Raw genomic sequence first — 56577 nt, 5'->3', positions numbered from 1 at the left:
GCCCCGTATAAATAAGTTGAGGCGCGCCCCAAACATCAGCGCTATGTTGGGAATTATACAGTTCATTGCCCTTTGACCAGCAGATTGTGGGCTTATAGCTTGAGGTCATTTCTATGGCCGGGTTCTTGCCTTGGCCTACGGCCGACTGGGTTGACCAGGTTTCGCCGTCGTCTACCGAAGTAGTGTGGTAAACGGTATCGTTTGAAGTAAATACCACATGCAGTTTGCCGGAGTTGTCAATAACTAATTTTTTACCGTTGGAATGTGCGGTGGCCTCGGCAGTGGTGGAGTAGGAGACAATGGGATCGCCGGGATTGGGTGGATAAATGACAACAGCGTTGGATGTCAGGGTTGTTTTCCCGTCATTAACAATAACACGATACCCGCTGCCGCCTGTGTATGGCTCATGCTGAAGACGACAGGACGTGATAGTGGTGTTGGAAATAACGTTGGTCCATGTGCCTGTAGTATAGGGTTCTTTAACCTGTACAGTATATTTTATAGGCAGCGTGCCTGAAACACAACTCCATGAAAGATTTATATACCCAGCGGGTTGTATGGGTGCTTTTGTAGCGGTATACGGCTCATACCAACCGGAAATCTTCGCTGACGCAGGTGCTGTGTATGGTGCTAAAACGGTATATTGGAAAACAGCGCTGGCTGGATTTTCATAAGGAAACCAACCAACACGTTGAGGAACATAATTATATACTTCATAAATATAAGTTCTAAGAACACATCCCGTTTTCGTAACCGTTCCTGGAACCACTTCAGTAAAGGGCAAAGCATAATTGGCGAAGTCAGCATTATAACCATTGCTGCCCACACCACGGCCCCATACAGTAGGCACACTACTAAATGCTACAGGAAATGTTACCGTTTTCCTAATTTCATATCTATACGCCAAATATGGACCTTCTGCTAGACCAGGTACTGTATAAAAGCTATAGCTACCCATTGAAGATTTTTGATAGGTTGTTGCGCCTGTGGCTGACCAACGATTTATGCAATAATTAGGGCCGCCAACTAAATCTAAGGCTTTGCGTGCATTAATACGACCATGACCATAATACTGATCCCAATCGGCCCCACCCATATTTGGGACATTGTCCGCGGAAATCCGTATAATTTGTTCAATATCATCATTAGAAAGGTTTGGGTTGTATCCTTTAAGCAACGATGCCAAACCCGATACATGGGGCGCAGCCATTGAAGTGCCTGCTTTATATTCATAAGATGTTGTCGAAACAAAACTGGACGAATAAATAGCACGATTATCATTATAGGTTTCACCACCTGGCGCAACCACATCGATATGTGAACCATAGCTTGAATAAGATGCTCTCGCATCATATTTATCAGTGGCACCCACTGCAATAATTCCCTGCCCAAAAGCAGCTGGTGATTGTGGCGTGGAAGTATTGTTATTTCCCATAGATGTAACTGCCACCCTATTCATTTTGTACATATATGCAAAGGCACTTCTTATTGCAGAACGATTGAAAGTGCCATCACCACCATCACCCCAACTATTATTTAAAACATGACATCCATTATCAACAGCGCTTTTAAGGCATAGATACATTTTTGTGGGGTCATCTCCTAAGGAAAGCACATTTTTTGAATAAATTCTTGCATTCCAATCTACCCCAGTTACACCTTTGCCATTATTGGCAATTGCAGCGGCTGTTCCTGCAACATGGGTGCCATGTCCATCCGAGGAAGTTGAACCCGTCGGTTCTTCGCCAGAAGCCTTCCCATATAAATCTTCATGATCTAATTTGACGCCCGTATCCATGATGCCAATTATTATACTGCTACTCCCTTTAAAAACATCCCACGCTTCGGTAGCGTCAATATCACAATCGTTGCTTTGCGACAAGCCCCACAGTAAACCAAAGGATGGGTCGTCGGGAACAGCATGTAGAACAATATTAAAGGGTTTATCAACAAACGCAACATCTGGATCGTTTTCCAACTCATTGATCAACGAATTTAAATTTTCCTTTGTTTCAGGAAAAACCATTTTATAAATACGGGAAAGATCAAGCGTTTTTATCAAGCTGCCATCTTCTGCATAAGAAATAGTATCAGCCCATTCTTTGGGAACAGTGGCGTTGATGCTGGAGCAACCATATTTATTCAAAATTGTGGTAACAGATTTTGATTGTATAAAGTCGGTAGTCACTTGCCCCTTTGCAAAAACAGCAGCCTCTGTTTTGACTATATTTGGTTTAAACATTACATACAGTTCAGCGCCGGAGGCTGCATTAAATATGCTGCTGGTGAACAGCACAAACAGTGCTGTTGAAAAGAATTTGAACGATTTCATTGGGGTCTTCTTTCTGTTAGAAGGTTAATTGTTTTTTATTGCTTCCGTCCGAGTTCATGGTCCACAGATGGCCATTCACAGTATTACAATATACTATTTTTGTGCCATCAGGCGACCAAGCTGGTTTATCACCACCAGTTTCTGTTAGTTTTATCGGATTGCTCCCATCTGAATTAACTACCCAAACCCTGAATGCTTGACCATCTGCATGGGAACTGAATACTATCTTAGAACCATCCGGCGAGGCTTTTGGATATCGGTTGGCAATATTAAAATTGGTTATACGGGATCTATTATTACCCGTAGTATCCATTATCCATATTTGTGACTCACTAGTCCCTTCTGAAGGACCTGAATAAACAAGCAATCCACTACCTGGCAACCAATCCGGCATCCTTCCATAAGGATAAACCCGTTTTTTATCAGAGCCATCTTGATTCATAATCCAAGTGCCCATTATTGAATCACCTGTTGAGATATCCCAAGCTATTTTCATTCCATCTGAATTCCATGACGGGAAAAAATTGCTACCACTAAATGTAAGCTGTGTTAAGCTGTCCCCTGTGGGATATTTAATTTTAAATATTTGGGCGCTGTTGAGTTCATTTAATAACAACCATTTACTATCGGGGGACCAATCAGGCAAGCCCCACGATTTATTTGATTGGCTATTCAATAAAAATGGTCGTCTATTTGTACCGTCTGCATTAATTATATATATGCCCCCGGAATCTACACCGGCATGATAATACGCAATCTCAAAACCATCCGGCGACCAAGCTGCTTCGTTATCAATAAAGATTGGTGGATCGTAAGGTGGCGGGGTAACAGTGGTAGGATTTGTACAATCGCAACCTATGAATAAAAGTAAAATAACAAACACAAAAAGCCCCTGTCCGCAGCTATTAAAACTGCGAACAAAGGCTTTTAAATTATGGCCCCCTATGCAAGCAAGCCCGTGATATAAGGCTTTCTTGTTTTTCACAAAGGAAGTTGTAGCACAATGATAGGTTTATTGTCAAGCAAAATGTTTAAATAAAATGTTTAAATATTATAGGCTATTCCGCTAATCCTCCACCAGCCGGTCATAATGCTCCAGGGCCCCTTTGTTGCCCGGCTCCAGTTCGATCACTTTGGCAAAAGCGTCCCGGGCGCCGTCCTGATCGCTGATGGCCTCCAGGGTAATGCCCAGATTATAGAAGGCATCAATGCATTTGGGATCCAGGGCTATGGCTTTTTTGTATTCCGCCACAGCTTCGTCGAATTTCTGGTTCAGAAAATAGAACTTGCCCATTTCTATTATGGTCTCGATTGCCTTTTTTTTCTGGGCTAGTTTTTTTTCCAACTCCTGATTATTATCACTGTCCATCAAAATAACCTGTTAATTGATCGTATTATTAAATTCCCCGGACCTTCTGGATGCCCTCAAAACTGCCGATCATGATCAAAATATCGGATCGGTTGATCTTCTCATCGGGGGAAGGTTTTATGTTTATCTCCTCCCGGAACTCTGTCTCTCCCTCCTGGGTGATCACCGGGACCTTTCGCTTGATGGCCACGATGGAGACCATCGTGTTCTCTTCAAATTTTAACTCGGAGATCTTCTTGGTCCAGAATTTCTTGGGGGCCACCAGTTCAACGATGCTGTGGGTGTCGGAGATCTCGCTGTAATCCATGACATTGGGCGAGGCCAGGCTCTCGGCTATCCGCTCCCCCATGTCCCTCTCCGGGAAGACCACCCGGTCGGCCCCCACCTTTTTAAGGATGGTGCCGTGAATGGGGGTCACCGCCTTGGCGATGATCTCCTTGACCCCGATCTCCTTGAGGATCAGCACGATGGAGATGGAGGCCTCGATATCCTCGCCGGTGGACACGATGGCCACATCGATATCCTTCATGCCCAGTGATTTAAGGGCTTTCTCGTCGGCGGCGTCAACCGTCACCGACTGGCTGACCTGTTCCGAGATCTCATCCACCCTATCCTGATCGCTGTCTATGGCCAGCACATCGCAGCCCTTTTCGGCCAGCGACAGGGCCACGCTGGACCCGAACTGCCCCAGCCCTATTACGGCAAATTGTCTCATGGCTCCCTGCTTAAATTCGTTACTATTATATCATTAAAACGGAGTTATTATCAATAGACTTTAAGGCCAACAACCTGTACGGATTAACAATTCGCTCCGGGGTTCTCAACAGTTAATGATTATCCTATCAGCACCTTGGCCTCGGGGTATTCGAACGGCTTGTCCTTGCGGCGCCACACCACTGCGCTGCCCATGGTCAGCGGCCCCAGTCTCCCGGCGAACATGGTCAGGATGATCAGCAGTTTTCCCCAATTGCCGAAATCGTAGGAAAAGCTTAATAAAGGATTGATGGCCGAGCCGATGGACAGCCCCACCGTGCCGAAGGCGGACACCACTTCGAACAGCACCGGCATCATATTCTCGGCCGAGAAATGCGCCGTCTCTGCCTGCAGCAGCAACAGGGTCACCGTCACCAGCATCATGGCGGCGATGGCGCTCAGCACGAAGGCCCGGTTGATGAACTCATGCTCCAGGCGCTTCTTGAAGATCAGCACCCGGCTGCGCCCGGTGAGTGTGCTCCAGATGGAGGCCATCATCACCCCGAAGGTGGTGGTCTTGATGCCGCCGCCGGTCCCGCCCGGCGAGGCCCCGATGAACATCAGTATTATTACCAGCATCAGGGTGGGAAAGTGCATCAGCCCTACATTGACCGTGTTGAACCCCGCGGTTCGCGGCGTTATGGACTGGAACAATGCCGCCAGCCACTTGCCGGATGCCGATAAATTGATCAGGGTGTTATTCCGTTCCAACAGATATATCAATATCGTTCCCGCGATAATAAGGCTCACGGTCATCAGTATCACCAGCTTGCTGTGAGTGGTCAGTCTCTTCTCTGTCCTCTGGATGCCGGTCTTGTAGATATCGCTGATGGCAATGAAACCCAGCCCCCCGGATACCACCAAACCACAGATAGTCAGAGATACCACCGGGTCGGCGGCGTAATCCAGCAGGCCATTGGAAAATAATGAAAAGCCTGCGTTGCAAAAGGCGGAGACCGAATGAAAGACTCCCAACACTATGGCTTTGGGCAAAGGAAATCCCGTCTTCCACCAGTGCAGACTTAAAATAACTGCCCCCAGGCCCTCCAGTACGGCAGTGACCCGGAGAATCCGGGTGGCAAAGCGAGCCAGCCCCTCCAAGGTAAGGATGTTGTATGCCTCCTGGATTATCAGCCGCTCCCGCAATGATATCTTCCGGCCCACCATCAAAGACAGGACCGTAGCCAACGACATGTATCCCAGCCCGCCTATCTGTATCAGAAAAAGTATTATTATTTTCCCGGCCGGTGTAAAGTCCTTGGCGGTATCCTTGACTATCAGTCCGGTGACGCAGACCGCCGAGGTGGAGGTGTACAGGGCATCCACAAAGCTGCAGTGATGGCCGGCGGTGGTGGAGAACGGCAGGTACAGCAAAAGGGCCCCCAATAGAACGGCAATAGAAAAGCCCAGGACTAAAATCCGGGCCGGGGTCATCTCCACGCGGAATATCTGATTGTATATTTTTCTTTCCAGTTTCATTCCTCGGACTTCTTCAGTAATTTATATACCGCCCTGGCGTCCGGAGCCTCCAGCAACTGATTTATAAAGTCCGGCTTTTTCACCATCCGGGCTATCTCCGCCAGTACCGCCAGGTTCTTTACCTTCTCCTCTTGGGGGATCAGCAGCAGGAAGAACAGATGCACCGGCTTGTCGTCCAGTGAAGAAAAATCAATCCCGTTTTTTGACCGGCCCATCAGCAGTACCATCTCTTTGACCATCGCATTTCTGGCATGGGGGATGGCCACCCCCTCGCCGATGCCGGTGGTGCCCAACGATTCCCGATATTTTATCCGATCGAACAGCTCGGTCTCGCCCCGCTGAATGATGTTCCGGCCCATCTGGGAGCCGACCCCGGGGACCATGTCCCGCATTTCCTCGGCCGTTTCCCTGGCCGACAGCCGTTTGCTGTTGAAGGCCTTGTTGATCAATTCCCTCAGGACATTGTCGGCGTCCTGGGCGGAAAGCTCCGGAATAATAAGTGATTCATCGATCAGGTTGGATAGTTTTATAGCCATGATCCTGTTGCCGCCTCAATGAAATAAATTTTTGAAGATAGGTGGTCTTTTTGACTAATTAGGTCGTCCCGAATTTAATTTCGGAACGACCTATTGATGGGATTATACCAATCAGTTTATTGTTTGTCAAGACAAATTGATATGTCCCGAATTGGCCAGGGTGTCCCGCCGAAAATGCCGGTCGTCCGTTTCCGGATGATCCTGAGTGAAATGCAGGCCCCGGGATTCCCGGCGGTTGTCGGCACAGTCGATTATCAGTCCGGCCAGGCTCACTAGGTTCCTCAGCTCCACCAGATCGGACGTCACCCGGTATTTCCAGTAATAATCCCTGATCTCACCGGCGATGGCCTGCAGCCTGTTTTTGGCCATCGCCAGCCTGGTATCGGAGCGCACTATCCCCACATAGTTCCACATCAGCAGCCGGACGGCATGAAGGTTGTGGCTTACCACCACCCTTTCCCGGCTTTGGACCGAACCCACGTAGTCCCACGGCTTTATCTTGTCCGGTGATTTCAACTCTTCAATCGAGGCCCTGGCGGCCCGGGCGGCGAAGACCAGGGCCTCCAGCAGGGAGTTGGATGCCAGCCGGTTGGCCCCGTGGGCCCCGGTGCAGGCGGTCTCCCCGGCGGAATACAGCCGGCTGATGTCGCTGCGCCCCCACAGGTCGGTCCTCACCCCGCCGCATAGATAATGGGCGGCCGGCACCACCGGGATCAGCCCCCGGCCCAGGTCTATGGCCCGCTGCTGGCAGCCCTGAAAGATATTGGGAAACCTTTTTTGGAATTTATCCGGTCCGATGGAGGAGATGTCCAGAAAGACACACATCTCGCCCGAGGCCTTCAATTCCGAATCTATGGCCCGGGCCACCACATCCCGGGGGGCCAGGTCGGCCCTGGGATGATAGCCGGGCATGAATTTCCGGCCGCCCTTGTCGCACAGCACCCCGCCCTCCCCCCGCACCGCCTCGGATATCAGAAAGGAGCGTTCGTTCTCTTCAAATGATGACTGGTACAGGGTGGTGGGATGGAACTGGACGAACTCCAGGTTGGCGATGGTGGCCCCGGCCCGGTAGGCCATGGCTATGCCGTCGCCGGTGGCAATGGCCGGGTTGGTGGTATGCAGGTAGACCTGACCGCCCCCGCCGGTGGCCAGGAAGGTTATTCCGGCGGAATAGCCTTCGATCTCCCCGGTCCTGGTGTCCAGCACATAAGCCCCCAGACAGCTGATTCTTTCGCCCTGCCGGCCGGTGATCAGGTCTATGGCCAGGTGATGCTCCAGAACGGTGATGTTGGAGTGCCCCCGGGTCTTGGCCACCAGGGCCCGTTCGATCTCGAACCCGGTGTAGTCCTTGGCGTGGACGATCCTTCTTTTGGAGTGCCCGCCCTCCTTGCCCAGGTCCAGCCCCCCCTGGGTGTTCATGGTGAACCCCACCCCCATCTGGGAAAGCTCCTGCACCAGCTCCGGCCCCTCGCTGACCATGGCCCGGACGGCCTCCGGGTTGCACAGCCCGGCCCCGGCCTCGATGGTATCGCGGATGTGGTCCTCGATGCCGTCGTCGGAGCCGAACACCGCCGCCACCCCGCCCTGGGCGTAATTGGTGTTGGACTCGGTGTCGTCCTTCTTGGTGACGATGGTCACCTTGCCGTGCTCGGCAGCCTTTAGGGCGAAGGTCAGCCCGGCTATGCCGGAGCCTATGACCAGAAAATCGGTTGAGGGCATATTTAATATAAAATAATTTTATTACGTATAGGCGACAGATCGCGGATTAGCTTTGTTCTTTTTCTTTTTTGTTCCGAACCTCTCCCCTACCCCTCTCCTAAAGCATTAGGAGAGGGAAGGGTGAGGTCAAAAGCTCGTCGCTAAACCTCTGCTCGGCAGTCTTATATCGTCGGCCTGAATTTGACAAACTCGCTTCGCTCGAACAATGCCAAATTCTCAACGGCCTCCTCTTTTCAGCAACAGAGCTAATGCGACCTTTTATCAGACAAAAATATCATAGCCCTCCGGTGCCCCGCCATCAGTGGAGCGGCATTGCTGCAGCTCCGGAAAAGCATTCAGTGGGTTATTGGCTTATGGCCGGTTCTGGTTCAGTGAATGCCGGAGCGGACGCCACACACACCGCGCAACTGGGCGGTAAAGACTTCTTTGGTTACTTTCTTAGTCATAAGAAAGTAACGTATAACAAAGGTCAGCCCGGCTATGCCGGAGCCTATGACCAGAAAATCGGTTGCGGGTATAATAACAATTTATAATTTACGAATAAAGGATTTTACTACAAAGTGGGAAAATAATCAAAAGGCACATAAGAAGACCCGCTGTGAAGCAGGATTAAATTTATTATCATTTTTTTATAAATAAAGACAATAAAAAAGCCATAGCTAATATACCGGCAATTAACTATAAAAGCGAAGCATGCTCATATATTGAACCCCGCCCCTTTTTTCGTAGACCTGTAACACCTGAATATATACCTATACCGCCCATTATGAATATTAAGAAGTACCACATATCAATTGCCATATATAAAAATATTATTAATTATCCACATCACCCTATCACAAACAACCGGAAATACCAATAAACAAAGGGTATCACGAACAGCATGCTGTCGAACCGGTCCAGTATCCCGCCGTGGCCCGGCAGCAGATTGCCGGCATCCTTGACGCTGGCATCCCGCTTGAACAGCGATTCCACCAGATCTCCCAGGGTGCCCAGCACCACCGCCCCGGCGGCCATGATCAGAGAATCAATCAGCGATATCTCCCACAGCCACCATCTCTGGAGCAGCACCGCCGTAACGATGGTCACCACCAGCCCGCCGATAAGCCCTTCGATTGACTTCTTGGGGCTGATATGCGGCGCCAGGGGATGCTTCCCCAGCATCATCCCCGAAAAATAGGCCCCGGTGTCGCACAGCCAGACCAGGGCCATGGAAAAGAACAACAGTTTATATCCTGTAAAACTATAGTCGGTCCGCAGCAACAACATATGTCCGAACAAGAAGGGGATATACAGAACGCCCATGATGGTTATGCCGATGCGGCTGATGGATTCCTTTACCTCGTCCCTGAAGACCATCCGGGACATTATCAGCATCACCCACAGGACCAATAGGGCCAACAGAAACTGCCATCTCAGGCCCAGAAAGGCCAGCAGGATCATCCCCCCGGACAGGCCCCACCAGGTCAGGGGATACAGCCCCTTGGCCCTGGCCAGTCCGTAGAATTCCCACAGGCCCAAAAACGACAGGGCCGCCACCAGCCCGGCCAGCCAGAAACCTCCCAGATAGGACATCCCCAGCATCAGGGGGATGCCGGCCAATGCCACCAAAGCGCGTAGTCCCAGCGTGGAGAATCGGCTTTTGAAGCTTTTATCCTTGGGCCTGAATTCTTCGATGTTGTTTTGATCGGTCATATCTCATCCTATTACTTATTAACTAACCTGATCAACATTAGTCAGGGTTTCCCACCAGGCATACACCAAGCAATGTCGAAGTGATACTGCGGTGCCAAACTGAATTTATTTTTGATTATAGGTTTAAATAAATTTGGTGCCTTGGTGGTTAGAAGTCTCCACTTTTTTTATATCCCACCGTAACTTGACTCATACCCGGCCGAAGCGCCGCTCCCGGCCCTGAAATTCCAGCAGGGATCGCATCAGTTCCTCCCGGCCGAAATCCGGCCACAGCACCTCGGTAAAATAAAATTCGGAATAGGCGCTCTGCCAGATCAGGAAGTTCGACAGACGGTGCTCCCCGGAGGTGCGGATGATCAGATCGGGGTCGGGGATCTCCGGATGGTACAGGTGTTTCAAAATCACGGATTCATCTATCTTGTCGGGATTCAAATGTCCGGATTTTATATCCTGGGCCAGACTCTTGACGGCATCGGCCAGCTCGGCCCTTCCGCCGTAGGAAAGCGCCAGATTGAGCACCAGCCCCTTGTTATGCTCGGTCCTTTTTATGCAGTCTTTGAGGATCTTCTGGGCGGTCTTCTCCAGGTCCTCGATCCGGCCGCTGGCCACGATCTTGACCCCTTTGCCGTCCAGCTCGTCGATCTCCCCCAGCAGGTATTCCCGCAAGATCCTCATCAGCCCGGTGACCTCGGCCTTGGGCCGCAGCCAGTTCTCCACCGAAAAGGCGTAGAGGGTCAGATATCTGATGCCGATCTCCCCGCAGGAGTTGACGATCTGCTTGACCGACTTCATGCCGGCCCGGTGCCCGGCCAGCCGGGGAAGACCCCGACGTTTGGCCCAGCGCCCGTTGCCGTCCATGATCACCCCTAGGTGGACCGGAAGGTTCTTCATCTCTGTTTTATTATCGGTGCCGTGCTTCATTTTTAATTGAAATTTTGATTGACTTCGTGTCTTGGCGCCTTGGTGGTTGTGGTGTCGGATAAGAGCAAAGGCGCCCCTTTCATCCCGGCTTTAATGCCGGGACCGGGAGCGCCCTTTCGATCTGCGTTGGTTCCTTTAGCCTTCCTTGATGGCATTGACCGGGCAGGCATCCACGCAGGCCCCGCAGTCAACGCAGTCCTCGGTGATCTCGAACTTGTCTTCGCCCTCGATTATCGCTCCGTTGGGGCAGGAATCCACGCAGCTACCGCAGGCCACGCATTCTTCGGTTATCACGTACGGCATTGGGCCAATCCTCCAATTATTATACTTCCATTATTTCTTTTTCTTTTCTGGCCAGGGTCTCTTCGATCTGCTCGATGAACTTGTTGGTGTATTCCTGGGTCCTGTCGTGGGCCTTTTTGGATTCATCCTCGGATACCTTCTTGTCCTTCTCCAGTTTCTTTATCTCGTCGTTGGCCTCCCGCCGGATGTTGCGGACGGCCACCTTGCTTTCCTCGGACATCTTCTTTACCAGCTTGACCAGCTCGTGGCGCCGCTCCTCGGTCAGGGTGGGGATGGGCAGGCGGATCACCTTCCCGTCGTTGATGGGGTTCAGGCCCAGTTCGGACTTCATGATGGCCTTCTCTATCTCGGGTATCAGGGTCTTGTCCCAGGGCTGGATCACCAGCATCCTGGATTCCGGCACCGAGATGCCGGCCACCTGGTTAAGGGCCGTCAGATTTCCGTAGCTCATCACCTTGATACCGTCCAACAGGGCCGGATTGGCCCGCCCGGTGCGGATACCGGAGTATTCCCCTTTCAGAACATCCACTGCCTTGGCCATTTTTCGTTCCAACTCCTGGTATAGCTGTGGCAACATGGCTTACTCCTTAACAATGGTTCCCAATCTTTCGCCCTGGATTATCCGTTTCAAGGTTCCCGAATTATTGAGATCGAACACGATGATCGGCAGATGATTTTCCATGCACAGCGATACCGCGGTCAGGTCCATCACCGCCAGCTTGTCGGCCAGCACCTGGCTGAAGCTCAATGTCTGGTACTTCTTGGCGGATCGGTCTTTCTTGGGGTCGGAATTATAGACCCCGTCAACCTTGGTGCCCTTCAGCAGCACCTCGGCCTCCATCTCCACCGCCCGAAGGGCGGCTGCCGTATCGGTGGAAAAATAGGGGTTGCCGGTTCCGGCGGCCATGATGACCACCCGGCCCTTGTCCAGGTGCCTGAGGGCCCGCCGCCTTATATAGGGCTCAGCGAACTTGGGCATATCCACCGCCGACATCACTCTGGTCTGGCAGCCTTTTTTGTCCAGCACGCTCTGCAGGGCCAGGGAATTGATCACCGTGCCCAGCATCCCCATGTTGTCCGCGGTGACCCGGCTGATGCCGTTGTCCTTGACCTGGGTGCCTCGGATGAGGTTTCCCCCGCCGATGACCACCCCAATGGAAACGCCCAGTTCCTTAATCGTCAAAACCTCATCGGCTATCCTCTCCAGCGAGGGGAGATCTATCCCCCGGCCTTCGGCTCCGCCCATGGCTTCGCCGGAAAGCTTTAAAAGTATTCTGCGGTATTTTGAATCTGGGCTCAAAATGGGACCTGCGATTTTTGTTGCTGTTTATTCACCCAACCGGAAACGGACGAACCTTTTGACCGTGATATTCTCCCCCAGTTTGGCTATGGTCTCCTTGATCAGGGTATCGATGTTCTTCTGCGGTTCCTTGATATAGGGCTGTTCCAGCAGGCAGATCTCGGAATAGAACTTGTCCAGTTTGCCGCCCACGATCTTTTCCACCACGTTCTCCGGTTTGCCTGAGCCGCGCACCTGCTCCCGGTAGATATCCTTTTCCTTTTCTATCATCTCGGCCGGCACCTGCTCCCGGGAGACCACCGTGGGGTTTGAGGCAGCCACCTGCATCGCCAGTTCCTTGACCAAGCCCTTGAATTGTTCGGTGCGGGCCACGAAATCTGTTTCGCAGTTGACCTCTATCATCACCCCCAGCTTGCCGCCCATGTGAATGTATGCTTCGACCAAACCGTCCCCGGTAGCTCGTCCGGTCTTCTTATCGGCCGAGGCAATGCCTTTCTTGCGGAGGTACTCCACCGCCTCGTCAATATTGCCGTTGCAGGCTTTTAGGGCCTCTTTGCAGGCCATCATGCCGGCGCCGGTCTTGTCCCGTAAACTCTTGACATCCTCTGCAGTGAATGACATCTATCTGGTCCTTTCTATTCTTTCTTGTCGGCCGGCTTATCGGCCGGCTGTTTGGCTCTGGGTCCCGCACCCGATCCCCGCATGCCACCGCCAACTGCGCGCCTGGGGGCTCCGGTCCTGGGGGCGCCCCTGGCGCCCTCTTTATTCTCCGGCCGGCGGGCTCCGCGGTCCGATAGGTGTCTGCGGGGTTTGGCATCTTCGCCGGCCCCTCCGGCAGCATGGCTTTCATTGGACTGGGTCTCCATATCACGCTGATACTTGGCCCGGCCCTCTATGATGGATTCGGATAATAAATTGACGATCATTTTTATGGAGCGGAGGGCGTCGTCATTGGCCGGCACCGGGTAGGTCACCGGATCGGGATCCACATTGGTGTCCACCAGGGCTATCACCGGGATGTCCAGCCGATTGGCCTCGGCAATGGCCAGGCGCTCCTTCTTGCAATCGACCACTATCACCGCTCCCGGCATCCGGCGCATTTCCTTGACCCCGGACAGCACCTTCTCCATCTTGGTGCGTTCCCGCTCCATGCCCAGGGCCTCTTTCTTGGTGTATCCCTGATAGCTGCTGACGGCCAGTTTGTCCAGTTCCTTGAGCCGCTTGATGCTCTTCTGGATGGTGGAGAAATTGGTCAGCATGCCGCCCAGCCAGCGGTCGGCCACATAATGCATGCCGCAGCGCTGGGCCTCTTCCTTGATGACGTCCACCGCCTGTTTCTTGGTGCCCACGAACAGAAACTCATCGCCGCTCTCCGACATCCGGCCCGCCGTCTCGATGGCCGTATTCAGGCACTTGACGGTCTTCTGCAGGTCTATGATATGGATCCCGTTGCGTTCGTCAAAGATGAACTTCTTCATCTTGGGGTTCCAGCGCGGGGCCTGGTGGCCGAAATGAACTCCGGCCTCCAGCAGGTCTTTGATGGTAAAACTAGCCACTCTGCCTTTTCCTTCCGATTAATATGTTGGTTGTTCCTCTGCCCGGCTGCCGCCAGAATCCGGTTTAAAAACCGGACACCACTGGCGGGATTTAACGCCGGACATGTGATTTGGTATTTAGAGCATCCCGGTCCCGCAAACCTAAAAAGATATTAACGTTTGGAGAACTGGAATCTCTTTCTGGCCTTCTTCTGGCCGTATTTTTTTCTTTCCTTCTCGCGGGGGTCCCGGGTCAGCAATCCGGCCGATTTAAGCGGGGGGCGCAGCTCCTGCTCCACCAGGTTGAGGGCCCGGGATATTCCCAGCCTCAGGGCCCCGGCCTGGCCGGCCACCCCGCCGCCTTCCACCTTGGCCCAAATATCGAATTTTCCCAGCTGGGATGTAAGTTCCAGCGGCTGCTTCACCATCATTACCAGGGTGGGACGGCAGAAGTACTCCTCGCAGGTCCTGTTGTTGACCGTCATCTTCCCCTGCCCCGGGGTCATTTTAACCTGGGCAACAGACGATTTGCGGCGCCCGGTCGCCCGAATAACGTTCTGGGTCATCTAACCTCCTAAATAAAATCCATCTGGGCCGGAAGACCGGCCGTGATATTGGAAAATTTCTACTTAGCCAGGGCCTGTGGGGCCTGGGCCACATGGGGATGCTTGTCGCCGGCATACACATGAAGCTTGCTGAAATTGCTGCGGGCCAGCTTGGTCTTGGGCAGCATGCCCTTGACGGCCATTTCAACCACCCTCTCGGGCTTTTTGCCCTGCAGTACCCTGCCGTAGTTAATGGTCCGCAAGCCCCCCTGATAGCCGCTGTGACGGTAAGCCACCTTGTTCTCCATCTTGGCTCCGGTCAGGCGCACCTGGGCGGCATTGATCACCACCACATGGTCTCCGCAGTCGGTGTTGGGGGTGAATTGGGGCTTGCCCTTGCCCCTCAACAGCATGGCTATCTGGGTGGCCAGCCTCCCCAACGATCTTCCCTTGGCATCCACCAAGAACCAGCGGTGTTCTACCTGCCCTTTTTTGGCAACATAAGTCTTCATTAAACCTGCTCCTTATAAACAACTAATAAGCCCTCAAAAACATCCTTGAGGGCTGTTTTTCCAGAATAGACGAGAAGTATACATAAAAATCACCCTTTTGTCAAGAGGAAAAACGACTTACAGTGCCGTTGGGTCATGCCTAGGGAACCAGCTTTTCCCCTCGGCCGCACCATTTTGCTGAATTGTTAAGTAGCTTTTGCTGAAATGATACCATTACAGCAACTGTTTATAAAGCTTAAATTTCAGGGGGCTTACATTTGGAGCAATTTTAATATATAATGCTGGGTATAATCCATTTTGAAGTGCAACTCTAAAAATAATAAGGAACGGATAATTATGGATGTTTCGGCCAGGGCGTTGGAAAATTTCGATTCCGGATACAACTGCGCCGAATCGGTGCTGATGGCAATAAGTGAATATCTTAATATGCCAAACGGCCGCAGTTTGCCCAGGATCGCCACCGGGTTCGGGGGCGGCATCGCCCGCAACGGAAACCTGTGCGGGGCGCTGACCGGAGGGATCATGGTCATCGGTCTGGCCCTGGGCCGGGACGACAACCACGGCAGCCGGGATCCGTGTTATCCGGCGGCAGACCGTCTGTTCAACGGTTTCCTGGAAAAGTTCGGCAGTTCCCAATGCCGCGACCTGATCGGAGTTGATCTTAAGACCCCCGAGGGTCAGAAGGCCCATGCCAACCGGGACCTTAAAGAGACCTGCCGCTCCTGCGTCAAGTGGTCAGCCCGGACTTCGATGGATCTGATAACCGAATTCTCCCGGGGGGCTTCGGCAAATGCCTGATTCATCTCTGAAGGGCCAAAATAATGACGTTAACTTAATACTTAAAACTCCATTCCCTAAAATCATACCGGGATGTCCGGAATTTGAAGTCAGACCAGCCGTCACTAGTGTCATTGAAAATGATTTCCTTCTGGTCATCAGTGATGCATACGGCCCGCCGCCCATGACCCACGACCTTTTTGAACTGGATATCGCCGAAGGTTGGTATAAACGGGGGGATTGCCTGGTGATGTATCAGGCAGGAACACCGGTGGCGGCTGGCCAGATCCGAACGGAAATGCAGAATGAGATACTGATCGGCTTCTTGGATACTCTGGGAGTGCCTAAAGTTCTTCAAGGTAAAGGCTACGGCGCAGAATTAACCAAACGGCGCATACAAATGCTGCTCAAACTGGGCGTCTCGGAAATCCGAACGGAGGTCGAGCAAAGCAACCAGCCGATGCTGAGATTATTATTGAAATTAGGTTTTACCCGGGTATGACCAAAAAGAACAAAAGAAACCCCGTCGCAAGACGGGGTTTCTTTTGTTCTGGCGGGGCCGACGGGGTTCGAACCCGCGACCTCCGACGTGACAGGCCGGCGTTCTAAGCCAAACTGAACTACGACCCCACCAGAAACGTTGAATTATACAAAATTTTATTGCCTCTGTCAATCTCTAACTAGCCGCAAATCGGTGAAGAACATTATTTCTTGCGTTTGGTGGGCGATTTTAATTCCCAGTCCACCACCAGCGAAGAGACCACGAATATCGAAGAATAGGTACCTATCACCAGCCCGAACAACAGCGGTTTGGTGAAGTCCGAAAGCACCCGGCCGGCGAACAACTGCAGGGCCAGAAGTACCAGGAACACCGTGATCACTGTGATCACAGTCCGAGACAGGGTCTCGTTGATGCTGCGGTTGATCAGCTCGGGGTAGGTCTCCTTCTGCGATTTGCGCAGGTTCTCCCGGATCCGGTCTGCCACCACGATGGAATCGTTGATGGAATAACCGATGACGGTCAGCAGCACCGCCACCGACTGCAGGTTGAATTCCATGTTGGTCACCGAAATGAAACCCAGGGTGCACAGCACGTCGTGGAAGATGGCCACCACCGCGGCCACCCCGAAACGGAAGTCGAACCGAAAGGCCACATAGATAAGGATCAGTACACACCCTATCAGCACCGCCCATATGGCGTTCCGTTGAAGCTCCTTCCCTATCTTCGGCCCCACCGTTTCGTTGCTATCGATGGTGACCTGGTTATCGGGAAATCTCTGGCCCAGTACGGTCTTTATCCTCTCGACTATCGAACTTGGCTTGACCTCCTCCTGGCCGGATTTTTCCTCGGTCAGCCCGGTGCGGATCATGAAGGCATTCTTTATGAGATCTGTATCCTTGACCTTCTGGATCTCCACGCTGGGAATGCCCCCGTCGTTAAGGGCCTTACGCAGTTGATCGGTGGGCACCGGGGTAGAAAAGTGTATCTGCATCATGGTCCCGCCGGTGAAATCAACCCCCAGCTTCAGCCCGCCATGCAGGAAGACCGAAACGATGGTGGCAATGAAGAGGGCGATGGAAAAAGCATAGGCCTTATAGCGGTTCTTGATGAACCCGAAATTCGATTGATGATGGAAAAAAGAAATCATTGTCATATCTCCTTAAATCGGCAGCTTCTGCAGGTTCCACTTGACGGTGATCCAGTCAAAGATCATCCTGGTCACCAGAATGGCGGTATACATCGAGATGGCCAGACCTATTATCAGGGTCACTGCAAATCCCTTGATCGGGCCGGTGCCGAAAAAGTACAGGGCCACCGCCGCCAGCACCGTGGTGACGTTGGCATCCAGGATGGTGGAAAAGGCCCGCTCATACCCGGCATCTATGGAGGCCCGCACTGTCTTGCCGGCCCGCAGTTCCTCGCGAATGCGCTCGAAGATCAGCACGTTGGCATCCACCGCCATACCGACCGTCAGAGCGATGCCGGCGATGCCCGGCAGGGTCAAAGTGGTGCGGAAGGCGGCCATTACCGCCAGCAGCATAATGATATTGAAGGCCAGGGCCAGCACTGCCACCAGACCGCCCAGGGCGTAATATATTACCATAAATAAGATCACCGCAATGGCGCCGATGATGGAGGCCTTTACGCCGTTGGAGATGGAATCCATACCCAGGGTCGGGCCCACCGAGCGCTCCTCGATAATGGATACCGGGGCCGGCAGGGCGCCAGCCCGCAGGATTATCGCCAGATCCCGGGCCTCCTCGGTGGTGGCGTTGCCCATGGTGATCTGCCCGCTTCCGTTGGGTATCCGGCCCTGGATGACCGGGGCCGATTTGACGGTGCCGTCCAGCACTATAGCCAGGCGACGTTTGATATTGGCGGCAGTGATGCGGGAAAAGGAATTGGCATACTTTCGCACCAGGGTGAAGTCGACCCGCAAAGCGGACGGATCATCATCGCTTCCCACGCCCATCCTGGCCTCGGCCAGTGCCGCCCCGGTGATCTCCGGCTGTTTTTTCAGCATATATAACGGATAGCGGCGATATCCCTCGCGATCCTCCTTGATGCCCCAGGCGAATTCGTAATCGGATGGAATGGCGGCCTGCACTAGGGGGTCCTTAAGCGCCTTCACCACCAGTTCGCGGTCCTGCTCCATGGCTGACATCTCGCTGTTGCTGACGAACTGCAGCAACGAACTGAACGGCTTGTCGCCGAACATGGTGCTATCGGACATCAGGGCCTGGCCCTTTTCTCCCAGCAGGGCCTTATCAATCTTATCCAGAACGTCCTGGAGGACCTTGTCCTCCTGCACCAGCTTGAACTCCAGCATGGCGGTGGTCCCGATCAGGGCCCGGGCCCTCTCCTGATCCACCCCGGGCAGCTGCACCACGATGCGGTCGTTGCCCTGTTTCTGGATGGATGGCTCGGCCACGCCGTACTGGTCCACCCGGTTGCGGATGATCTCCAAAGCCCGATCGGTGGCGTCGGACAGCTCCTTATCTGTGACCTCGTTGGGCTGTTTGCCCGTGGCCTTGGCCATACCCTGGCGATCTATCTCCAGAACAATGTGCATTCCACCCTTGAGATCCAGCCCCAGATGGATGGCCTTGGAATAAAGTTTATTCAGTTCATCATGGGACATCTCGGCCTTCTGCTGCTCGGTGAGGCCCTGTAATTTAAGAGTGGGCACCAGCTGCCAGATGGCAGCCACCAGCAGGACCATGGTCAAGATGAACTTCCACAGATTAGCTCTTCTCATCTTGTGTATGCTCCTAAGATAAAATAATGATTTTCAAAGGTTTCAATATTATAGAATTGTAATTTTATCCTAAATACCATCGCTTTGTCAAGTATAATCGGCCTAACCCCCCTTCGATCAAACAGTATCCAACAAGCGGGCAGCCTCGTCCAGCAGCAAATCTTTTTTATTATTCTCTGGGTGATCCAGCACGAAGTCCAAAAGACGCCTCAAAACCCGCCCCACTTTCGGGCCGGGCTTAAGGTGAAACTCGGTCATGACAATGTTCCCATCCACCTCCAGGTCGTTGATGGTGAAGGGGGGATTTTTGTTTATCACCTCAGTGAGGGCCTGTTCGAAATGGTCCAATTCGCGATCGTCCTCCTCGGTGCCGCGTCCCTGGGCCCGGATATCAGCCCGCCGCAGTTCTATCAGATCGTACACTCCCTTGATGCCGACCTTGGCAACCAGCCTCCTCAGGCCCTTCTCGGTCTGGGGAAAAGCGAACATGTGTCGGCGTACCAACAGGGCCACCCGAGAGATGATCTGGCCGGAATATTTCAGCCTTTCCAACAGTTCTTTGGCGATCTTCTCTCCCAGCTTGTCGTGTCCATAGAAATGCGCCCCGCCTTCGAAGACCTCCCGGCACCGGGGCTTGGCTATATCGTGCAGCAGGGCCGCCAGCCGCATCTCTAAACTCTTTGGCGCATAGTCAACGGATTTTATGGAATGCTCGAATACCTTGTAGCGGTGATAGCCTCCCGGCTGGGTGACATCCACCCCGGCCTCCAATTCCGGGAATATCTCTTTGAGCAATCCGCTGCGCTGCATCAGCCATAACCCTATGGATGGCTGGTCGGCCTTGAGCAGCATCTTATTCAGTTCCTGCTGAATTCTCTCCGGGGAAACGGTCCTGATCAGCCTGGCGTTCTTTTTGATGGCCTTGAAGGTATCCTGCTCGATGGAGAACTGGAACCGGGCGGCGAACTGACAGGCCCGCAGCATCCTCAAAGGATCCTCTTTGAAAACCCGGGGGTTTACCATCCTGATCAGCCGGTCTTTGATGTCCTGAAGCCCGTTATAGGGGTCTATCAAATTTGGGATTCGGGATTTGATATTTGCAACATTCAAAGCAATGGCGTTGACGGTAAAATCCCTCCGGCCCAGATCCTGTTCCACCGGCAGATCGGGGTCGAACTCTATCTCAAAGTCCCGGTGGCCCAAACCGGTGCTGGTCTCCTTGCGTGGCAGAGCGATATCCACGGTTTTCGCTTGGCAATTTGCAATATGCAATTTAAACTTTATCACGCCGAAAGACCTTCCCGCCAGTTCCACCTGGCCGTAATATCCAAGGCCCGATATCAGGGCATCAATCGGCATCCCGGTCACCAGGTAATCGACCTCTTCGGCCGGATAGGACCAGAATTTATGGTGATCGATCCCTCCGGTGTCCAGCGACAAGCTGTAGCGGATGCGATCCCGGACCACTCCGCCCACTTCGTAGATCTGCCCGAGGGAGTTTATGGAGTCCAATATTTTTTTAGGCAGGTACATGTGGGTATTTTAGCGGATTTATCGATCCTTTACAAGCAAAAAACCCGGCCGGAGCCGGGCGAACGGGGTGTTTTGGCAGGGGTCTCTCATCTTTACTGACGGTTGGGCGTTCAGCAATGGAACACCTTCCTGAAATGGTAGCCGTAGATGGTCATGGTGATGGCGGTGGGAAACAGCCGGGGCCTTTTGAACAGGGTCCAGAAGACCAAGCCCCAGTACTGAAAACGTTCCTTGCTCCACAACCCCAGCACCACAATGGAACTGGCAAAGGCCGCCAGCCGGGAGAAGCTAAACCTGGGCTTTTGCACTTTGACCGGCCGGTATTCCCGCAAAAAGGTCCTCACCCGCCGGTAATAATTCCTCGGGGAGTAAATTGTTTTGACAATTTTCCGGTATCCCTCCAGCAGCGGGACCGGGCCCATCTTGGGCACGAAATTCAAGTTAAAATCGGTGTTATCTCCGGAAAACTCTTTGGTCAACCGGTCCTGGTCCTTTAGCCGCCAGTAAAGTTTTGTTTTTGGCAGGATGTTGAGCAGGCTGACCATGGCGGTGGCGATGCCGCTCTGCTGGATGAACTTTATCTGGGTGTCAAAGATGCTCTTGGGATCGCTGTCAAAGCCCACGATGAATCCGGCATGGACCTGGATCCCGCAGCCCTGGATCTTCTTGACCCCGGCGATCATATCCCGGTTCTTGTTCTGGAATTTACTGCATTCCTGCAGGCTGTTCTCATCCGGGGTCTCGATCCCCACGAACACCTGATCGAATCCGGCCCGGGCCATCAGGGACAGCAGGTCGTCATCGTCGGCCATTTCGATGGAGGCCTGGGTGATGAAGGTGAACGGGTGCTTATGTACATCCATCCAGGCGACCATCTGCGGCAGGACCTCGGCCTTGAGCCGGGCCTTGTTGCCCACAAAATTGTCGTCCACGATAAAGACCCCGCCGCGCCAGCCCATCTTATGAAGGGCCTCCAATTCGCCCAATACCTGTCGGGTGCTCTTGGTGCGGGGAATCCGGCCGTACAGAATGGAGATATCGCAGAAATCGCAATTGTAGGGGCAGCCCCGGGAATACTGCAGGTTCATGGAGGAGTATTTTTTGATGTCGGCCAGCTCCCACATGGGACGAGGCGACTTGCTCAGGTCGGCCCACTGGTCGGTGGTGTAGATATGCTGAGGCTGGCCTTTCTCCAGGTCGGCCAGAAACAATGGCAAGGTGATCTCGGCCTCCTTCAGCACCAGATGATCTATCCCTGGGAAATCCTGGGGGTTGGCCGAGAACAGCGGGCCGCCGGCCACTGTCCGGACACGATACTTTTGGCAGAGATCCACGATCCGCTGGACCGATGGCCTTTGGGCATCCATGGCGCTGATCAGCACCATATCGGCCCAGGCGATATCTTTTTCTTTTAGTTTCTTGAGATTGAGGTCAACCAAGCGCAGGGTCCAATCCTTGGGCAGCAGGGCCGCCACAGTCAGCAGCCCCAGGGGCGGGACATTGGCCTTTTTCAGGATGAATCTTAAGGCGTGCTTGAAACCCCAGAAGGTGTCCGGATATTCCGGATAGATGAGAAGGGTATTCATGGGGTGGCTTTCTTTGCCAGGAGGTTATTATGGTCAGACCGGGATGGAGTCTTTGCTGCTTTTAATATAGACCCGCGGGGGTGGTTTGTCAAGGGGTAAGCGAAAAATAAAAACCGCCAAAACTTTGGGCCGGTTTCCTGTAATAAGTTATTACTTATTTTTCATATCATGGTTCACTGAGATCAACAATCTTGTCACATTATCTCCTCCAACGTCTGTTTGCTTGGGTCAAAGTTAAAGAATCTTATAACCGACGGCACGAAGATCAGCACGAAGAAAGCCCCGAAGGTCAGGATGAAGCACCCGGACATCAAAGGCCTTATGGGAAATACTTCACCCAGCCAGCCGCCTACCGCAAAAGCAATGGGGGTCAGGCTGCCGGCCATGGTGCCCAGCAGCCCAAAAACCTTGCCCCGCATGTCTTGGGGCACTGTTATCTGCATCACCGCGCTGATCAGGGCGTTGACCACCGCGATGGACAGCCCGATCAGGACCGCCATCGCCGACATGTAGATCATGGTGACATGCACCGGGAACAGGGCCATGCAGGCTGCGCTCATCAGGGCCCCCAGATAAAAAACCATGAACCTTTTAGCGGTGGGTATTTTTATGGTCGAAGCCAGAAGATAGCCCAAAAATGACCCCCCGGTCAGCACCCCCATCACTATCCCATATTTACCGGCTCCCAGGAAGGGTATCTTCTGAAACATGGGCAGGATCAAAAAGAACCCGATATTGGCGAAAAAGTTCAGCACCCCGAAGATCAGAAAAGAATATTTAAGTCCGTTGAAATTCTTGACGAACAGCAGCCCCCCTTTCATGTCCTGAAAGAAACTGACCTTTTGGGACTGGTGCTTGACGGCCGGGATCCTCATGAACAGTATGGCCGCCGCCGAGAAGATGTAGGAAAATCCGTCGAACAGGAACATCAGCGGGGCTTTGAGCGCCTGGTACAGGAAGCCGCCGCCGGCTGTGCCGATGATGCTGGTGCCGTTGTAGGCCAGGCTGAACACCGAGTTGGCCTGGACGATCTGCTCCGGCGGCACGATGTCCGGGATGGCCGAACTGACCGCCGGTCCGAAGAACGAACCGCAGACGCTTAAGACTATGCCGGCGGCGAAGACCATCCATATTTCAAGATGCCCCGCGAAAGCCGCCAAACCCACCCCGGCCGAGGCCAGCCCCCGGATGACATCCATGGCGATCAGCAGGGAGCGGCGCTCGGTCCGGTCCACCCACACCCCGGCAAAGGGGGATATCAGCACCCGGGGCAAAGTGGAGACGGCCATCAGGGTGCCCATCAGGCCGGTGGAGCCGGTCTTCTCCAGCACCCAGAAACCCAAAGCGATGGCGTAAAAATTGTCGCCCAGCGAGGAGACCAGCTGTCCCTGCCAGAGCAGGAGGAAATTGCGGTTCCACAAAGAAGGGGGCTTTTGTTCAGACATAGTTGATTTACCATCTATCTGAATTTATTTTGGTTTGCTTCCTTTTATGGCAAAAAGCTGCCGGGCGTTGAACCAATAATATGAACCATTCTTTATCTGTTGTTCATAAAGTTTTTTCCTTGGTCCGTGTTTTTTACGTAATTTCAGGTACTTATCATAATCAGATTTGGTTCCTCCCCCGGCAAAAAATGTTTTTTTAAAGTGTTCCTTTGCCTGTTTTTTATAACTGGGATCCTTGCTCTTGCGAATCGATTCCTTCTTCTCGGCGATTTCATGCTTTTGCCTGGGCGTTTCATATGGCGGAACCCCGAGCGATGCCTGGCTTGCATTCTTGGCATCAATCTGGCTGAACCCGGCAGCTTTCAGCCACAGCGGGACCCGGGGGGCAGCATTAAAAAAACCCTGCCCCAAATTTGCCCTGCCCTGGGTATAAATAAAATCTATTTTCCGGAAAAACAGTTCATCCTCCATAGACAATTCCGGAAGTGACGTGAGAGCGTGCTGTAAAGACCAGGACAGATTATCCGGCTCTTTGCACAGCACGGTCCCGCCCGGCTTCAATATCCTATACATCTCATTCACGGCCTTCTGCGGATCGGATAAGTGCATCAACAGGGTCTGACACATTACTACATCCACGAACTTATCGGGATATGGCAATTTATAAGCGTCCCCAATCTTGAATTCCGTTTCTCCGCTTTTGGCCCAGTTATGGGACAACTTCTTGGCCTGGGCTACCAGCTTCGGGCTGACATCCACTCCGCAATATTTACCATTCTTGCCAAAATGAGGCCAATATAACGTTCCTAGATATCCCAAGCCACAACCCACATCAACCACCGTCTGGCCCGGTTTGAAACCTACCCATTTAGCTATAAGGGCAACGTATTCCGGTTCCCACATAAATTTTCTCTGATCAATGATCATCTTCTTGTATAGGCCTTTGGACCATCTATTCTTGGCCGGTTTTCTTATGATTGATTTTTGGGATTTACTTGTCTTTATCATGCGATTCCCCTTTTATGAATTATACTTCAAGTCAAAAGCCTTGCCCATCCAGGCGGGGGCCTGGGCAACCTCCTCAAAGGAGGTGTCCGACAGATCACCGGCCCGCCTCCTGACGTTCTCGGTGACCAGTATCTGCCCGGATTCCGCCACGTCCTCGCCCAGCTTGCTGGCCGCGTTGACCTCGGCCCCGAAGATGTCCGAATCCCCTATCCTCAGCATGGGGCCGTAACCCAGCCCGACACAGAGCAGCACTTTTTCCTCCTGGGACTTGTTTATATTGAATGTTTTGAGTTTCCTCTGCATGGCGACGGCGGCCGTAATCGCCTGGGGCACGTCCCGGAAGACGATCAGCAGGCTGTCCCCGTCGAACTTGAGCACCAGGCCGTCGTTCTCATCAATTATCGGCCCCAGGATGCATTCCGACTGGTAGATGGTCTGCAGGAAGTGAATTATTCCGAACTGGGCCACGTTGCGGGAGAAACCGGAAAGGTCGGTGAACATCACGCAGTACTCCCCTCCGAACAGGTCCCATATCCGGCGGTCTATCTCCTCCTTGTCGGCCCCCTCCCGGATCCGCTCCTGAACCAGTTTCTCCAACTTATCCTCGGAGGAACCGGGTGTGATCTTTTTCAGATATATCATCAGCCTCTACCTCTTTATATATTTGCGCTTTTTCATGATCCGGCCCGAGCTATCTTTTCCACCCTCCGGCCTTCCGAACCCTTCCCACTGATCGCCCCTGGCGGCCTCCAGCGCATACCGCTGCTTCAGCTTCCCGGCTGCGGTTCTTTCCACAAAAAGTTCCTCCCCTGTGTAGGGATTTTTTCCGGTATGATACATGGCGGCCGAGGCCGTCATCGGCAGGGGGATGAAGTCCTGCACCTGTTCCACGGTTAAATTGTTCCTTTTAAGGAACGCTTTCAGATCCAGCATATCATCATATTGACAGCCGGGGTGGCTGGAGATAAGGTATGGCACCAGGTATTGTTCCTTTTTGCTCAAATGGCGGAAGATCTTTATGAATTCAATGAAGATTCTCAGGGCAGGCTTGTTCATCTGTTTAAGAACATTGGCGGTGCAATGTTCCGGAGCTACTTTAAGATGCCCGCCGGTATGTTTTTGGATCAGTTCTTTTAAATATTTATGATCGTGCAGGGCCAGGTCGTAGCGAACGCCGGAGGCCACAAAGATATTTTTGACCCCCGGCACTTTCAGGGCTTGGTGCCAGAGCTTGACGCTGGCATGTTGGCCCGGTTTCAGGTTCTCGCAGATCTGCGGGGCCAGGCAGCTGGGCTTCCGGCAGAATTTCTCCCGGCCGGCCGCCTTGCACCCGGTGCCGTACATGTTGGCGGTGGGCCCGCCGATGTCGCTGATGACCCCTTTGAATTTTGGGTCTCTGGCCAGCAGTTCGGCTTCATTTATAATTGATTCAATACTGCGCGATTGAATGATAGGCCCTTGGTGAAAGAACAAAGTACAGAAACTGCAGCCGCCGTAACACCCCCGGTGCGAAGTTATGGACCATTTGACGGTCTCCAGCGCCGGAATCGGTTCTTTATAGGACGGATGGGCTTGGCGCTGATATGGCAGGGCATAGATCGCGTCCAGCTCTTCGGAGTCCAAAGACATGGCCGGGGGATTGACCAGCAGATACCGGTCCCCGTGCTTCTGCAGCAGCCTTTTCCCGAAATACGGATTGGCCTCATTGGAGGCAATGACAAAAGCCTGGTTGAACGCTTCCTTTGAACTTGACACTTCCTCAAACGACGGCAGCTCGGCATATTCCAAAGTTCCGAACTTCGGAAGCTCCGAACTTCGGCAAATAGCCGCCGTTCCGGGTATGCTTTGTAATTCTGCATTTTGCATTCTGCATTCTGCATTCAGCAGTTGAGCTATCCTGCCCACCGCCCTCTCCCCCATCCCGTAGACCAGCAGGTCGGCCTTGGCGTCGAACAGGATCGATCGCCGCACCGCATCATCCCAGTAATCATAGTGGGCCAGTCGGCGCAAAGAGGCCTCGACACCGCCCAGCACGATGGGCACATCCTTGTATGCTTGGCGGATCAGGTTGGAATAGACTATGACCGCCCGGTTGGGACGCAGGCCGTGGCGGCCTTCGGGGGAATAGGGATCGTCGTGGCGCAGTTTCTTGTTGGCGGTGTAGTGATGGAGCATGCTGTCGATGTTGCCGGAGGTGACCCCGAAGAACAGCCGGGGCTTTCCCAGACGGATGATATCGACAGTGGAATGCCAATCAGGCTGGGCAATGATGCCCACCTTGAAGCCCTGAGATTCCAGCACCCGGCCGATCAGGGCGGCGCCGAACGAGGGATGATCCACATAGGCGTCGCCTGATATCAAAATGATGTCGCATTGATCCCAGCCCAGGGAGTCCATCTCCGATCTTGTCATTGGCAGATAATTCATAGCTGTAAGGATAGCATCCGGCGTAGACAAATGCAATAAAAAAAACCGCCGGGATCGGCGGTTAATTGCTCATTTGAAGATATCAGAACCCCCCTTTTAGTATCTCCTTGTTCCCTATCAGCCCCACCAATTTACCGTTCTCCACCACTGGGATCTCCTGCATATCGTTCTTAATCAGGTGCATCAGGGCCAGCGACAAGCTGTCATCGGCGTTCACCTGGGGGACCTTTATCATCACGTCGTGGGCGATAATCAGCCCGCCGGTCTGCTCTTCCTCCAGGAACAGCCTGAGCTGCGACCAGTTGACGGAGGCCAGATACTTGTTGTTGTCGTCTATCACCGGCAGTATCAGCTGGTCGGTCCGGCTGATGGCCTTGATGATATCATGCAGGGACATCTGGGGCAGGATGGCCATGATGTCCCTTTTCATGGCCTGGCGACAGGTGGCCGAGGAAAGGTGGCTGTGGCGGCGCAGCTGGTCCACCGGCAGTCCGGCTTTGAACATGGCCTGGGTGTAGACCGAAGAACCTTTCATCCGCTTGGTTATCATCGCCGAAATAGCCACCACGATCATGGCCGGCAGCACAATCTTGTAAGTCCCGGTGATCTCGAAGATGATAAGCCCGGCGGTCAGCGGAGCGTTTAGGGCCCCGGCCACCACCCCGGCGGCCCCGGCCAGGGCGTAGGAGGCATTATAAACAAAGAACCCGGGAAACAAAAACGCCAGCAGCTGGCCGAAGGCCCCGCCCAGCATCGCCCCGATGAAAACGGCCGGTGCAAACGACCCCCCTGGCGCGCCGGAGCCCAGGGTCAATGAAGTGGCCAGTATTTTGGCAAAGACCAGCAGCAGGGCGGTCCACCACAGTATATTTCCATTCAAAATGGCGGTGACCGAATGATACCCTTCGCCCAGCACCTGGGGCAGAGCCAGGCCCAGCACCCCCACCATCAAACCGCCAATTGCCGGCTTTAGCCAGGACGAGAATTTATACCGGCCGAATAGGGACTGCCCCTTGTAGAGGGCATTGATGAAAAGCACTGATACCAATCCGGATAAAAGGCCCAGAGCCAAAAAGGGGATGATGTCATAGAGCGAACCCAGCGAGGTTACCGCCGTCACCTGGAAGGCTGGCTGGTCGCCCAAAAAGGTCCGGGAGATGACGGAGGCCGCCACCGCCGAAAGCACCACCGGGGCAAAGGTGTTGATGGCGAATTCGCCCAGGATTATCTCCAGAGCGAAGAACACCCCGCCCAGAGGCGCCCCGAAAACCGCGGCTATACCGGCGGCAGCCCCGCATCCCGCCAGCAGCCTTAGTTCGCTGCCGGTCAGCCTCAGCTTCTGCCCCAGATAGGAGCCCAGTGAGGAGCCGATCTCCACTATCGGGCCCTCCGGCCCGGCCGAGCCTCCCGAGCCGATGGTGATGGCGGAAAGCAGGCCCTTCAGGCCCATCTTAGGATTCAACAGGCCTCCTTTGAGAGAAACCGCGGCCATCACTTCGGGGACCCCGGACAAGGGCTCCTCCTCGCGGAAGAAAAGATACATTATGCCTCCCACCAGCAGTCCGCCAATGGCCGGGATCATAAAAGCCAGATAACGCCACCACCGGCCGAACAGAAGGCCTACTTGCGGATCATGGGGGAAGAACAGGCTGTTGGAGAAGATGATCAGGCTGCGGAAGGCCACCGCCGTCAGGCCGGTGATGATCCCCAAGCCCACCCCCAAGAGCAGTATCCTGGTGGGGCGGCCTATCAGGGTCATACGCTCGGTGGCCCGGAGAACATATTTTTTTAAACTGGGAAGCACGGAAATCCCGGCAATCATATCAAGGACCTTAAAAATGTTTGCACTTTGGAGGTGGAAGCCAGCCGGAATTCTGCCGCGGTCAGGCCCTGGGGTTTCTCCCGATTATCCACCAGCAGGGTAAGGCCGATCCCCCGCAACGCCCGGAAGGCGTCCTCATCGGTAGTATCGTCCCCTATATAAACCGGAAACGGCCTTTTATAACCAAGCCTGTTCAGCAACAACTTGACGGCCCGCCCCTTGTCCCAGGAGACATTGGGCCTGAAATCGTACACTTTCCTTCCCGGTTGGCATAGCAAGCGGGGATATTTTTTCCCCAGCCCGGAGACATGTTCGTTGATATAAGGAATATATTCCCCGGCCACGTTACGGAAATGGAGGGCCACCGACAGCCCCTTGTCCTCTATCAAGACCCCCGGCAACTTGCTTTTCAAATTTTTCAGATCTTTGAGCAGGGCTTTCAGATGCGGGATGGCCGCCCTGGCCCGGGGATGGGTGAATTTTAATCCCGGTCCGCTGATCTCCAGGCCGTGACAGCCGGCATAATATATGCCTCGGACCGGCACCAGTTTTTTCAGCTCGGCCAGCTTCCGCCCGCTGATTATGGCCAGCATTATATCAGAGGACCGGCCCAGTCTGTCAAGCAGTTTAAGGGTGCCGGCCGAAAGCCTGGCCATTTCGGGGTGGGGGCGGATGGGGGCCAGGGTTCCATCGAAATCCAGCAGCAGCAGGATCATAGGTATATCTCCTTTTGCCCGGAGAACCTGGTGGAAAGCATCACCAGCATATATCGGCGCAGATGGCGGGTGATCAGGAAATTGCCCCGGACGAACTCCTTGCCGGCCTTGCCCAGGGCCCTAGCCCAGTCGGGATTGGCCAGCAGATAGCGGATGGAATAGGCCAGCCCCTCGGTGGAGTGAACCAGCAGACCGGTGACATCGTGCAGCACCTGCTGGGTGATGCCGCCCACCGGCCGGCTGATGATGGCCTTACCCTTCCACAGGGCCTCGGAGACTGTCAGGCCGAAGCCCTCCTTGATGGAATTCTGAACGATGATGGAAGAGCCCCTTACCAGGGCGTTGATCTCCAGGTCGGCCCCCGGCGCCAGATGGAGAATATGGATATCCGGGCTGCCTTCGGCCTCGGCTTTTACCTCCTCCAGCACCAGCAGGCCCTCGGGATCGTCGGTGGCCCCGCCCCCGGCCAGCACCAGCTGGCAGTCCAGTTTTTTGTGGGCCATCTTAAAGGCTTTGATCAGCCCCACCGGGTCCTTCAGGCGGTCGAACCTGGAGATCTGGGTGACGATCGGCCGCTGGCGGTCAATGTGGTATTTTTCGAAAACCGATTCGATGTACCGGGGATCCAGCTCCCTGTTCTTGTCGGCCAGCGGATCGATGGAAGGCGGGATCAGGAACTGGGGGACCGACAACCTCTGGGAAAAACTGGGAGACGAGATGACCGCTCCTTCGTAACGCTCTACGTAATTTTTAAGGAACTGCCACAGGTCGGGCTGGGGGGTGGAAATATCGATATGGCACCGCCACACCCAATGGGCCTTGGATTGGTTCCTTTTCTCTATCAGGCAGATGGACTGGGGATCGTGAATGAACACAAAATCATCCTGCGAAAAATCCATCTCCTCGGCATTTTTACGGTTGTAATCCGCAAAGACCCGGAACATCTCCGGTGTTATGTTTTCCGGTTTACCGTGGAGGGCATTATGAAAAGCCTTGGTGATATTGAAAAAATCGTCGCCTCCCTTGATCACCTCCCACCTGGCAAGTATTCCCATCTCATTGAGCAGCGGCACCATCCGGTGCAGGATCTCCGCCACTCCGCCGCCCACCGAGGTGGAGTTGATATGTTTCATCCGGGCGCCCTTCAATTGGCGGGCAATGGCGCGCATCTCCTCGATCTCGGGATCGCCCACCACCTGGCGGTAATCATCCAGTTTGGCTAAAGCCATATTATTTCTTACCCCTCTTATTTTTACTTCTTAGCCTAAGATCGGGCAGGTCTTCGGGTTTTATCTTCTCATCAATAAAACGGTTAAGGCTGCGAACCGGGTAGGATATGGTGTCCATCAACAGTTCTATCATCTCGGCCGGCAGCTGGACCACTTTTTTCACCAGCTCCCTGGGAGGCACGCCCCGGAATTTCCCCAGGATGATGAACAGGTGGCCCCTGATCTGCTCCAGACTGTACACCGAAATATCCAGCTTGGAGATCTCATCGGCTATTTCCGGGGCCTCCAGGTGTTCCCTGAGCCAGATGGAAAAATCGTTGTCAAAACGGTGCAGCCTGATCCTGGCCTCGAAAAGATGGTAATACAGGGAGCGGCGGGTGATCATTCCCAGGGCCTGGATGAATTCATCCAGGTTCCCGGCCCTGGTCCCGGTATCCAGGATCACCGAAGTTGATTCGCAAAAATTGAACTGGCTCCCCGGGGGGGCCTGGTTTATTATGGGATCGCTGGCCAGATGCTCTTCAATTATTTCCGCCAGGCGGTTTCGAAAACTCCTGATGTCGTCGTACTGGGTGGGGTCCACCGCCGCCAGTCTTTCCCCCAACCCCTTTTCCCGGATCACCTCACCCACCCAGTATCCGAAGTCGTGGATGGGCGGACGTCCGAAGGTCTGCCATTCGCGGTATACCTGGTGGCTGTGGTGGTAGATGGACGACCCGCTGACCTCCCGGATGCCCTCCAGCAGCTCTTTGATGTTGCCAGCCCTGCGGTCGGTAATGGTCACCAGGGAGGACGAGGTCATGAAAATGAAGGGGTTTTGGGCCGTGTTTAGCATATCATCACCTGAATTATAATATTATACTCTTACTGTACTGAGTTCTCTGATCAGGCTGGCCGCCCAGAGGTAGATGTTATGCTTCAGCAGATGCTGGCGCATGTTCCCCATCCTCTGTTTCCTCTCCTCTGCCGGCATCTCCAGGGCGTACCTGATGGCCTCGGCTGTGTGTTCGATATCGTAGGGGTTGATTATCAGGGCATCCCTCATCTCCCGAACCGCCCCGGTGAACCGGCTCAGGATCAGCACCCCGTCGCCTTCGCTGCGGGAGGCGATGAATTCCTTGGCCACCAGGTTCATGCCGTCATGCAGGGAGGTGACCATGCACAGGTCGGCCGCCTGGTAATAGGGGGCGATCTGCTGGTGGCTGTGATGCTTCTTCAGGAACAGGATCGGCTTCCAGTCCTTGCCCTTGAACCGCCAGTTTATCCTCTCGACCTCCTTCTCCACCTCGGACACCAGGTCGGAGTAACGCTTGATATGGGTCCGGCTGGGAGCCCCCAGCTCCACGAAGGTGAATTTTCCCTGATATTCGGGATATCTCTCCAGAAAATTCTCCACCGCCAAGAACCTCTCCATCAGGCCCTTGGTATAATCCAGCCGGTCGACGCCCACCCCCATGAATTCGGCCTTGATGCCGTGTTCCTTGAGCAGGTCCTCCTTGGAGGCCTGATGCCCGGGGAGCCGCTCCATATCCAGCAGGGTAAAGGCGATGCTGATGGGAAAGGGTTTTACCAGGGTGGTATGTCCGCCCACCCTGACGGTAAAATTATCCCAGTTGATCTGTGATTCCACGGCCCGGGCCATGGTATCAAGAAAATTGTTGCAGTGGACCTGGGTATGAAACCCTATCAGGTCGGCCCCCTGCATGCCGTACAGCAGCTCCCTCTGCCAGGGGCAGATCCCGAAGGACTCGGGATTGGGCCAGGGGATGTGCCAGAAGATGGCCACCCGGACATCGGGTCTTTTAGATTTCAGCATCTGCGGCAGCAGGGCGAAATGGTAGTCCTGGATCAGGATCAGCGGCTCCTTCAGCCCTGCGATCTCATCCAACACGGCATCGGCGAATTTCTGGTTGACCTGCTGGTAGTACTGCCAGTCCTCCTTGCGAAATATGGGACGGGTGTGGGCGATATGACACAGGGGCCACAGCCCCTCGTTGGAAAAGCCGTAATAAAACCCCTCCTCCTCCTCCTTGGACAGCCACAGCCTCTTCAAATTATACCGGGGATCATCGGGCGGCACCCGGACCTTGTCGTCCTGGTCAACCGCATCCCGGTCGGCATCTCCGGTGCCGGAGGCTATCCAGGTCCCCCCGCAGGCTTTTAGGATCGGCTCTATGGCGGTGACCATCCCGCTGGCCGGCATGATCCATTCGATGCTCTTGCCGATCCGGTTGTGCATGTATGGCTCCCGGTTGGAGACCACCACCAGCTGCTTGTCGTCCAGCAGGGTCCGCATCTCTTCCTTGAGCCTCTCCGGGGTCCAGACCGATTCTCCCATGGCCCGGAGCCGGGCCTCCTGCTCGGCCGCCTCCCTGGCCTCCAGAATGCTCTCGGCCATGTGGGACACCTCCCGGCCCAGGGGGGAGAAAAAATCCTGGGGGGGCATCACGGCCCCGGCTGAAGGCTTTTGTTCCCTCAGGTTCTGCATCCATTCCACCATCCGGGTCATCGGGGCGAAGATGCTCCACCGGATCACCAGCATGGTCACAGAAGCAACCGCCAGAGCTAAAACCAGCAATCGGATGAAATTATTTCTCCAGATATTTTCAAGCCTCTTTTGTACATAATCGATATTCTGCAATATTACAGCGGCTCCGACCAGTTTGTCCTCATCATGGATAGGCATGGCGTATAAATAAAAATGCAAGGAATCTAATTTATGTTGCCGGCCGAAACTTTTGTCGGAATCCAGTGCTACCTTGAATGGATCCTGTGTAAATGACAGGTATGCTTCAATGCCGGGCGATATTCCCACCAGGCTGTCCTTGACGTTATAAATAGCCAAACCAAGCAGTCTTTGTTTCTGATTGAACTTCGTCACCAACTGTCTGATTTTTTTATAATTTTCTTGGGACAGTTGATCGGATATACTTTCAGACAAAGCTTCACCCAGCAGGTTTGATCTTTGTTCCAGTTCAATATCCAACCTCTGCCTTTCCTGGTAGACCTGGGCCAGGGTAAAACCCAGCACCACCAGGCTGACGGCGATGAATATCGAAATTATTATGGTAAAGTTGAACTTCATCCTACACTCCTAATTGCGCGTTTCCACTCTAGTCTGGGGTATGCGATCTCACTGATTATTCCGGCCCTAAGGCCATTCCTTGGCCAGCGGATGGTCAGAGGCAAAAACCCGGAAACATTCTATCCCCAAAGGTCGATCGGATTGCCGGCATTTTCGATCCACATCACATTCAAACGATCTTTTCGATGCTAATCGATCACGCTAGCCTTTTTCAGGTCCTCCTGCAGGGACAGCAATCCTTCATCTTCCGGGACCTGGCCGGTGAATATCCGGTGCAGGCCTATCTGCAGGAAGTCGGATATCCTGGAATAATCGGGCCGGACCGGACGGGGCCGGGCGGTTATGAACGAACAATAAAAGTCCCGGTAATGGGGATTGGCCTCCAATACCTTCTGGTCGTGATATACCGACTTCCTGGTGGGAAGCCTGCCGCCCTTGAGGGCAAATTCTTTCTGGCTTTCGGCGGAGGTCAGGAACAACACCAGTTCCTTGGCCAGGGCCGGGTGCCGGGAGAACCGGCTTACCGCTAGGTTCCAGCCGCCCAGGCAGGAGGAGCTGCTCTCTCCCCGGCAGGCCGGCAGCGGAGCCATCCCCACCTTGCCGGCCACCACGGAACCCTTGGTTGTATCCTGTGAGAGGGCCCAGGCATAGGGCCAATTGCGCATGAAGACCGCCTGGCCTGAAGTGAAAAGCTGCCGGCTCTCCTCCTCTTTGTAGGTCAGGACGCCCAGCGGAGAGGCTTTGATGTTGAACATCTCCTTTACGATCCCGGCCGCTTGGAGGGCCTCCCGACTGGCCAACAAAGGTTGGCCGTTGTCATCAAACAATTCCCCTCCGCAGCTCCAGAGGACCTCCAGAAAATTACATACCAACCCTTCATACTGTTGCCCCTGCCAGGCATATCCGACCATCCCGTATTTCTTGGAAAGGAAGGAGGCCCGTTTTATAAGCTCTTCCCAGGTGACCGGGACCTTCAATCGATTCTTTTTTAATAAGTCACTGCGGTAATAGAGCATCCCGGCATCGGTGAACCAGGGGACGGCCCACAGCGTATCGCGGTAGGTGCATCCGGCCAGCGGGCCCGGCAAGAAGTCCTCCTTTTCGGTTAGGACATCGTCCAGGGGCAGCAGCCACCCGGCCTGGGCGAACTCCGCAGGCCAGATGATGTCTATGGAGTAAACATCGATGGTCCTGTCGCCCGCCGCCAGATAGGTCACATAGGCGTCATGCTGGGCGGATGACGATTCCGGCATCTCCAGCAGGTTGACCCTAACTCCGGGATGGACCCGCTGAAACTCTTCTATCAGGGCCTGATGCCGTCCGGTGGGGTCCTTCCCCACCGCCCAGGTCAGGGACTTTTCCCCGGATTTTGCGCAGGACATGGCCAGCGCCAGGGCGATGACCGGTAAGGCCAGTTTTAGCATAGCACGCATGGAACTCCCTTTCAACAATATCTCAGCTTTTTATGGCTCCGGCCATCAGGCCGGAGACGATCCTTTTTTGCAGCACCAGCACCAGTATCACCAACGGCAGGGTTATCACCGTGGCGGCGGCAAATATCGCGCCCCATGGCACTTCATGCAGGCCGGGGAACATGGCGATCCCCACCGTTACGGTCCTCATGCTTTCCCGGGTGTTGAGGGTCAGGGCCAGCAAAAACTCGTTCCAGCAGAAGATGAACACCAGGATGGCGGCGGTGAATACGCCGGGGGCGGCCAGAGGAAGGAGCACATAACGGATGGTCTCCATAAAGCCCGCCCCGTCGAGGGCGGCCGCCTCTTCCATCTCGGGCGGCAACTGCCGGAAGAAGTTGTACAGCATCCAGACCGCCAGGGGCAGGTTGAATCCGGTATAGGGGATTATCAGCCCCCAGTAGGTGTTCAACAGTCCGGCCCGGCGCAAGAGCAGGAAAAGAGGACTGATGGCGGCTATCTGGGGCAGCATGGCCGCCGATAATATGGCCAGCAGGAAGATGTTTTTGTGTCTCAGCCGCATCCGGGCCAGGGCGTAGGCGGCCAGGCATCCGATAGCGATGGACAACAGGGCGGTGGTCCCGGAAATAATGAAGCTGTTGGCGATGTATCGCAGAAAAGAATACCGTCCCGAGAACACCTCCAGGTAATTTTTGAAATAAATGGTTTTAGGCCAGCTGCGGCCGGAGGCGATCTCGCCCGGAGACATCAGGGAGGTCAGCACCTGCCAGATGAAGGGCAGTGCGATCAGGGACAAAAGCAAGACAGCAAATATATATGGCGCCAATTTGCCGGTCCTTTTCATACCGCCCTCCTGGCCATCAATCTTACATACAGCAGGCTGAAGGACATCACCAGCAGGAACAAGGCCATCGACAGGGCCGATCCGTAACCGAAATCAAGATGGGAAAAAAGGGTCTTATAATTATAGAGCGACAGCACCTCGGTGCTGCCGGCCGGGCCGCCCCCGGTCATCACCATTATCAGGTCGAACACCCTCAGCGCATCTATGGTCCGGAAGAGCAACGCCAGCAGGATGGTGGGCCAAAGCAGGGGCAGGGTGATCAGCCGAAATTTTTGAAAGGCCCCCGCCCCGTCGACCTCGGCCGCCTGGTAAAGCTCAATCGGGATCATCTGCAGGCCGGCCAGTATTATCAGGGCCGCAAAAGGCGCCGTTTTCCAGACCTCGGCCATCACTATGACGGTCCAGGTCAGGGCCGGATCCGCCAGCCACACCAACGGGGCAGGTATCAGGCCGGCCATCCCCAACAGCCGGTTGGCCAGTCCCAGCCGGTCGTTGAACATCCAGCCCCAGATCATTGCCGCTATCACGGTGGGCACCGCCCAGGGGATCATCACCACCGCTCTTAGCATACCCCGGCCCCTGACCAGTGAGTGCATCATTACCGCCAGCCCGAATCCCACCGCTATCTCCAGGGTCAGTGTCACCGACACAAAGAGCAGGGTTCGGAAGACCGAAGCCATAAAACGCTGATCGCCCAGCAGGGAGATATAATTACTCAGCCCGACAAAATCGCGCAGACCGGTCCCCAGCGAATACCGGAACAGCGACAAATAGAAGCAATATCCCAATGGCACCAGCAGCACCAGAGACATCACGGCCAAAGCCGGGAACAGCAGCAGATAGGGCAATTTCCGGTTAGCTCCCACCATTTTCTCACACTTTCTGCAATCCCTCTGCCCCCAGCGGCGTGGGATACCTGAAGACCACCAGATAGGAGGATGCGATCATGGTAATGACAGTGACTATCTGTATCAATTGCCATGCCTGCATGTCTATGTGCCCCAGGCCGTATAAGGCGGCCGCGATTATCAGGGCGAACTCACTGGACTGGGAAAGCCTTATTCCTGCCTCTTGGGAAAATGCTTTTGTCTCCCCCACCAGCCGGAATAGTAATTGATAGCTGATGTTCTTGATCCCCATTACTGCCAGCGACAGGATCAGGGCCGGTATGATGATCCCTCCGGCCTGGCCAAAATTGAATTGGGCGCCCAGCACAAAGAAGAAGAAGACCAGGAAGAAGTCCCGGAACTGCTTCAATCCCTCGGAAAGGAACAGAGCCAGCGGTTCTCTGGCCAGGGCCACCCCGGCAATGAAGGCCGCCGCCTCCGGGGAGAAGCCTATCAGGTGCGCGGCCAGGGCCAGTCCCAAACCCCATCCCAGGGCCATCAGGAAAAGTACCTCGTGATAATGCTGAACCCGCCTCATCATCCCGTGTAGCAGAAAGTGCTCAAAGGCCAGGGCCGCCCCCCCCACAACCAGCCCCTTCGCCAAAAGCAGCAGCGGATGGCCGGTGCCGCTGATCAGCGCCAGAAAACCGACCGCAATGATATCCTGGGCGATCAGGATGGCGATGGCGAAGGCCCCCATCCTTTGGTGATGCAGGGTGGTGGTGGGGATCAGCTTGACCACCAGAATGGTGCTGCTGAAGATCATGGTCAGCCCGATGATGATCCCGGACTTCAGGCTGTAGCCGAAAAGCAGGGCCAATAAAAACACCCCCGCCCATACCAGCAGGCTTTGCCCGAATATGATGATGGATGTCTGCTTGAACAGCTGTTTCAACCGTTGGGGATGCAGAACCAGCCCGGCATGGAATAAGAGCAGAATGATCCCCAGCTGGGAGACCGAGCCGATGAAATTCACGTCCTTCACCAGTTTCAGCCCCCAGGGGCCGGCCACAGCCCCGCAGACTATGTAGCCAATGATAATTGGCTGCTTCAGCAATATCGCCAGCCAAGCCAGCACCGCCGAAAACACCACTATCACGCTTATGTCGCTGATGTATTTTTCCATACTTTATGACCAAGCGTTGCTTGCTTAATTGATCAACCCAGGGCCAGGCCCATCTTGAAGATCACGTATACCCCCAAAAGGTACAGGCCGAAAATAACCGCCGCATCCCAGCCCACCTTGATCAGACCTTTCTTCCTGGCTGGAAACAGCAGTCCGGTCAGGGCCACTCCCATCATGGCCAGCGTCAGGAAGGCGGTGAAGATGTGGGTGGGAGAGGCATCGGCCATTATTGCCCCATGATAGAAGATGTCATCAATGAAGATCAGACTGATGTTGAATATGCAGCTGCCGAAGAGGTTCCCCAGGGCCATTCCGGCCTGGCCCATCCGGAGGGCGCTGATGGAGACCACCAGTTCCGGGCTGGTGGTGGCCAGCGACATGAATACGGTGCCTACGAAAGAACGGCCCCAGCCCATGATCCCGGCCAGTTCATCAGCCACCATGGGCAGATACAGTCCGGCGGCCACGATCACAGCCGCCGCTAGACAGAACCTGATCACTGCCCCTCTCAGGGTGATGTGTGAATACTGGGCCTCACCCCGCTGGCTGGGATTCTCTTTCTCGTGCCGAAATATCATCTGTTGGGCCACCAGATAGAATACAAATATGGCGAAGGAGAACAGGCCCACGTCGAACAACGATATCGGCAATATCCGCCGGCTGACGAACAGGCCGATACCGGATAGGGCCACGGCTATTATACCCAAGGCGGCGCTCAGGGACTGCTCCCGGCCCACCCTGGCCGATATCGGACCCTCGGTATGCAGGGTGCTGATCACCGCCACCACCACCAGGTTCATAACACAGGCTCCGTAGATATTTCCCAGGGCCAGATCCGGCTGGCGCACCAGGGCCGAGGAGGAGATGCCAGAAAATAATTCCGGCAGGGAGGTTACCGCCGCCAGCAGCACCACTCCGATCCAGCTGCCCGAAAGCCCCAGCTTCTCGCCCAAAATATCGCCGTAACGCGACAGTTTGGAGCCGGCGAAGATGATCACTGTTACCAGCATTACCAGTTTAAACCAAATCAAAAACATATCATGGACCTTTAATGTTTAACATTTCACAATTTGACAGCGGTCTTAATTAGCGCCATCCTTACATTAGTTGATCCCGTTACAAAAGAACCGCCACAGGTGTTCGAATTTGCTGATGGGCGGAACATCGTAGTTCCGCAGGGCAAAATTCGGTGGCCGCGGTCTGGATCAGGCCGTAATACATCAGGCTGGCTTCCTTTATCGGGGTCACTTTCCTCTCCGGGGTTTGTAATCCCGGAACCACCCGAATCCGAAGTTTTCAAATTGCTTCAGGAAGCGGCTATTTCCGGTCGGCATCCCATCGGCCACGTAGTGCAACCCGAAATAGCGCTGCACCGGGCTGATATATCCCTGTTTTTTGGCCCGGGCCAGGCATTTATCCGCAAACTTCCTGCCCCCCACCTTCAGGCAAACATCTTTGAACCTCTTCAAACGGTCAGGTGTGATCTCTATCCTCACATCGGGATACTTCTCAGCATAGACTCTCTCCAGGACAGCATCCGTCAGGTCGGAATATTTTTCCTTGTGCACCACCGCCCCCGGGGGCAGTTTCATCCGGGGTTTGGGCCTGGCTTTTGGATATCCCACGGTCAAAAGGACCACCGGGAAAACCCCTCTGGGCAATTTGAACATCTTTTTAAGGCTGGGGAAGAATTCCATCACCGTCCCGATATACACCGAGCCCAGTCCCAGGGAATCGGCCGCCGTGCAGATATTCTGGGCGCAGATCATGGTGTCTTGAATGGATATCCAGAAATGACGGAAAGAATTGTTGGCGGTGAACGGAGCATCCCCCAGCCTGGCCCAGCGTTTCAGGCGCCGCCAATCTATACAGAACAGCAGGTTGACCGGGGCCTGCCCGATGAATGGCTGATGGCACATTTCGGCCAGTTTTTTATTGGTCCCGGCGTTCTCTATTTTTATGATTGAATAGGGCTGTAGGTTGCCGCCGGTGGCGGCATGGACCCCGGCCTTTAATATATGGTCCATGATCCTGGGCGGGATCTTTTTGCCGGTGAAATTCCTACAGCTTCTCCGCTCTATCAGCAATTTCAGGGTGGGGTTGGGGTAGCTGCCTTTGGCCTCTTGCTTGACGCCGTGGTGGGATGGTATTTTGTCGGCTGGCATATCATCCTCCTGGTTTACCTTCTGTTTCTCCGGCAGTAGTTATAGATATCGCCGTAGGAATGGAACAGGGCACCGGCCAGTATGTTCCTTTTCCCGGCTCCGGCGTCATCCCGCTTGAGATAATTATTGATCACCTTGCCGCTGCCGGTCTTTTCCCGGTATGGGGAATTGAGGTTCATCCTAAGCCTTTTGACCCCGCCTGCGCTGTAGTGCAGGATGATGACCGTGCCGTCGGGCTCAATTTCCTCAACCAATCCCATATGGGTTATCCGATCGTAGACCACATCGGTGGTATTCTTGAAGAACACCGCATCCCCTATATTGGGCTTAAATTCCTGGTAGGCCATGCCTTTATCCTGCAGGCTTAAAAACAACATTTCGGACAAGGATCGGTTCTTGCGGTGCGATCTGATATCCACCCGGTAGCCCATCAGCCGGTATACCCCGACAACGAAACCGGAGCAGTCGTTCTTGAAGCACTTGTTCAACCCCGCCAGATCCCTGGTCCCCACCAGTCCTTTGGCGCATTCCACGATCTCCTGCCGCCGCTGCATCTCCTCCCGGGGCATCTCCCGGCTCCTGATATACGGCCCGGCGCAAGATGCCAAGGCTAAAATCCCGGCGGCAAATGATATGACTTTCAATGATCTCATGTTTTTATTGTAACTTATTTATTGGCAGAATACAAGGAAAAAGCCGCCGGTTGGCGGCTCGAAAGCTATCGGGATTCATCCAATCCCAAGGCGGATTTTATGCGACCCAGGGCAAATTCATCCGGATCGAAATGCCATTCATCGGTCAAAAGTTTTTCCAAATATCTACCAGCTGCGGGGTTTTGGGGAAAGGCCGATATCATTTTTTTATAAATATCCGGCGTGTATTGATAGACCTTGGCCAGATCGTCCAACTGGTACTTGGCCTGGGCGATATCAGCCGGGGTGGCCATACATTTCTGGGCCATCAGCGGACAGGTGATGGTAGCGCGCTGGGTGGAGAACTCGAAGAATTTGCGGCACATGGGGCAGTAGTACTTTCCGGACGGGGCATCACCGGTGACCTCCAATTCGTCGAGTTTGATTGTCTGGCTGATGCTCAATACATCCTTGAATAGGGCAATAACCGGGTTGAGCAGAGCGAACAGCTTATCCTTATCCCAGATTTTTCCCAGGTCGGTGATTATAAAAGTGACCTCCTCCGCCGTTACCCGCTGGGCTGTTTCACAGCCGCTTACCATGATGATGAAGCTTTTTAGGGTCTGAAGTTTTTCGTTCCGGTATTTTACCCCCCAGTCGTTCAAAAACCCCAGATAGGCGTTAAACAATCCGTCACCGATCTTGCCAAAGTCGCCGGTGGCCAGAAAGGACATAATTTTATGGGGGATCTTGGGGTAAAAAAGCCCCAGTTTTTCCAGGCAGATGGACGACTCCAGGGGCATCACCTCAATGGGGATGGGAGTATTGATGCACATCTTAGGCATATAGGGACAAACCGGATGATCGATGCTGAACAGCATCTTGCAGGTAAGGCACCAATAGCGGCGGCTGGGCGAAAGGCTGCCCTTGGGAAGGGACGCCACTTTCTGCATCAGTTTTTCCTTGTTATCAAACATAACTCCTCCGTTAACATGGTTAGAGGCCACTGATGCCGGCTTAAAGGATCAATCGACTGGGGCGGGTTTTCTCCGGCCGTCCTTTTTAAGCCCCTGAAGATGTTTCCCCTCCAGCCGTTTCAGCGTGGATCGATAGCTGGGCCTGGTAGCCACCCTTTTTTTATGAGTGGCTGATGCCCTCAGGATCAGGGCCCTCAGACGGTCAAAGGCGTCCTGTTTGTTGCGCTCCTGGGTACGGTACTTGCGGGCATCAATTATTAGGATACCCCGGGCATTGATCCGGTTCCCGGCCAGCTTGAATACCCCCTGTTTCACCGCCTCGGTCAAGGCCCGGGTGCGGACGATGTTGAATCTCAGCTGGACCGCTGTGGCGACCTTGTTGACATTCTGCCCGCCCGGGCCGGAGCTGCGGACGAAATGATATTCGATATCACCACTATCCGGTTTGATCTCGGTAAAGGACATTTTTATTTCAGCCCCGGTCCTTGCGCACCCCGGCGATGCCGGCAAATACCACCACCAATATGGCCAATTTCAGCGATGTCAGCCAGGAGATGCTTTTCACCACCAGCCCCTGTTCCACCGCCCCGGGGAACAGGTCAGGGATGGTCCAGGCCCACAATATTTTTACAATGAACAGGGCCACCACCAAAGAGATGATCATCAACGCCAAAGCGCCCGGGAATACCGCCAGCAACCAATTTTTCTTCATAACAGATCCTTTATTATATTTTTCATTAAAATACCACGTATCTCAACTGATTTCAATAGTAAAATAAAATCGCCCTAAAGATAGGGCGATTTTAAGCATTAAGGATTACTTAAGGATGCTCAGTTTCCGGGTGATCCTTTGGTTGCCATACACCAGCTGATATACGTAAATCCCGTTGGGCAGCAAGTTTGCTTTATTATCCCTGCCATCCCAGGGCACAGCATTAGGGCCAGACGGGCTGTGGCCGATATGAATCGTTCTTACCTCCTGCCCCAGAATGTTGAAAATCCTGATGTTTACGTTGCCTTCGGCCGGCAGTGAATATTTGAAAGTGGTCTCACCCCGGCTGGGATTGGGATAACAGGGCAGTAGCGCCAGTTCCGATCTTTTCACAAAGGACGAAATCACGATATTCACCGGTCCGTAGGGTGTTTTATCTCCGTTGACATCCACCTCTGTAAGCAGGTAATAATAGCTGCCCCCCTCCGGCAGGCTTTCATCGGTATAACTGTATTCCTGAGGCTGGTTGGAGGTCAAACTACCGGGTATCTTGGCCAGCAGTTTGTATTCCCCCTCAGAATCCTTGGTCCGGGAGATCTCCCAGTGTGAACAGTAATACTCGCTCTCGGTTCGCCATGAAAGCAATGGCTTATTGCCGGAGATCGTCCCGGTAAAATAGCTCAGTTCCACGGCATTGGGTGCTTGGCCTGGAATCACAAAAAGCGTGCAAGCCATGGCTTTGCTATTAAAATCACCCTTGGCCGCGGCTGGGATCCCTCGTATGGCAATGCCAGAATTGCCCCCCGAGGTGGTCGAACTTGTTCCATTGAAATATGAATAAGGATATAAAGTGCCACCCAAGCTGTCAAAATGAACCTGGGTCCCGCTGTTCCAGACATCGGCGGCATCGCCCCTGTTGGTGCCGGTCCACATTTCGGAGCTGTACCCGGCCGAGGTCATATCGGTCTCTTCCAGTGCCACGCCATAGCAACGATTCCTGGTGCTGTTATTCGTGCTGTTAACATTGACCTTGTTTGTGGCCAGATATTTATTGATGGTGTCTTCGTTGATATGATAAACTAACAGACCGGATCCCAACATATACTGGTCCCATTTTATTCCGCTGTAATAACCCAAAGCGTTCTGGTTTCGGTTCTCGGCCAGCCAGTACTGCTTGGCTGTCGAACTGCCCAATTTGGCCATCCTGACCGAACTGCGGGTTGAGTCGGCCAGCGACCAGTTGAAAACAAATTTTCCGTTCTGGGTGATATTTTTCGGAGCGATCCAGCCAAGAAACTTCTTTGACCAAACGCACAGAGAGGTGGGGGTAGCAGCATGGGAACCATCACCGCCCCATGAACCCGAAGCCATGCAAGCCCACTGCCCCAAACCTTCTCCGGCGATAGTACCGGTCCCAGTATCGTATAGATCCGGTAGTCCCAAGGCATGGCCGAACTCATGACAGAAAACGCCTCTGCCAATCATTTTGTTGTTCCCATATCCGCTGTAATTGGAAACCTCGGGCATTATTATATATTTGTCGATGGTCACGTATTTATTGCCAACTTTGTCGTTGGTGACGAAGGCCCCGCCGTCCCAGTCGGACATAGCGCTGCTGTGGGACCAGAAATCGGAAGTAAGTCCCGTTTCTTCTGCGCCTTTGCCAGAATGGATGACCCACAATACATCGACATAAAGATCCCCGTCCTGGTCAAATGCCGGATCGGCAAAATTGACCGTGGCATCCAAGGCCGTCAGAATGGCATGGATGAAGCCCGGAACATTCCGGGGGTAGGTAAGATACAGACCGTAATAGCCGTTGGCAAAATATGTTTTAGTGTTCCCACTGCTGGCCCAAGCCTGCACCGCCCCGGTGCAGGTCATGGCCGAGTATGACATATCCTTGTAATAATTGTAACATGTCTTTTTGCCTCCACCCGCTGCAAAAAGACTGTCCTGGAAAGCGATCTGGGTAAAGGTCTGCGCTTGGTCGGTAAAATAACCCATCACTACCGGATAGGTACGCGTGCCGGATATCTTGACCGTCCCAAATTTAGCTTTTAATTGGGGTAACAATCCATCGTTTGGGTTATCTATTCTTCCGGATTCGATAGCTTTGCTTAATCCCTCGGGCATCTCTATGCCTTCCAGTGGGGGCATAGCCCAGGATAAATTCGTCAAAGCAAGCAAAAACAGCAAAGCAGACATTACTGTTTTCATACTTTTCTCCTTAAAATAATTTCAGTATTGTAAAAGTTTTCTTCATTATTAAAATATTCATGCATATTTTATGCCCATATCAATTTTTAATGAATTTATAACATTATGGGAATTAAGATGTTAAGAATATAGAAAACGCCCTGAGATAAATGCGACTACTCTCAAGGCTTGCAATATATATATACTTTTCAACACTAAATTATAAACGTATGGCAATAAATGGCTTGCGATGTAAGCAGATTTTGCATTGCTTTATTATATTTTTACCACTTTGGTTCTTCGGTGATCTGATAGGTCCCCTTGCAGTAGGGGCAATTGATGAACACCGCCCCCTCCTTGACCTCCACCGAGTTCCTGTCCAACGGAGCCCCGCACTGTTTGCATTTCATCTCCTCGGGCTTGACCGAACCGGAGAGGTCTATCTTCTGGGTGATCTCGATCTTCTGTTTTGGCTGGTTGCGTTTTACCATCACCGCCCCAAATATGCCGGTTCCTATCAGCACCAGACCGGTGATGATGCGTCCCCCGGGACTGGAGGTGTATTCGGCCCGGGCCGACATCAGGAACAATATTCCGAAGAATATCAATACTCCGGCTATGATATAAACCGCCAGCGATTTTCCGGTGATAGCCATACTCATCCTCCGATCTTGTTATTTTCCGATTAACGCCAGGGCCCGTCCTTTAAGGTCCAGAAAGAACCTGATCGCTTCGGGGTCCTGGCAATTTTTTGTCCAGAGATATTTGGCCAGGCCGATCTGGGCATAGGCATAGTATCCCAGGGCCATCTGGCCGATGGCCACGTAACCGGTGGCGAACTGTCCCAGCCCGAACAGCAGGCCGATGGCGAACTGGGCCACCGCCGTTATGCCGAAGATGAACTGTCCCAGACCGAAAAGGATTCCCACCCCGAACTGGGCGATGGTGATCAGGCCGATGCCGAACTGCCCGATGGCGATCCAGCCCCTGGCCACCCGAAGCTTGCCGTGGCGGTCCTTGCCCACCGAGATGTGGACCAGAGGCCAGCCGTAGTAGGAGGTTTTGGACCTCCAGTCGAACCCCCACCCGTTCCAGGTTTGGTTGGCCGGCTGGGGCGCCCCGCAGTGGGGGCAGCTCCGGGCGTTGGGGCTGACCGTCTTTTGGCACTCCCGGCAATTGATTAAATTGATCGTGGTCTGGTCCATGCCCTATTTCTCCGGTTTGGTATCGACTGAAGAAGTTTTATCCGAGATATCCAAGGCCGGCTGCAGCTCCTCCCGGGCCTCCTCGATGAGCTGGCGGACCTTGGGGGCCATGGACTGCTCCTCGATCTGATAACCGGCCAGGATCTGGGACAATATTCTAATCTGCTCCTGCGGCCCCAGCCGTTTGTTGATGATTATCCGCTGGCTGTCCTTGACCCGGCACCAGCCGCCTCGCCCGTCGAATTCGTCGAATTTGATGTTGAGGCCCAGTTTTTCGGCCAGCAGGGCCATTTCTTCGATGATCTGTTTTTGTCGCATAATTAAATGTTATATATTGGCTTCTTTTTCTAATTGAGATAAATAATTTATCATGTTTTGTTCATACTCATTCAACATGGATGCTTTGAAATTATTATTTGGTTTGTACCATTTTTTACTGGTAAAATATTTATTTAAACTTTTATCGTTAAAAACATACCCACGCCTTGCGAATATTTCATTGCGAATTAAACGTAATTCTTTTTTTGTATAATTATTTTTCTCTAAATACTTTTTAAATTCGTATATATTTGAGTTAGCCCAATACGGATAAAGTTCTACGATCAATATTTCACTTTCCTTTGGTCTATATTTAGTAAAAGCATATACAACGCTATCTTGATAATATGCGGGTTTAATATTTGTATATCCTGGGAAAGTATCATTTATAAAATAATTAGTTGCCAAATTTGAGTGATTGAAAACGACTCGCCCATCTTTTATCGAACCCTGCCAAGTGCTACCGGTTCCGATTATATAACTAACAAAATATAAACCACCGGCGTTATGGCTGTAGCTACCAGTATAATAATTTTCAACAAACACTGTCTCTTTTGACGGGAAATGCATTTTCCAAGTAAACCAATACTCCGTGTTCGTGAGTGTTTCGTGGTTATAACCGGTTGAAATCTGTTTTACTCGTGTAATCTCTTCAGGCTTACCATTAATAATGACTTTAAAATTGCGCAAAGTATCTGCCGCCGGACTATCACTATTATTTACCGCATCTGGGAACCCCACGTTAATATATTCGGGTTTTTCAAGGTTATAAAACCAAAACTTACAGCTAACAGTAAAACTGTCATGATACATTACTGCATTTATTCTTTCTTTTACCATTTGGATGGAATTACTCTTACTGGGATAAATATTTCCGCCAACACTACCCATATGCGTATCGTTGGCAACAGCGTTAAAACTGCAAATCAAAGTTAAGACAAAAATTACCCTGTATGGTGTTTTTTTCATTTTATATCCTTTCCTTCTATCACCTCGGCCTCGAACACGAACAATTTCGTCTCCTTATCCTTCCAGGCCCCGGCCGGCAGGCCGGCTTTGTGCAGGCATAAATACGACAACGTTTCCTCGCGGGTCCATCCTTCCTCGGCCGCCACCTGCGGCAAAAACACCCCGGAGCGCCCGCCCCGCTGGACTATTATACCATGCCTGCCCACAATGAACTCTTCCGGCGAATCTATCTGCCTCTTGGGGGTCAATACCGATATCTCATACTCCAATTCCGGTAATTCTCTTGTTGTCACCGGAGGGAAACGGGGGTCCCCGGTGGCCGCCGCCACCGCCATCTCCGCCACCGCCTGGTACAGCGGCCTTATGCCCTCTATATATCCGATGCAGCCCCGCAGATTGCCGCTTTCCTTCAGGGTGACGAAGACGCCCCGTAGTTCGGCCAGCCTGGGGGTCAGCGGTGTGAACTTCGGCTTGGGCAGTCCTCTGACCTCAGCCTCGATCGACTGGTGCGCTATCCGGAAAAGTTCTCTTTTCTCCTCCAGTGTTAATTTATCGTCTTCTATTATTTGTTTTTTGATTTTTTCTTTTTTGTTTTTTGTATTATAGAGCCCCGCTGCCAGATATCCCACCACCTGGCCCTTGTCCCCGGTCACATCGCCGGAGGTCCGGTAGTCATAGACCACGGACCTGTCCGCCCCCAGATAGCGGCAGGCCAGCATCACCGTCACCATCGGACCGCCTCCGCAGGCCTCGCATTTTTCAAAGGCCAGGTCACCGGCTAATTTTTCGGGATCAAATTTACCCACGGCATCCATCACCAATTTATCCAGCCTTTTCGCCTCGGCCTGGGAATGGTAGTGCGACAGGTCGCTGGAGGCCAGCAGCAGGACATCGTCCCGTCCCTTGACCGCCCCGGCTATGGTCTGAGCCAGGCGATCGCAGGAGGCCAGTGACTGATCGTAGAGCATTATCGGCACTATCTTAAATCCAGAGTGCATCACGGACTGCAGGAACGGGAGCTGTATCTCCAGTGAATGTTCTTTGGCATGGGCCCCGGGGTTGTCATTGATGTATTTCTGGTCCTGGGAAATTATCTCTTCGGCCAACTTGGAGTCGATCTCGGTCTTACCCAGCGGCGTCTCCCAGGCACCGAAGCCATAGACCGCCGTCCCCTCAAAATAGGCGCTGTGGCTGGGACCCACCATGATAACGGTGGAGATGTTTTCAGGATTGATGTTCTTGTAGGCATAGGCCGCGGTCGGTCCGGAGTACAGGTACCCGGCATGGGGGACGATGATGCCCGTCAACACGCCATCGCTTTCGGCCTTCTTTGCCGCATCAAGATATTTATTTATCTGAGCCGATAGCTTATCGGCTTCTCCCGGATACCAGCTTCCGGCAATGATGGACCTTCTTATATTCATAGCTTGTCCCTCCTTTTCCGGCTGGGCGCTGCAAACACTCAGCCATAAAAGATTCAGCATCAGGAACAGGTGTATATAATTCATAACCCAAAGAAACATGGGTAAAATATCCGTGGAAATATCCCACGATCAGTGTCATCCGTGTGCAATTATGCCCTATCGGCAAACTTGGGATAATCCATTCCGAACCGCCATTTGTGATAGAACTTGAGGGCCAGAAAGGTGGCTATCAGTATCGGAATATATATCGGGAACAGCATGCCGGAAAGAACCACCAGCATAAGCGAGCCGGCCTGGTAGGACAGCATGGTCCATTTCATATTGCCCGATATCACGGCCATCACGAACAGCGGCAGGGCCGCGCCTGAAGCCGCCAGGCAGAGATGGTCTTTAAAGTGGATCGACAGCAACAGGCTGCCCAGCATCAGGGCCAGGGCCAGCCAGCGGGTGACTTTTATCCCTATAAAGACCCCGGTGGTGATGTTGCCGGTGGCCTTATCCGAGTTATGATCCGGAATGGTGGTGTTCAGGTAAACTGCGGAGACCGCCAGCACATATGGCATGGAGAACAACCACAGATTGGCATTGTCACGACCGGCCGATAGCCAGCCGGCGGCAAATGCCAGCAGGCCGTACCCCAGGCCGTTGGCCAGCATGTCCAGGAAAGGTTTTGCCTTGAACTTGAAGGGCGGCACTGAATACAGTAGTCCCAAAATACCGGAGAGCGTAATAATGACCCCGAACAAAATGGAGAATTTCCAGAAGCCGATGAATATGGCTGTCAGGAAAAGGATTATGGATTCTATGATGATGGCCGTTTTATTGACATAGCCCTCGGCCACCAGGAATAGTTTTTTGTTGAGCCGGTCGGTCTCCACGTCGAATATCTGATTGATTATATAGACCGCCCCCATCAGACCACTATATATCAGCATGGCCAGCCAGAATTCCCCGGGCAGCTTCAAGGAAACAGCAAGATGTCCCTGCGCCCGAAAATAGCCCACCAACAGCATGGTCCAGGCCGGGACCAGCAGGATGGGCCTCAGAACGAACAGATAGTCCAAAAGATGCGGATTTTTGCGATCCATAGATTTAAACTGTAAAACAATTGATCGGAAACTGATAGTAGGATTATATCAGCGGGCCCTTGGGTTGTCAAGAAAAGAAGGAGCCTAGCAAAAATGGTTCGAAGGGAAAGCCAAAGGCCCGGTTAAAACCGGGCCTTTGGCTATGACTATTTCGCGATTTTACCTGCTAAATTTCCCTCAGAAACTCCATTCCCAAGCGGCCTTGAATCCCTTAAAGGCCGGCTCCCACCGGCAGAACCCGCCGGAGCAGACCAATCCGCCCTTGGTCCGGCCGGCCGATACTTTCAGCTGCTGGCGGCCCTGGTCGAAATCTATGGCGCATCCGGCCTCGCCCCAGCTTTTCTTGCCGTCGTACTCGGCAACGGGCTTGTCGGCCAGATCGGCATTGGCAAAGACATTCAGCCAGGCAAAAGGAACCCAGCCCAGCTCGGCCAGGACCTCGTCATAATAAAGCCTTCTCATATCATAGATATTCCTGTAGCGGTTGCCTCCGGCTTTGACCGACAGGGTACGGAAGCCATGGTATTTCCATACCATCCCGGCCGAGGCCCCCATATATTTTTTTCTGATGATATCGGGCTGCAGGTTGTCCTCCCGTCTCAGCCGTCCCTCGGCATTGAGGAGAAGGTTCTCCCGGACCTCCCACCGGCCCTCCACAAAAACATCCTGCCATTTTTGGCTGCCGGAATACGACAGGCCTTCAATTGACATTATATCCTCCCTCTGGTCCCTGGTCCTTGCCCAGGATGCATTACCGTGCAATTCCAGCCAAGCCCAGGGGGTGGCCGTCAGGTCGGTTTGAAAGCCATACTCGTCCTGCCCGTTGTTCAATAGCCGGCCCTCCCGGTTGCAGGGCGGCGGCGCATTTATGGCGGCGTCGAAGTCCCGATATTTTTTAAAATCCATCATTGCTCCCAGCCCGGCATAGGCGGCCGTCAGGCTGCCGTAAAAGGCGTGGCCGTTGACATCCTCTATCCCCACCCAGCCGGCCGAAGGGGACAGCCGCCCGTAGGTGCGCCGGCCGGCGTACTCCCCGTAAAGGTCCACCGGGCCGAGCGTTCCGCCCAGGCTTCCGCTGTATTGCTCGTCGGCCGGCTTGCCGAAGGAAGGGTCCAAAGCCGGCCCGGCAGCATTTGACCTCAGATAGGCCAATCCTACTGTTGCTGAAGATAACCTGGTCAGCTTTATCTCGGTCCCGAAATAGGTCTTGGCCGTGTCCAGCTCCACGGTGTTTTCCATGATCCGGCCGAACAGCAGCCGGGCATCGCCCAGGTCTTCCCAGGAAGCCGAGGCCAGGCCGCCGTCCAGATACCGGTCGACCTTGGCCGCCTGCTGGTTGACGCAGTTCAGCACCAGGCCCCGCCCCAAAGTGGCGTAATAGGTCCCGGCCCTGGCCGATAGATTTTCGGTCTTCAGCTGAAGATACCGCCGGGAGATCCCGGAGAACACCGGCTGGTCGTCCCAGCGCTCCTGGTCGTATAAAAACTTCAGCCCGGCGTCAAGCTTGATGTGATCCTTGAGATCGCCGGACAGCCGCAGGTCGCACCCTTCCCGGTAATGCAGCACATTGTAGAGGCTGTCGGTATCGGCCTGGGAGACCCAGATGGCCGCCTGGTTGCCGCCGGAAAGGTCCCAGGCCGCGGCTTCGCCGGCCAAGGCCATAAGACAAACAGTTAAAACAAAATATCTCACGGCAGCACCTCCAGATACAGCCGACGGGTCATGATATGCGACGGATTGTCGGCGGCCCATAACTTTAATATCAAGGAATGCAGTCCTTCCGGAGGCGGCAAGGTGTTGAAGTTAAAATGCACCGTCCAGTGCTGGGTGGTCCCGGCATTGAATACTGCAGTGGCGATCCCGTTGGGCCCCTGGCAGCCGGTTTCGGTGCATAGGAATCCCCAGAACAAAAGGGGATCGGAGTTCAGCGAAGTGGGGGCCTGGGCATAGATGTTCATCTTGGAAGAGAGATTGGCAAGATAGATATGGAACCCCAGCTCCGGGGTTTCCGGGTCGGACAGGCTGTAGCTGATGATGGTGTCCGGCAGCCTGGTGGCCGAGTCCGGCGAGATCAGCCGGGAGAAGCCGTACCCCCTGGCATCGGTGAAGGTCCAGGCATCGGACCAGCCGGAGGCTCCGTAAACGTTGGAGGCGTTGGCTCTCCAGTGATAGGTGGTCAGGGAGTCAAGGCCGGCAACGGAGCGGCTGGTATCGGGCAATCCGCTTTGATAGTATACCAGGCTCCGAAAGTCGCTGCTGGGCGAGACCTGCAGGGCATAGCTGTAGGCCCCGTAGCTGGAACTCCAGCTTAGCGCCGGACTGGTGCCGGAGTTCAGCTCGCCGTTGGCCGGCCAGACCAAGACCGGAGGTTCGGGGGCCGGATTGGTAGTGGTGGTGAAGGACCAGGTCTCCGACCAGGCTGATGTCCCGGCGATATTGGAGGCATTGACCCGCCAGTAATAGTCGATCCCGGGATCAAGCCCCAGGATCGACTGGCCGGTGCCGGTCAGTCCTGATTGGGAATAGATCATGCTGGCGGGATGGAAAGAATTGTTGGTAGCCACCTGCAGTCCGTAGTTTGAAGCCCCGCTGCTGGCAGTCCAGATCAAAGTGGGACTTTTGCTGACGCCGGTGTCGCCGTTCGCCGGCGCATTCAGAACCGGCTTAACCGGCAAAGCAGTGGCGGTGGTGGTAAAGCAACGGATCGCCGACCACCCGGATACTCCGGCATTGTTGCTGGCGTTTACCCGCCAGTAATAGGTGGTGGCGTTACCGAGGCCTTTTATCTGCAGGCTGGTCCCGGTCAGTCCGCTCTGGGATACCGCCCCGCCGAACAGGCTGTCGGTGTCGTACTGCAGGGTGTAGCTGGCCGCGCCGCTGCTGGCCAGCCAGCTCAGGGTCGGGCTCAGGGCCAGATTTACCGCATCATCAACCGGCAGATTCAAGGCGGGCGCTGCCGGGGCGGTGGTGGCGGCATAGATGCGGACCCTGGCCGCCTGGACGATCTCCCTGGTGTCATTGTTGCGTACGTAAGCAATAAGGGACAGCCGCCAGGGCAGCCACCCGGAATTCTTTATGATGCTGCCCGCTCGGGAAACTGTCGATGCCGGCAGAATATCTAGCCGGTCGCCTTCAGTATTGGGGGCCAGCGAACGCGCCACATAACGGAACACCTTGCCGTAGGCGCTGACCGAATCCTCCACCACCAGCAGGACCAGCCCCAGATCGCCGTTTTGCGGCACAGAACCGCCGGCGGTTATCTGGGCGGAGTAGATTATGGCATCCTGGTCCAGCTGGGCGGCGAGGTTCAGTTTCAATGGGCTTTTGATGATCTTGCGGATATCCGCCAGCTGGCGGTAGCTTTGATAGGTGGCCTCGTCGTCGACCGAGGTTCCCAGCATATTCTCCAGCCCGTCGCAGGAGAAGAAGGGAAGTCCTGTCACCGATAGGCCGGATTGGTAGTCACCGGCCAGGGTGTCGGCCGCCGCAGTCCCCAGGCTGTCACCCAGCGACAGGAAATTATTGGGATGCATTTCGACCAGACATAGGGAATCACCCATCTCGGCGGCCAGGCGTTCGGCGGCCCGATCGGCCGTCGGGCAGTTGGTGCAGAATTCGGAGGTGAATAGCTCCACCAGCACTGTGCGGGGATACCCCTGGTCTGAAATCACCGCGGTGGGAAGTTTCTTGCCGCAACTGGTCAGGGACAACGCCAAGCAGATGGGCAGCACCACCGTCGCCAGGGCCTTTTTAAATCTCATTTTTCCTCCTTGACCGGGCAGCAGGAAGAATCCACCCCGCAGGCTGTCGAATCACCGGCGGCCGGAGCGGTCGGTCCCGGAGCGAGTTTGAGGATCGTCCTGACGTTCTCCTCCAAGGCCGCCTCGTCTCCCGGCTTATAGCCGGTATGCTGATAAAGCAGCTTCCCGTCCCGGCCCAGGATATAGACCCCGGGAACGTTGATCAGGCTGAAGGACCTCATCGCCTCCTGCTCGGGGTCCAGCAGTATCGGCAGGGTGAACCGCTTCCCTTTGGCCACCGCCTTGACCCTGCCGGCGGTCTTGGCGTCGTCGATGGAGACGGCGTAGAATGACATCCCGCTGTCGGCGTACATCTGGTAAAGCTTTTGGATGTGGATCAGCTCCTCCTGGCAGGGGTGACACCAGGTGGCCCAGAAGGCTATCAGGGCCGGGCCGGTTTCCAGCACCCTGGCCAGCTCGACCTTCTTTTTCCCCTCCAGCGGTTTTAGCTTGAAGTTAAGCACCCCGGCGGCAGAGGTGGCCGTGATAAGCAGCCCTGCCGATAAGAGTATAATTGAAATAAATGTTCTCATCAAATTCTCCGTTTCAGATTTGAACAGCGATATTTTTCGACATTAACAAGCCCCTATCAATAGACAAATACTTGACCGCGGCTGGCATTTGAGCAAAATTCAGCTATCAGTCCGATTCTATTTACCTGGGAATCAGGTTTTTCTTGAGTCATTTGCAATACCCTGTTTCACTATCTGGCCTTCAGCACCAAACTGTCCGGCGAACTGCCGTCCACCCGGACCATCCGCACCTTGGCGGCGCTGTCGCTGACCTCGACCTGGCAGTAGTGCAGGCTGGATTCGGCATGGAAGGTGGAATCCCCTGGATTGACGTCGTACAGCGGGGCCCCGCCCCCGCCGGTGATGATATAGTTGACGCCGCCCCGCCGCTGCCTTTCGTAAAAATGCTCGTGCCCGCAGAACACCACATCCGGCCGGTATTTCCTGAACAGCGGCTCCAGGTTCTCCAGGATATCCTGGTCGCTGCCCCGCTTGCCAGAGGAGTAGGTCTGGCGGTGCTGGAGGACGAACAGCCATTTATAGAGCGGCCGGGATCGTTTTATCTCGGCCTCGAACCACCGGTATTGCTGGGAATCTTTCTGGTAGTTTTCTTCGTTGTTCAATATGATGAAGTGAACATTCAGATAATCGAAGGCATACCACCTTTCATTGCCGGGCAGGGCGAACAGCTTCACATAGTTGTCGCAGGTCCGTTCGTGGTTGCCGATCACCGTCATCAGAGGGATAAAGGAGGAGAACGGCCGGCTGGCGTCGAAGAACTCCTGCCACATGCCCCATACCCGCCCGTCCTGGATGTAATCCCCGGTGTGGATCAGGAACTCCGGGTTGTATTGGGTTATGGCCGCGATCACCTTTTTGTGCTGCTCCGGAAAGGTCCGGGTGTCGCCGTAGATGACGAATTTGAAATCCCGCATCTCCCGGGGTGCGGTCTTAAAACTGCAGACCGGGGCCGACAGGTTCAGCAACTGGTAATAGTAGCGGGTGTCGGGCTTGAGATCTTTTATCCTCAAGTGGTGCAGGGTCCCGGCTTGGTCGTCCCGCAGGATGTAGTTCATTTTACCCCGGGGTCCGTAGGCCAGTTTCCCGGGAACAGGAGTATTGGTCTCCCAGCTGACGGTCATGGTGGTCCGGAGATCGTCGTCCCAGGACAGGTAGGGGCCTTTCTGGATGGCTGGTTTGGGCTGTTTCCCGAATGAGCCGGCCAGGGCCAGGGAGACAAGCCCGGCAAGGAAAGCCGAAATTAAAATGTTCTTTTTCATATCTGGATATCAATGTTATTCATTAAATTTCATATGATTATAACAACCCCGGCGCGGCATGTCAAGCCAGGATCTGCCGCATTGCGGGCATTAAAGATATTGACTAACCCTCTATCGATATGTTATCATTACCGCACTTTGTGGGCCCTTAGCTCAACGGTTAGAGCAGCGGACTCATAATCCGTTGGTTCAGGGTTCGAATCCCCGAGGGCCCACCAGTTTGACTTCTCGCTGGGCAGTAGTCCGCCTTGAGCGGGCGCCAGGAATATTTAAGGGACGATCATTTGATCGTCCCTTTGTTATTTTCTTTCAAAACCAGCCTCCGCTTTCTCTTATAACACCTCTCCCCTGCCCCTCTCCTAAAGCATTAGGAGAGGGAAGGGTGAGGTCAACAGCTCGTCGCTAAACCTCTGCTTGGCAGTCCTATGACGTCGGCCTAAATTTGACAAACTCGCTTCGCTCAAACAATGCCAAATTCCTAAGTGCCTTCTTTATTCAGCAGCAGAGCTAATGCGACCGGACATTACCCGTTCCCCCGCCTTCGGCAATTTTGCTATGGCGGGAGCGGGCGTGAAAATTCATTGCAGAGCATAGCACCCAGCCCTGGTCAAGGAATTTAGCCCGGGGATATCATTCCTGCCGGAAATTGTCGGGCGGGCAAGACTTCTCTTTGTTACTTTCTCTTGGTCACAAGAGAAAGTAAGGCACGTTTTGGGGAATTATGCTGTTCTTTTTCTTTTTTGTCCCGCACCTCTCCCCTACCCCTCTCATAAAGCATTAGGAGAGGGAAGGATGAGGTCAAAAGCTCGTCAGCAGCAGAGCTGATGCGACCTAGGTACTCGGTTCCCCGCCTTCGGCAATTTTGCCCCAGCAAAACGGGCGTGAAAAATTCATTGCAGAGCTTATCTCCCCGCCCCGGTCAAGGAATTTAGTCCGTGAGTATCATTCCTGCCGGAAATTGCCGGGCGGACAAGGTTCTTTTGTTACTTTTCTGGCCTGCAGAAAAGTAAGAGGGTCCATGGTTCCCCACTTTCTCTTTGAAGAGAAAGTGGCAAAGAGAACCTGTCGCTATACCTCTGCCCGGAAGCCTTAAGACCGAAGGCCTAAATTTGACAAACT

54 protein-coding genes and 2 tRNA genes are annotated in these 56577 nt (G+C 53.8%); 5 read left to right on the top strand and 51 right to left on the bottom strand.

Features of this window, described 5'->3' with window-relative positions:
• Positions 1–630: 630 nt before the first annotated feature.
• Positions 631–852 carry a hypothetical protein gene (locus A2273_12160; GenBank protein ID OGF06634.1) on the bottom strand — a complete coding sequence of 74 codons (222 nt, stop codon included), beginning with the start codon at positions 850–852 and terminating at the stop codon, positions 631–633.
• Positions 853–1032: 180 nt separating this feature from the next.
• Entirely contained in the window at positions 1033–1353 is a 321-nt protein-coding gene (locus A2273_12155) for a hypothetical protein (GenBank protein OGF06633.1), read from the bottom strand.
• Between the two features lie 767 nt (positions 1354–2120).
• Here A2273_12155 and A2273_12150 point away from each other — a divergent pair.
• Entirely contained in the window at positions 2121–2360 is a 240-nt protein-coding gene (locus A2273_12150) for a hypothetical protein (GenBank protein OGF06632.1), read from the top strand.
• Positions 2361–3398: 1038 nt separating this feature from the next.
• Here the strand turns inward: A2273_12150 and A2273_12145 are convergent.
• The 5 genes from A2273_12145 to A2273_12125 all read right to left on the bottom strand — a co-directional run bounded on the left by A2273_12145 (position 3399) and on the right by A2273_12125 (position 8188).
• The gene (locus tag A2273_12145) at positions 3399–3701 is read right to left on the bottom strand and encodes a hypothetical protein (protein ID OGF06631.1); all 303 of its coding nucleotides are present in this window, start codon (positions 3699–3701) and stop codon (positions 3399–3401) included.
• 28 nt (positions 3702–3729) lie between these two features.
• Positions 3730–4416 (bottom strand): hypothetical protein, encoded by a 687-nt coding sequence (locus A2273_12140; GenBank protein ID OGF06630.1) that lies wholly within the window; start codon positions 4414–4416, stop codon positions 3730–3732.
• 119 nt (positions 4417–4535) lie between these two features.
• A complete protein-coding gene (locus A2273_12135; protein OGF06629.1) occupies positions 4536–5933 on the bottom strand; it encodes a hypothetical protein in 1398 nt (465 codons plus the stop codon).
• On the bottom strand, positions 5930–6469 hold the full coding sequence (locus tag A2273_12130; GenBank protein OGF06628.1) for a hypothetical protein: 540 nt from the start codon (positions 6467–6469) through the stop codon (positions 5930–5932). The genes A2273_12135 and A2273_12130 overlap by 4 nt, the downstream gene beginning before the upstream one ends.
• 126 nt (positions 6470–6595) lie before the next feature.
• Positions 6596–8188: an L-aspartate oxidase gene (locus A2273_12125; protein ID OGF06627.1), complete on the bottom strand. Its 1593-nt coding sequence runs from the start codon at positions 8186–8188 to the stop codon at positions 6596–6598.
• 353 nt (positions 8189–8541) lie between these two features.
• On the opposite strand from A2273_12125, the gene A2273_12120 reads away from it, so the two are divergent.
• Positions 8542–8721, top strand: coding sequence for a hypothetical protein (locus A2273_12120; GenBank protein ID OGF06626.1), 180 nt, complete (start codon positions 8542–8544; stop codon positions 8719–8721).
• 295 nt (positions 8722–9016) lie between these two features.
• Here A2273_12120 and A2273_12115 read toward each other — a convergent pair whose 3' ends face one another.
• The 9 genes from A2273_12115 to A2273_12075 all read right to left on the bottom strand — a co-directional run bounded on the left by A2273_12115 (position 9017) and on the right by A2273_12075 (position 14999).
• Positions 9017–9772 (bottom strand): hypothetical protein, encoded by a 756-nt coding sequence (locus A2273_12115; protein ID OGF06639.1) that lies wholly within the window; start codon positions 9770–9772, stop codon positions 9017–9019.
• A 300-nt stretch (positions 9773–10072) separates the two neighbouring features.
• Positions 10073–10804, bottom strand: coding sequence for a di-trans,poly-cis-decaprenylcistransferase (locus A2273_12110; GenBank protein ID OGF06625.1), 732 nt, complete (start codon positions 10802–10804; stop codon positions 10073–10075).
• A 135-nt stretch (positions 10805–10939) separates the two neighbouring features.
• Complete coding sequence (locus tag A2273_12105) at positions 10940–11107, bottom strand: 4Fe-4S ferredoxin (protein ID OGF06624.1); 168 nt, start codon at positions 11105–11107, stop codon at positions 10940–10942.
• 19 nt (positions 11108–11126) lie between these two features.
• Positions 11127–11684, bottom strand: coding sequence for a ribosome recycling factor (locus tag A2273_12100; protein OGF06623.1), 558 nt, complete (start codon positions 11682–11684; stop codon positions 11127–11129).
• Between the two features lie 3 nt (positions 11685–11687).
• A complete protein-coding gene (locus A2273_12095) occupies positions 11688–12353 on the bottom strand; it encodes a UMP kinase (GenBank protein ID OGF06622.1) in 666 nt (221 codons plus the stop codon).
• Positions 12354–12434: 81 nt separating this feature from the next.
• Positions 12435–13028 carry a translation elongation factor Ts gene (locus A2273_12090; GenBank protein ID OGF06621.1) on the bottom strand — a complete coding sequence of 198 codons (594 nt, stop codon included), beginning with the start codon at positions 13026–13028 and terminating at the stop codon, positions 12435–12437.
• A 14-nt stretch (positions 13029–13042) separates the two neighbouring features.
• Positions 13043–13963 (bottom strand): 30S ribosomal protein S2, encoded by a 921-nt coding sequence (locus A2273_12085; GenBank protein OGF06620.1) that lies wholly within the window; start codon positions 13961–13963, stop codon positions 13043–13045.
• A gap of 152 nt (positions 13964–14115) precedes the next feature.
• Entirely contained in the window at positions 14116–14508 is a 393-nt protein-coding gene (locus A2273_12080) for a 30S ribosomal protein S9 (GenBank protein ID OGF06619.1), read from the bottom strand.
• Positions 14509–14567: 59 nt separating this feature from the next.
• Positions 14568–14999 carry a 50S ribosomal protein L13 gene (locus A2273_12075; GenBank protein OGF06618.1) on the bottom strand — a complete coding sequence of 144 codons (432 nt, stop codon included), beginning with the start codon at positions 14997–14999 and terminating at the stop codon, positions 14568–14570.
• A gap of 336 nt (positions 15000–15335) precedes the next feature.
• On the opposite strand from A2273_12075, the gene A2273_12070 reads away from it, so the two are divergent.
• A complete protein-coding gene (locus tag A2273_12070) occupies positions 15336–15797 on the top strand; it encodes a hypothetical protein (protein OGF06617.1) in 462 nt (153 codons plus the stop codon).
• The gene (locus A2273_12065; protein ID OGF06616.1) at positions 15790–16278 is read left to right on the top strand and encodes a hypothetical protein; all 489 of its coding nucleotides are present in this window, start codon (positions 15790–15792) and stop codon (positions 16276–16278) included. Before A2273_12070 ends, A2273_12065 begins: the two co-directional genes overlap by 8 nt.
• Positions 16279–16327: 49 nt before the next feature.
• Here A2273_12065 and A2273_12060 read toward each other — a convergent pair.
• The 35 genes from A2273_12060 to A2273_11890 all read right to left on the bottom strand — a co-directional run bounded on the left by A2273_12060 (position 16328) and on the right by A2273_11890 (position 55458).
• Positions 16328–16406 (bottom strand) — tRNA-Asp (locus tag A2273_12060).
• A gap of 74 nt (positions 16407–16480) precedes the next feature.
• Entirely contained in the window at positions 16481–17431 is a 951-nt protein-coding gene (locus A2273_12055; protein OGF06615.1) for a protein-export membrane protein SecF, read from the bottom strand.
• A 6-nt stretch (positions 17432–17437) separates the two neighbouring features.
• The gene (locus A2273_12050) at positions 17438–19036 is read right to left on the bottom strand and encodes a protein-export membrane protein SecD (GenBank protein OGF06614.1); all 1599 of its coding nucleotides are present in this window, start codon (positions 19034–19036) and stop codon (positions 17438–17440) included.
• Positions 19037–19153: 117 nt separating this feature from the next.
• Positions 19154–20569 carry a hypothetical protein gene (locus A2273_12045; protein ID OGF06613.1) on the bottom strand — a complete coding sequence of 472 codons (1416 nt, stop codon included), beginning with the start codon at positions 20567–20569 and terminating at the stop codon, positions 19154–19156.
• A 110-nt stretch (positions 20570–20679) separates the two neighbouring features.
• Positions 20680–22155: a B12-binding domain-containing radical SAM protein gene (locus A2273_12040; protein ID OGF06612.1), complete on the bottom strand. Its 1476-nt coding sequence runs from the start codon at positions 22153–22155 to the stop codon at positions 20680–20682.
• 194 nt (positions 22156–22349) lie between these two features.
• A complete protein-coding gene (locus A2273_12035) occupies positions 22350–23624 on the bottom strand; it encodes a hypothetical protein (GenBank protein OGF06611.1) in 1275 nt (424 codons plus the stop codon).
• The gene (locus tag A2273_12030; GenBank protein ID OGF06610.1) at positions 23625–24608 is read right to left on the bottom strand and encodes a hypothetical protein; all 984 of its coding nucleotides are present in this window, start codon (positions 24606–24608) and stop codon (positions 23625–23627) included. It lies immediately after the preceding gene.
• A gap of 12 nt (positions 24609–24620) precedes the next feature.
• Positions 24621–25250: an adenylate cyclase gene (locus A2273_12025; protein ID OGF06609.1), complete on the bottom strand. Its 630-nt coding sequence runs from the start codon at positions 25248–25250 to the stop codon at positions 24621–24623.
• A 6-nt stretch (positions 25251–25256) separates the two neighbouring features.
• Positions 25257–27020: a YgiQ family radical SAM protein gene (locus A2273_12020; GenBank protein ID OGF06608.1), complete on the bottom strand. Its 1764-nt coding sequence runs from the start codon at positions 27018–27020 to the stop codon at positions 25257–25259.
• Positions 27021–27117: 97 nt separating this feature from the next.
• Positions 27118–28857, bottom strand: a complete 1740-nt coding sequence (locus A2273_12015; protein ID OGF06607.1) for a hypothetical protein — start codon at positions 28855–28857, stop codon at positions 27118–27120.
• The gene (locus A2273_12010) at positions 28854–29573 is read right to left on the bottom strand and encodes a trehalose-phosphatase (protein ID OGF06606.1); all 720 of its coding nucleotides are present in this window, start codon (positions 29571–29573) and stop codon (positions 28854–28856) included. Before A2273_12010 ends, A2273_12015 begins: the two co-directional genes overlap by 4 nt.
• Positions 29570–30802 carry a glycosyl transferase family 1 gene (locus tag A2273_12005; protein ID OGF06605.1) on the bottom strand — a complete coding sequence of 411 codons (1233 nt, stop codon included), beginning with the start codon at positions 30800–30802 and terminating at the stop codon, positions 29570–29572. Before A2273_12005 ends, A2273_12010 begins: the two co-directional genes overlap by 4 nt.
• A gap of 1 nt (position 30803) precedes the next feature.
• Positions 30804–31637 (bottom strand): hypothetical protein, encoded by an 834-nt coding sequence (locus A2273_12000; GenBank protein ID OGF06604.1) that lies wholly within the window; start codon positions 31635–31637, stop codon positions 30804–30806.
• A 21-nt stretch (positions 31638–31658) separates the two neighbouring features.
• Positions 31659–33887, bottom strand: a complete 2229-nt coding sequence (locus tag A2273_11995) for a hypothetical protein (GenBank protein ID OGF06603.1) — start codon at positions 33885–33887, stop codon at positions 31659–31661.
• A 188-nt stretch (positions 33888–34075) separates the two neighbouring features.
• On the bottom strand, positions 34076–35311 hold the full coding sequence (locus A2273_11990; GenBank protein ID OGF06602.1) for a hypothetical protein: 1236 nt from the start codon (positions 35309–35311) through the stop codon (positions 34076–34078).
• Positions 35312–35342: 31 nt separating this feature from the next.
• Entirely contained in the window at positions 35343–36164 is an 822-nt protein-coding gene (locus A2273_11985) for a sugar ABC transporter permease (GenBank protein ID OGF06601.1), read from the bottom strand.
• Entirely contained in the window at positions 36161–37033 is an 873-nt protein-coding gene (locus A2273_11980; GenBank protein ID OGF06600.1) for a hypothetical protein, read from the bottom strand. The genes A2273_11985 and A2273_11980 overlap by 4 nt, the downstream gene beginning before the upstream one ends.
• Positions 37034–37037: 4 nt before the next feature.
• A complete protein-coding gene (locus tag A2273_11975; GenBank protein OGF06599.1) occupies positions 37038–38177 on the bottom strand; it encodes a hypothetical protein in 1140 nt (379 codons plus the stop codon).
• A gap of 32 nt (positions 38178–38209) precedes the next feature.
• Complete coding sequence (locus A2273_11970) at positions 38210–39214, bottom strand: hypothetical protein (GenBank protein OGF06598.1); 1005 nt, start codon at positions 39212–39214, stop codon at positions 38210–38212.
• Between the two features lie 207 nt (positions 39215–39421).
• Positions 39422–40342, bottom strand: a complete 921-nt coding sequence (locus tag A2273_11965; GenBank protein ID OGF06597.1) for a hypothetical protein — start codon at positions 40340–40342, stop codon at positions 39422–39424.
• A gap of 14 nt (positions 40343–40356) precedes the next feature.
• The gene (locus A2273_11960) at positions 40357–40986 is read right to left on the bottom strand and encodes a hypothetical protein (protein ID OGF06596.1); all 630 of its coding nucleotides are present in this window, start codon (positions 40984–40986) and stop codon (positions 40357–40359) included.
• A 74-nt stretch (positions 40987–41060) separates the two neighbouring features.
• Positions 41061–41951, bottom strand: coding sequence for a hypothetical protein (locus A2273_11955; GenBank protein ID OGF06595.1), 891 nt, complete (start codon positions 41949–41951; stop codon positions 41061–41063).
• Between the two features lie 48 nt (positions 41952–41999).
• On the bottom strand, positions 42000–42422 hold the full coding sequence (locus tag A2273_11950) for a hypothetical protein (GenBank protein ID OGF06638.1): 423 nt from the start codon (positions 42420–42422) through the stop codon (positions 42000–42002).
• Position 42423: 1 nt separating this feature from the next.
• Positions 42424–42663, bottom strand: a complete 240-nt coding sequence (locus A2273_11945) for a hypothetical protein (GenBank protein OGF06594.1) — start codon at positions 42661–42663, stop codon at positions 42424–42426.
• 105 nt (positions 42664–42768) lie between these two features.
• Positions 42769–44799, bottom strand: coding sequence for a hypothetical protein (locus tag A2273_11940; GenBank protein ID OGF06593.1), 2031 nt, complete (start codon positions 44797–44799; stop codon positions 42769–42771).
• A gap of 347 nt (positions 44800–45146) precedes the next feature.
• Positions 45147–45518 carry a hypothetical protein gene (locus tag A2273_11935; protein ID OGF06592.1) on the bottom strand — a complete coding sequence of 124 codons (372 nt, stop codon included), beginning with the start codon at positions 45516–45518 and terminating at the stop codon, positions 45147–45149.
• Between the two features lie 18 nt (positions 45519–45536).
• On the bottom strand, positions 45537–46067 hold the full coding sequence (locus A2273_11930; protein OGF06591.1) for a hypothetical protein: 531 nt from the start codon (positions 46065–46067) through the stop codon (positions 45537–45539).
• Between the two features lie 3 nt (positions 46068–46070).
• The gene (locus A2273_11925) at positions 46071–46385 is read right to left on the bottom strand and encodes a hypothetical protein (protein OGF06590.1); all 315 of its coding nucleotides are present in this window, start codon (positions 46383–46385) and stop codon (positions 46071–46073) included.
• A 9-nt stretch (positions 46386–46394) separates the two neighbouring features.
• Positions 46395–47354 (bottom strand): hypothetical protein, encoded by a 960-nt coding sequence (locus tag A2273_11920; protein OGF06589.1) that lies wholly within the window; start codon positions 47352–47354, stop codon positions 46395–46397.
• On the bottom strand, positions 47351–48862 hold the full coding sequence (locus A2273_11915; GenBank protein ID OGF06588.1) for a hypothetical protein: 1512 nt from the start codon (positions 48860–48862) through the stop codon (positions 47351–47353). The genes A2273_11920 and A2273_11915 overlap by 4 nt, the downstream gene beginning before the upstream one ends.
• A gap of 65 nt (positions 48863–48927) precedes the next feature.
• Positions 48928–49866, bottom strand: coding sequence for a hypothetical protein (locus A2273_11910; protein ID OGF06587.1), 939 nt, complete (start codon positions 49864–49866; stop codon positions 48928–48930).
• A 177-nt stretch (positions 49867–50043) separates the two neighbouring features.
• The gene (locus A2273_11905; protein OGF06586.1) at positions 50044–51528 is read right to left on the bottom strand and encodes a hypothetical protein; all 1485 of its coding nucleotides are present in this window, start codon (positions 51526–51528) and stop codon (positions 50044–50046) included.
• 26 nt (positions 51529–51554) lie between these two features.
• On the bottom strand, positions 51555–53627 hold the full coding sequence (locus A2273_11900) for a hypothetical protein (protein ID OGF06585.1): 2073 nt from the start codon (positions 53625–53627) through the stop codon (positions 51555–51557).
• Positions 53624–54199, bottom strand: a complete 576-nt coding sequence (locus tag A2273_11895; protein OGF06584.1) for a hypothetical protein — start codon at positions 54197–54199, stop codon at positions 53624–53626. Before A2273_11895 ends, A2273_11900 begins: the two co-directional genes overlap by 4 nt.
• Positions 54200–54369: 170 nt before the next feature.
• Entirely contained in the window at positions 54370–55458 is a 1089-nt protein-coding gene (locus A2273_11890) for a hypothetical protein (protein ID OGF06583.1), read from the bottom strand.
• 142 nt (positions 55459–55600) lie between these two features.
• On the opposite strand from A2273_11890, the gene A2273_11885 reads away from it, so the two are divergent.
• A tRNA-Met gene (locus tag A2273_11885) sits at positions 55601–55676 on the top strand.
• The last annotated feature ends 901 nt before the right edge of the window (positions 55677–56577 follow it).

The sequence above is a fragment of the Candidatus Edwardsbacteria bacterium RifOxyA12_full_54_48 genome (genome assembly GCA_001777915.1).
Lineage (GTDB): Bacteria > Edwardsbacteria > AC1 > AC1 > EtOH8 > UBA2226.
The sequence above is the reverse complement of the archived record's forward strand: the minus strand, read 5'-3'. Positions and strand labels throughout refer to the sequence as shown.

Coding starts and splice junctions, on each gene's coding strand:
- A2273_11915 (OGF06588.1), bottom strand. CDS start 48,862: ATGAATTATATACACCTGTTCCTGATGCTGAATCTTTTATGGCTGAGT.
- A2273_11940 (OGF06593.1), bottom strand. CDS start 44,799: ATGCCCGAGGGATTAAGCAAAGCTATCGAATCCGGAAGAATAGATAAC.
- A2273_11945 (OGF06594.1), bottom strand. CDS start 42,663: ATGAAGAAAAATTGGTTGCTGGCGGTATTCCCGGGCGCTTTGGCGTTG.
- A2273_12020 (OGF06608.1), bottom strand. CDS start 27,020: ATGACAAGATCGGAGATGGACTCCCTGGGCTGGGATCAATGCGACATC.
- A2273_12125 (OGF06627.1), bottom strand. CDS start 8,188: ATGCCCTCAACCGATTTTCTGGTCATAGGCTCCGGCATAGCCGGGCTG.
- A2273_11965 (OGF06597.1), bottom strand. CDS start 40,342: ATGCCAGCCGACAAAATACCATCCCACCACGGCGTCAAGCAAGAGGCC.
- A2273_11905 (OGF06586.1), bottom strand. CDS start 51,528: ATGGCCTTGGCCGGCGAAGCCGCGGCCTGGGACCTTTCCGGCGGCAAC.
- A2273_12065 (OGF06616.1), top strand. CDS start 15,790: ATGCCTGATTCATCTCTGAAGGGCCAAAATAATGACGTTAACTTAATA.
- A2273_12080 (OGF06619.1), bottom strand. CDS start 14,508: ATGACCCAGAACGTTATTCGGGCGACCGGGCGCCGCAAATCGTCTGTT.
- A2273_12105 (OGF06624.1), bottom strand. CDS start 11,107: ATGCCGTACGTGATAACCGAAGAATGCGTGGCCTGCGGTAGCTGCGTG.
- A2273_11970 (OGF06598.1), bottom strand. CDS start 39,214: ATGTTTTTGATTTGGTTTAAACTGGTAATGCTGGTAACAGTGATCATC.
- A2273_11895 (OGF06584.1), bottom strand. CDS start 54,199: ATGAGAACATTTATTTCAATTATACTCTTATCGGCAGGGCTGCTTATC.
- A2273_11975 (OGF06599.1), bottom strand. CDS start 38,177: ATGGAAAAATACATCAGCGACATAAGCGTGATAGTGGTGTTTTCGGCG.
- A2273_11995 (OGF06603.1), bottom strand. CDS start 33,887: ATGAAGTTCAACTTTACCATAATAATTTCGATATTCATCGCCGTCAGC.
- A2273_12000 (OGF06604.1), bottom strand. CDS start 31,637: ATGCTAAACACGGCCCAAAACCCCTTCATTTTCATGACCTCGTCCTCC.
- A2273_12055 (OGF06615.1), bottom strand. CDS start 17,431: ATGACAATGATTTCTTTTTTCCATCATCAATCGAATTTCGGGTTCATC.
- A2273_12150 (OGF06632.1), top strand. CDS start 2,121: ATGCTGGAGCAACCATATTTATTCAAAATTGTGGTAACAGATTTTGAT.
- A2273_11900 (OGF06585.1), bottom strand. CDS start 53,627: ATGAGATTTAAAAAGGCCCTGGCGACGGTGGTGCTGCCCATCTGCTTG.
- A2273_12135 (OGF06629.1), bottom strand. CDS start 5,933: ATGAAACTGGAAAGAAAAATATACAATCAGATATTCCGCGTGGAGATG.
- A2273_12155 (OGF06633.1), bottom strand. CDS start 1,353: ATGATGCGAGAGCATCTTATTCAAGCTATGGTTCACATATCGATGTGG.
- A2273_11990 (OGF06602.1), bottom strand. CDS start 35,311: ATGCTAAAACTGGCCTTACCGGTCATCGCCCTGGCGCTGGCCATGTCC.
- A2273_12070 (OGF06617.1), top strand. CDS start 15,336: ATGGATGTTTCGGCCAGGGCGTTGGAAAATTTCGATTCCGGATACAAC.
- A2273_12130 (OGF06628.1), bottom strand. CDS start 6,469: ATGGCTATAAAACTATCCAACCTGATCGATGAATCACTTATTATTCCG.
- A2273_11920 (OGF06589.1), bottom strand. CDS start 47,354: ATGAAAAAAACACCATACAGGGTAATTTTTGTCTTAACTTTGATTTGC.
- A2273_12050 (OGF06614.1), bottom strand. CDS start 19,036: ATGAGAAGAGCTAATCTGTGGAAGTTCATCTTGACCATGGTCCTGCTG.
- A2273_12045 (OGF06613.1), bottom strand. CDS start 20,569: ATGTACCTGCCTAAAAAAATATTGGACTCCATAAACTCCCTCGGGCAG.
- A2273_12015 (OGF06607.1), bottom strand. CDS start 28,857: ATGATTGCCGGGATTTCCGTGCTTCCCAGTTTAAAAAAATATGTTCTC.
- A2273_12090 (OGF06621.1), bottom strand. CDS start 13,028: ATGTCATTCACTGCAGAGGATGTCAAGAGTTTACGGGACAAGACCGGC.
- A2273_11935 (OGF06592.1), bottom strand. CDS start 45,518: ATGGCTATCACCGGAAAATCGCTGGCGGTTTATATCATAGCCGGAGTA.
- A2273_12030 (OGF06610.1), bottom strand. CDS start 24,608: ATGATAAAGACAAGTAAATCCCAAAAATCAATCATAAGAAAACCGGCC.
- A2273_12115 (OGF06639.1), bottom strand. CDS start 9,772: ATGCTGGGGATGTCCTATCTGGGAGGTTTCTGGCTGGCCGGGCTGGTG.
- A2273_12140 (OGF06630.1), bottom strand. CDS start 4,416: ATGAGACAATTTGCCGTAATAGGGCTGGGGCAGTTCGGGTCCAGCGTG.
- A2273_12100 (OGF06623.1), bottom strand. CDS start 11,684: ATGTTGCCACAGCTATACCAGGAGTTGGAACGAAAAATGGCCAAGGCA.
- A2273_11980 (OGF06600.1), bottom strand. CDS start 37,033: ATGGTGGGAGCTAACCGGAAATTGCCCTATCTGCTGCTGTTCCCGGCT.
- A2273_11925 (OGF06590.1), bottom strand. CDS start 46,385: ATGCGACAAAAACAGATCATCGAAGAAATGGCCCTGCTGGCCGAAAAA.
- A2273_11930 (OGF06591.1), bottom strand. CDS start 46,067: ATGGACCAGACCACGATCAATTTAATCAATTGCCGGGAGTGCCAAAAG.
- A2273_12005 (OGF06605.1), bottom strand. CDS start 30,802: ATGGCTTTAGCCAAACTGGATGATTACCGCCAGGTGGTGGGCGATCCC.
- A2273_12095 (OGF06622.1), bottom strand. CDS start 12,353: ATGGGCGGAGCCGAAGGCCGGGGGATAGATCTCCCCTCGCTGGAGAGG.
- A2273_12120 (OGF06626.1), top strand. CDS start 8,542: ATGGCCGGTTCTGGTTCAGTGAATGCCGGAGCGGACGCCACACACACC.
- A2273_12075 (OGF06618.1), bottom strand. CDS start 14,999: ATGAAGACTTATGTTGCCAAAAAAGGGCAGGTAGAACACCGCTGGTTC.
- A2273_11955 (OGF06595.1), bottom strand. CDS start 41,951: ATGTTTGATAACAAGGAAAAACTGATGCAGAAAGTGGCGTCCCTTCCC.
- A2273_12110 (OGF06625.1), bottom strand. CDS start 10,804: ATGAAGCACGGCACCGATAATAAAACAGAGATGAAGAACCTTCCGGTC.
- A2273_12025 (OGF06609.1), bottom strand. CDS start 25,250: ATGATATATCTGAAAAAGATCACACCCGGTTCCTCCGAGGATAAGTTG.
- A2273_12145 (OGF06631.1), bottom strand. CDS start 3,701: ATGGACAGTGATAATAATCAGGAGTTGGAAAAAAAACTAGCCCAGAAA.
- A2273_12010 (OGF06606.1), bottom strand. CDS start 29,573: ATGATCCTGCTGCTGCTGGATTTCGATGGAACCCTGGCCCCCATCCGC.
- A2273_11985 (OGF06601.1), bottom strand. CDS start 36,164: ATGAAAAGGACCGGCAAATTGGCGCCATATATATTTGCTGTCTTGCTT.
- A2273_11910 (OGF06587.1), bottom strand. CDS start 49,866: ATGGATCGCAAAAATCCGCATCTTTTGGACTATCTGTTCGTTCTGAGG.
- A2273_11890 (OGF06583.1), bottom strand. CDS start 55,458: ATGAAAAAGAACATTTTAATTTCGGCTTTCCTTGCCGGGCTTGTCTCC.
- A2273_12040 (OGF06612.1), bottom strand. CDS start 22,155: ATGAATACCCTTCTCATCTATCCGGAATATCCGGACACCTTCTGGGGT.